Source organism: Erysipelothrix larvae, assembly GCF_001545095.1.
In the GTDB taxonomy this organism is placed as follows: domain Bacteria; phylum Bacillota_I; class Bacilli_A; order Erysipelotrichales; family Erysipelotrichaceae; genus Erysipelothrix; species Erysipelothrix larvae.
This window is the reverse complement of the sequence record NZ_CP013213.1, coordinates 2,361,756-2,419,426: the sequence shown is the minus strand read 5'-3', so window position 1 is coordinate 2,419,426 and position 57,671 is coordinate 2,361,756. Positions and strand designations below refer to the sequence as shown.

52 protein-coding genes (2 of these 52 cut by a window edge) are annotated in these 57,671 nt (G+C 36.6%); 47 read left to right on the top strand and 5 right to left on the bottom strand.

Annotation, left to right across the window (positions count from 1 at the left end):
* The 17 genes from AOC36_RS11245 to AOC36_RS11165 form a co-directional block, all read left to right on the top strand.
* A protein-coding gene (locus tag AOC36_RS11245; RefSeq protein WP_067634348.1) for a UDP-N-acetylglucosamine 1-carboxyvinyltransferase crosses the window boundary here: on the top strand, positions 1–1,068 show its 3' portion. Its footprint begins 198 nt before the window's first position; 1,068 of the gene's 1,266 nt are visible here — the last part of the coding sequence; its start codon lies beyond the left edge, outside the window; the stop codon is at positions 1,066–1,068.
* Between the two features lie 173 nt (positions 1,069–1,241).
* Complete coding sequence (pflB, locus tag AOC36_RS11240) at positions 1,242–3,467, top strand: formate C-acetyltransferase (RefSeq protein ID WP_067634347.1); 2,226 nt, start codon at positions 1,242–1,244, stop codon at positions 3,465–3,467.
* Positions 3,454–4,203 carry a pyruvate formate-lyase-activating protein gene (gene pflA, locus AOC36_RS11235; RefSeq protein WP_067634343.1) on the top strand — a complete coding sequence of 250 codons (750 nt, stop codon included), beginning with the start codon at positions 3,454–3,456 and terminating at the stop codon, positions 4,201–4,203. Before pflB ends, pflA begins: the two co-directional genes overlap by 14 nt.
* A 139-nt stretch (positions 4,204–4,342) precedes the next feature.
* Positions 4,343–5,167: a mechanosensitive ion channel family protein gene (locus tag AOC36_RS11230; protein WP_067634342.1), complete on the top strand. Its 825-nt coding sequence runs from the start codon at positions 4,343–4,345 to the stop codon at positions 5,165–5,167.
* Positions 5,168–5,589: 422 nt separating this feature from the next.
* Complete coding sequence (locus AOC36_RS11225) at positions 5,590–7,182, top strand: xylulokinase (RefSeq protein ID WP_067634341.1); 1,593 nt, start codon at positions 5,590–5,592, stop codon at positions 7,180–7,182.
* Positions 7,175–7,876, top strand: a complete 702-nt coding sequence (locus AOC36_RS11220; protein WP_067634339.1) for an L-ribulose-5-phosphate 4-epimerase — start codon at positions 7,175–7,177, stop codon at positions 7,874–7,876. The genes AOC36_RS11225 and AOC36_RS11220 overlap by 8 nt, the downstream gene beginning before the upstream one ends.
* A gap of 4 nt (positions 7,877–7,880) precedes the next feature.
* The gene (araA, locus tag AOC36_RS11215) at positions 7,881–9,305 is read left to right on the top strand and encodes an L-arabinose isomerase (protein WP_067634338.1); all 1,425 of its coding nucleotides are present in this window, start codon (positions 7,881–7,883) and stop codon (positions 9,303–9,305) included.
* Positions 9,306–9,457: 152 nt separating this feature from the next.
* Positions 9,458–10,546 (top strand): multiple monosaccharide ABC transporter substrate-binding protein, encoded by a 1,089-nt coding sequence (gene chvE, locus AOC36_RS11210; protein ID WP_067634337.1) that lies wholly within the window; start codon positions 9,458–9,460, stop codon positions 10,544–10,546.
* 59 nt (positions 10,547–10,605) lie between these two features.
* Positions 10,606–12,141: a sugar ABC transporter ATP-binding protein gene (locus AOC36_RS11205; RefSeq protein ID WP_067634336.1), complete on the top strand. Its 1,536-nt coding sequence runs from the start codon at positions 10,606–10,608 to the stop codon at positions 12,139–12,141.
* A gap of 2 nt (positions 12,142–12,143) precedes the next feature.
* A complete protein-coding gene (gene mmsB, locus AOC36_RS11200; RefSeq protein ID WP_078055169.1) occupies positions 12,144–13,331 on the top strand; it encodes a multiple monosaccharide ABC transporter permease in 1,188 nt (395 codons plus the stop codon).
* A gap of 246 nt (positions 13,332–13,577) precedes the next feature.
* Entirely contained in the window at positions 13,578–14,657 is a 1,080-nt protein-coding gene (locus tag AOC36_RS11195) for a GntR family transcriptional regulator (protein ID WP_067634335.1), read from the top strand.
* A gap of 271 nt (positions 14,658–14,928) precedes the next feature.
* Positions 14,929–15,858, top strand: coding sequence for a hypothetical protein (locus AOC36_RS11190; protein ID WP_067634334.1), 930 nt, complete (start codon positions 14,929–14,931; stop codon positions 15,856–15,858).
* A gap of 8 nt (positions 15,859–15,866) precedes the next feature.
* A complete protein-coding gene (locus AOC36_RS11185) occupies positions 15,867–16,088 on the top strand; it encodes a helix-turn-helix domain-containing protein (RefSeq protein WP_067634333.1) in 222 nt (73 codons plus the stop codon).
* Positions 16,085–16,852: a lipoprotein gene (locus tag AOC36_RS11180; RefSeq protein ID WP_067634332.1), complete on the top strand. Its 768-nt coding sequence runs from the start codon at positions 16,085–16,087 to the stop codon at positions 16,850–16,852. Before AOC36_RS11185 ends, AOC36_RS11180 begins: the two co-directional genes overlap by 4 nt.
* Positions 16,853–17,662 carry a hypothetical protein gene (locus AOC36_RS11175; protein WP_067634327.1) on the top strand — a complete coding sequence of 270 codons (810 nt, stop codon included), beginning with the start codon at positions 16,853–16,855 and terminating at the stop codon, positions 17,660–17,662. It begins immediately after the preceding gene.
* A gap of 258 nt (positions 17,663–17,920) precedes the next feature.
* Positions 17,921–18,406, top strand: a complete 486-nt coding sequence (locus tag AOC36_RS11170; RefSeq protein WP_067634323.1) for an RNA polymerase sigma factor — start codon at positions 17,921–17,923, stop codon at positions 18,404–18,406.
* Entirely contained in the window at positions 18,399–19,748 is a 1,350-nt protein-coding gene (locus AOC36_RS11165) for a hypothetical protein (RefSeq protein ID WP_067634321.1), read from the top strand. Before AOC36_RS11170 ends, AOC36_RS11165 begins: the two co-directional genes overlap by 8 nt.
* A 156-nt stretch (positions 19,749–19,904) precedes the next feature.
* Here the strand turns inward: AOC36_RS11165 and AOC36_RS11160 are convergent, their stop codons facing one another.
* Positions 19,905–20,774 (bottom strand): helix-turn-helix domain-containing protein, encoded by an 870-nt coding sequence (locus AOC36_RS11160; protein ID WP_067634319.1) that lies wholly within the window; start codon positions 20,772–20,774, stop codon positions 19,905–19,907.
* Positions 20,775–20,898: 124 nt separating this feature from the next.
* On the opposite strand from AOC36_RS11160, the gene rhaB reads away from it, so the two are divergent.
* The 4 genes from rhaB to fucO all read left to right on the top strand — a co-directional run bounded on the left by rhaB (position 20,899) and on the right by fucO (position 25,810).
* Positions 20,899–22,374 (top strand): rhamnulokinase, encoded by a 1,476-nt coding sequence (gene rhaB / locus AOC36_RS11155; RefSeq protein WP_067634317.1) that lies wholly within the window; start codon positions 20,899–20,901, stop codon positions 22,372–22,374.
* The gene (rhaA, locus tag AOC36_RS11150; protein WP_067634315.1) at positions 22,371–23,618 is read left to right on the top strand and encodes an L-rhamnose isomerase; all 1,248 of its coding nucleotides are present in this window, start codon (positions 22,371–22,373) and stop codon (positions 23,616–23,618) included. The genes rhaB and rhaA overlap by 4 nt, the downstream gene beginning before the upstream one ends.
* A gap of 17 nt (positions 23,619–23,635) precedes the next feature.
* On the top strand, positions 23,636–24,457 hold the full coding sequence (gene rhaD / locus AOC36_RS11145) for a rhamnulose-1-phosphate aldolase (RefSeq protein ID WP_067634312.1): 822 nt from the start codon (positions 23,636–23,638) through the stop codon (positions 24,455–24,457).
* Between the two features lie 201 nt (positions 24,458–24,658).
* Positions 24,659–25,810 carry a lactaldehyde reductase gene (fucO, locus tag AOC36_RS11140; RefSeq protein ID WP_067634309.1) on the top strand — a complete coding sequence of 384 codons (1,152 nt, stop codon included), beginning with the start codon at positions 24,659–24,661 and terminating at the stop codon, positions 25,808–25,810.
* A 675-nt stretch (positions 25,811–26,485) separates the two neighbouring features.
* Here fucO and AOC36_RS11135 read toward each other — a convergent pair.
* The gene (locus AOC36_RS11135; protein ID WP_067634307.1) at positions 26,486–27,532 is read right to left on the bottom strand and encodes an AraC family transcriptional regulator; all 1,047 of its coding nucleotides are present in this window, start codon (positions 27,530–27,532) and stop codon (positions 26,486–26,488) included.
* A gap of 251 nt (positions 27,533–27,783) precedes the next feature.
* Between AOC36_RS11135 and AOC36_RS11130 the strand changes: the two genes are divergently transcribed.
* From AOC36_RS11130 to upp, 17 genes are all read left to right on the top strand, one after another.
* Complete coding sequence (locus tag AOC36_RS11130; RefSeq protein WP_067634305.1) at positions 27,784–29,304, top strand: sugar ABC transporter ATP-binding protein; 1,521 nt, start codon at positions 27,784–27,786, stop codon at positions 29,302–29,304.
* Positions 29,305–29,316: 12 nt separating this feature from the next.
* Positions 29,317–30,276 (top strand): ABC transporter permease, encoded by a 960-nt coding sequence (locus tag AOC36_RS11125; protein ID WP_198401179.1) that lies wholly within the window; start codon positions 29,317–29,319, stop codon positions 30,274–30,276.
* 34 nt (positions 30,277–30,310) lie between these two features.
* Positions 30,311–31,498 (top strand): type 1 periplasmic-binding domain-containing protein, encoded by a 1,188-nt coding sequence (locus tag AOC36_RS11120; RefSeq protein WP_067634303.1) that lies wholly within the window; start codon positions 30,311–30,313, stop codon positions 31,496–31,498.
* Between the two features lie 84 nt (positions 31,499–31,582).
* Positions 31,583–32,572, top strand: a complete 990-nt coding sequence (locus tag AOC36_RS11115; protein WP_067634301.1) for an ABC transporter permease — start codon at positions 31,583–31,585, stop codon at positions 32,570–32,572.
* A complete protein-coding gene (gene pgmB, locus AOC36_RS11110) occupies positions 32,562–33,200 on the top strand; it encodes a beta-phosphoglucomutase (RefSeq protein WP_067634299.1) in 639 nt (212 codons plus the stop codon). The genes AOC36_RS11115 and pgmB overlap by 11 nt, the downstream gene beginning before the upstream one ends.
* Positions 33,201–33,253: 53 nt before the next feature.
* Positions 33,254–34,936 carry a glycoside hydrolase family 3 protein gene (locus tag AOC36_RS11105; protein WP_067634298.1) on the top strand — a complete coding sequence of 561 codons (1,683 nt, stop codon included), beginning with the start codon at positions 33,254–33,256 and terminating at the stop codon, positions 34,934–34,936.
* Entirely contained in the window at positions 34,936–37,491 is a 2,556-nt protein-coding gene (locus AOC36_RS11100) for an alpha-L-rhamnosidase (RefSeq protein WP_067634297.1), read from the top strand. Before AOC36_RS11105 ends, AOC36_RS11100 begins: the two co-directional genes overlap by 1 nt.
* Positions 37,466–37,660 carry an iron-containing alcohol dehydrogenase gene (locus AOC36_RS11095; RefSeq protein WP_067634295.1) on the top strand — a complete coding sequence of 65 codons (195 nt, stop codon included), beginning with the start codon at positions 37,466–37,468 and terminating at the stop codon, positions 37,658–37,660. Before AOC36_RS11100 ends, AOC36_RS11095 begins: the two co-directional genes overlap by 26 nt.
* 126 nt (positions 37,661–37,786) lie before the next feature.
* Positions 37,787–38,788 (top strand): MerR family transcriptional regulator, encoded by a 1,002-nt coding sequence (locus AOC36_RS11090; protein ID WP_067634293.1) that lies wholly within the window; start codon positions 37,787–37,789, stop codon positions 38,786–38,788.
* Between the two features lie 2 nt (positions 38,789–38,790).
* Positions 38,791–39,438: a DUF6273 domain-containing protein gene (locus tag AOC36_RS11085; protein WP_067634290.1), complete on the top strand. Its 648-nt coding sequence runs from the start codon at positions 38,791–38,793 to the stop codon at positions 39,436–39,438.
* Positions 39,439–39,674: 236 nt separating this feature from the next.
* A complete protein-coding gene (gene rpmE, locus AOC36_RS11080) occupies positions 39,675–39,881 on the top strand; it encodes a 50S ribosomal protein L31 (protein ID WP_067634288.1) in 207 nt (68 codons plus the stop codon).
* Between the two features lie 68 nt (positions 39,882–39,949).
* Positions 39,950–40,570, top strand: coding sequence for a thymidine kinase (locus AOC36_RS11075; RefSeq protein ID WP_067634642.1), 621 nt, complete (start codon positions 39,950–39,952; stop codon positions 40,568–40,570).
* On the top strand, positions 40,570–41,649 hold the full coding sequence (gene prfA, locus AOC36_RS11070; RefSeq protein WP_067634638.1) for a peptide chain release factor 1: 1,080 nt from the start codon (positions 40,570–40,572) through the stop codon (positions 41,647–41,649). The genes AOC36_RS11075 and prfA overlap by 1 nt, the downstream gene beginning before the upstream one ends.
* On the top strand, positions 41,646–42,488 hold the full coding sequence (gene prmC, locus AOC36_RS11065) for a peptide chain release factor N(5)-glutamine methyltransferase (RefSeq protein WP_232505371.1): 843 nt from the start codon (positions 41,646–41,648) through the stop codon (positions 42,486–42,488). The genes prfA and prmC overlap by 4 nt, the downstream gene beginning before the upstream one ends.
* Positions 42,489–42,490: 2 nt before the next feature.
* On the top strand, positions 42,491–43,117 hold the full coding sequence (locus AOC36_RS11060; RefSeq protein WP_067634286.1) for an L-threonylcarbamoyladenylate synthase: 627 nt from the start codon (positions 42,491–42,493) through the stop codon (positions 43,115–43,117).
* Positions 43,118–43,155: 38 nt separating this feature from the next.
* Entirely contained in the window at positions 43,156–44,379 is a 1,224-nt protein-coding gene (gene glyA / locus AOC36_RS11055; RefSeq protein ID WP_067634283.1) for a serine hydroxymethyltransferase, read from the top strand.
* A 16-nt stretch (positions 44,380–44,395) separates the two neighbouring features.
* Positions 44,396–45,016, top strand: coding sequence for a uracil phosphoribosyltransferase (gene upp / locus AOC36_RS11050; protein WP_067634281.1), 621 nt, complete (start codon positions 44,396–44,398; stop codon positions 45,014–45,016).
* A 471-nt stretch (positions 45,017–45,487) separates the two neighbouring features.
* Here upp and AOC36_RS11045 read toward each other — a convergent pair whose 3' ends face one another.
* Positions 45,488–46,000: a hypothetical protein gene (locus AOC36_RS11045; protein WP_067634279.1), complete on the bottom strand. Its 513-nt coding sequence runs from the start codon at positions 45,998–46,000 to the stop codon at positions 45,488–45,490.
* Between the two features lie 181 nt (positions 46,001–46,181).
* On the bottom strand, positions 46,182–46,469 hold the full coding sequence (locus tag AOC36_RS12685; protein ID WP_417935082.1) for an IS66 family transposase: 288 nt from the start codon (positions 46,467–46,469) through the stop codon (positions 46,182–46,184).
* A 438-nt stretch (positions 46,470–46,907) separates the two neighbouring features.
* Here AOC36_RS12685 and AOC36_RS12025 point away from each other — a divergent pair, with 438 nt between their 5' ends.
* The 9 genes from AOC36_RS12025 to lysS all read left to right on the top strand — a co-directional run bounded on the left by AOC36_RS12025 (position 46,908) and on the right by lysS (position 56,347).
* Positions 46,908–47,114: a DUF1146 domain-containing protein gene (locus tag AOC36_RS12025; protein ID WP_078055167.1), complete on the top strand. Its 207-nt coding sequence runs from the start codon at positions 46,908–46,910 to the stop codon at positions 47,112–47,114.
* A gap of 12 nt (positions 47,115–47,126) precedes the next feature.
* Complete coding sequence (gene mreB, locus AOC36_RS11040) at positions 47,127–48,122, top strand: rod shape-determining protein (protein ID WP_067634277.1); 996 nt, start codon at positions 47,127–47,129, stop codon at positions 48,120–48,122.
* A gap of 556 nt (positions 48,123–48,678) precedes the next feature.
* Positions 48,679–49,239 carry a hypothetical protein gene (locus tag AOC36_RS11035; RefSeq protein WP_232505370.1) on the top strand — a complete coding sequence of 187 codons (561 nt, stop codon included), beginning with the start codon at positions 48,679–48,681 and terminating at the stop codon, positions 49,237–49,239.
* Positions 49,240–49,266: 27 nt separating this feature from the next.
* On the top strand, positions 49,267–50,463 hold the full coding sequence (gene tilS / locus AOC36_RS11030; RefSeq protein ID WP_067634272.1) for a tRNA lysidine(34) synthetase TilS: 1,197 nt from the start codon (positions 49,267–49,269) through the stop codon (positions 50,461–50,463).
* Between the two features lie 24 nt (positions 50,464–50,487).
* On the top strand, positions 50,488–51,027 hold the full coding sequence (hpt, locus tag AOC36_RS11025) for a hypoxanthine phosphoribosyltransferase (protein WP_067634270.1): 540 nt from the start codon (positions 50,488–50,490) through the stop codon (positions 51,025–51,027).
* Between the two features lie 17 nt (positions 51,028–51,044).
* Positions 51,045–52,958, top strand: coding sequence for an ATP-dependent zinc metalloprotease FtsH (gene ftsH, locus AOC36_RS11020; RefSeq protein WP_067634267.1), 1,914 nt, complete (start codon positions 51,045–51,047; stop codon positions 52,956–52,958).
* 68 nt (positions 52,959–53,026) lie between these two features.
* Positions 53,027–53,896, top strand: coding sequence for an Hsp33 family molecular chaperone HslO (gene hslO, locus AOC36_RS11015; RefSeq protein WP_067634265.1), 870 nt, complete (start codon positions 53,027–53,029; stop codon positions 53,894–53,896).
* Positions 53,883–54,866 carry a tRNA dihydrouridine synthase DusB gene (gene dusB / locus AOC36_RS11010; protein WP_067634264.1) on the top strand — a complete coding sequence of 328 codons (984 nt, stop codon included), beginning with the start codon at positions 53,883–53,885 and terminating at the stop codon, positions 54,864–54,866. The genes hslO and dusB overlap by 14 nt, the downstream gene beginning before the upstream one ends.
* Complete coding sequence (gene lysS, locus AOC36_RS11005) at positions 54,863–56,347, top strand: lysine--tRNA ligase (protein WP_067634263.1); 1,485 nt, start codon at positions 54,863–54,865, stop codon at positions 56,345–56,347. Before dusB ends, lysS begins: the two co-directional genes overlap by 4 nt.
* Positions 56,348–56,815: 468 nt before the next feature.
* On the opposite strand, the gene dcm is transcribed toward lysS, so the two are convergent.
* On the bottom strand, positions 56,816–57,671 hold the 3' portion of the coding sequence (gene dcm, locus AOC36_RS11000) for a DNA (cytosine-5-)-methyltransferase (RefSeq protein ID WP_067634262.1). 392 nt of this gene lie beyond the right edge of the window; only the last 856 of its 1,248 coding nucleotides appear in the window; the start codon falls outside the window, past its right edge — the gene reads right to left on this strand; the stop codon is at positions 56,816–56,818.

Genomic DNA, 57,671 nt, shown 5'->3' with positions numbered 1-57,671 from the left:
ACGTCTCCATCCTCCGATCATTTCCAAATTAATACAACCAACATGAAAAATAAAGTGTTAGACCATGAAGCAGCAACTAAGCTTCGTGCATCGTATTACTTTATGGGTGCTTTACTCGGAAAATACAAGTATGTGAAAATGCAAATGCCTGGAGGTTGTTACCTTGGACCGCGACCAATTGACTTACATCTTAAAGGATTTGAGGCATTGGGTGCAAACATTGAATATCACCATGGATATTATGAAATATCCGCAGAAGAACTTACGGGTGCGAAAATTTACTTGGACGTTGCTTCGGTTGGTGCAACATTGAATATTATGCTTGCTGCAGTTTATGCAAAGGGCCGTACATTAATTGAAAATGCTGCAAAAGAACCTGAAATCATTGATGTCGCAACCTTTTTAAATAAAATGGGCGCAAACATTAAAGGTGCAGGTACCAGTGTGATTACAATTGATGGTGTTGAAAACCTGACAGGTACACCGCATGAAATTATTCCAGACCGTATTGAAGCAGGAACATTTATCATCATGGCAGCAGCAATGGCTGAAGAAGTACGTGTTGATAATATTATTCCCCAACACTTGGAAGCATTATTATCGAAACTTGTTGAGATGGGTGTTGATTTAGAGTTAGGCTCAGATTATGTTATTGTTCGTAGTGGAAGAGAGCTCATTGCTACTGATATCCAAACACAACCTTATCCTGGATTCGCTACTGACCTGCAACAACCCCTAACAACATTATTAACACAAGCAACTGGTCAATCGATGGTTCGTGAAACAATCTATACAGAACGCTTTAAGCATTGTGCGGAACTTCAAAGAATGGGTGCAAATATTATTGTTGGTCAAGGTCAAGCCTTAATCAATGGTGCAACCCCACTCTATGGTGCAAAAGTAACCGCAACAGATTTAAGATGCGGTGCAAGTCTTGTCGTAGCTGGCTTGATTGCTGATGGAGTAACGACGATTCATGACTCGTATCATATCGATCGTGGATACGATAATTTGGATACAAAATTAATCGAATTAGGCGCTAAAATCTGGCGCGAAGATGTTGAGTGATAACGACTCTCAACCTTGTGAAATAATTACCGCTTTTGACAAGCGGTTTTTGTTTTTTCGTGAAATATGGCGAATGTTTCACTAATAACTAGAGAAACCGCTTACTTTTATCAAGAAATACACAGTCTATCGCTTTATATATGTTATAGTATATGGGCAAAGGAGTGATACATATGACAAATGCATGGAATAAATTTAAAGCAGGACAATGGCAAGAAGAAATCAATGTACGCGATTTCATTCAAAAGAACTACACACCTTATGAAGGTGATGAAGCATTCTTAGAAGGAATTAGTGATAACACTGAACGTCTTTGGAATCGTTGTTTAGAATTACTTAAAGAAGAAGTAAAAGTTCGCGTCTTAGATATTGAAATGGACAGTATTTCAGGTGTAAACAACTTCAAACCGGGCTATATAATTCAAGAAGATGAGGAAATTGTTGGGCTTCAAACAGATGCTCCATTAAAGAGAATCATCAACCCTTACGGTGGTATCCGTTTAGTAGATTCAATTCTTGATATCTACAACCGTAAGATGGATGAAAAAACATCTCATTTCTTCCATAACTATACAAAAACACATAATCAAGGGGTTTTTGATGCATATACTCCAGAAATTCGTCGTGCACGTTCAACTGGACTTATCACTGGATTACCAGATGCTTATGGTCGTGGTCGTATTATTGGTGACTACCGTCGTATTGCACTTTACGGTATTGATGCTTTAGTAGAAGCGAAGAAAGTGGATCTAAGCAAGATTACAACAATCAACGCTGAAACAATTCAATTACGTGAAGAAACAAATGAACAAATTCGTTCATTAGGCGATATTAAAGCGATGGCAGCTCAATATGGTTGCGATATCAGTGGACCAGCTACAAATGCTAAAGAAGCAATCCAATGGACATACTTCGGTTATTTAGCTGCTGTTAAGGAAAATAATGGTGCAGCGATGAGCTTAGGTCGTACATCTACATTCCTCGATATTTACATTCAACGTGACCTTGAAGAAGGCATCATCGATGAAAAAACTGCTCAATCATACATTGATCAATTTATCATGAAATTACGTTTAGTACGTCACCTTCGTACACCTGAGTATGATGATCTATTTGCGGGTGACCCAACTTGGGTTACTGAATCAATCGCAGGTATTGGTGAAGATGGACGTCCATTAGTAACAAAGAACTCATTCCGTTACCTACATACACTCACAAACTTAGGACCAGCTCCTGAGCCAAACATGACTGTATTATGGTCCGATAAATTACCTGAAGGCTTCAAGCGCTATGCTGCGAAGATGTCAATCGAAACAGGTGCTCTACAATATGAAAATGACGAAGTAATGCGTCCAGACTTTGGCGATGATTACGGAATCGCATGTTGTGTATCTGCAATGAAAATTGGTAAACAAATGCAATACTTTGGTGCACGTGCCAACCTAGCTAAAGCACTCCTTTATGCTATTAATGGTGGGGTTGATGAAAAACGTGGCATGAAAGTACTTGAAGGTGTTGAACCAATGAATGATGAAGTACTTGATTACGACAAAGTAATGAAAGCTTACGATGCAGTAATGCAACAACTTGCTGGAATCTATGTTGATTCAATGAACATCATCCACTACATGCATGATAAATATGCGTATGAAAAGAGCCAAATGGCACTTCATGATACAAACGTACAACGCTTAATGGCGTTTGGTATTGCAGGTCTTTCAGTTGTTGCGGATTCACTTTCAGCAATCAAATTTGCGAAAGTTAAACCAATTCGTAATGAAGAAGGAATCGCTGTTGACTTTGAAATCGAAGGCGATTACCCACAATACGGAAATGATGATGACCGTGTAGACAGCATCGCTGTTGACTTGGTTGAACGTTTCTCACGTTACCTAAAAACTCACCCAATTATTCGCGATGCGAAACATACACTATCAATTCTTACAATTACATCTAACGTTGTATACGGTAAGAAGACAGGTGCAACACCTGATGGACGTAAAGCTGGTGAAGCATTTGCACCAGGTGCGAACCCAATGCACGGACGTGATCGTTCAGGAGCACTTGCTTCATTGAACTCAGTTGCTAAGATTCCTTACAACGAAGTGTGTGAAGATGGTGTATCAAATACATTCAGTATTGTTCCTCAAGTTCTTGGTAAGAGCGAAGATGAACAAGTAACAAACCTTGTAGGTGTTATGGATGGATACTTTAACCAAAGTGCTCACCACTTGAATGTAAACGTATTGAACCGTGAAAAACTCGAAGATGCTATGGTGCATCCAGAGAATTACCCACAACTTACAATTCGTGTATCAGGTTACGCTGTTAACTTCATTCGTTTGTCACCAGAACAACAACGTGAAGTAATTAGTCGTACATTCCATGACTCTATCTAATCGATCACAGATTGGATATGTCAGAAAACTAGAAACGATGGGGATGGTGGACGGCCCGGGAATCAGAACAATTGTGTTCCTCTCGGGGTGTCCACTTCGCTGTCTATTCTGTCATAATCCGGATATGTTCAAAACAGATCCTAAGGATGCGACAACAGTTGAAGAACTAATCGCTAAGCTTAAACGATATAAACCATATTATGGCGAAACAGGGGGTGTAACATTCTGTGGTGGTGAACCACTGAATCAACCCGAGTTTCTATATGAAGCAATGAAAGCATGTCATGAAGAAGGTATAAATACCGTTCTTGATACATCTGGATTTGGTCGGCTCAATACCTTTGAAAAAATACTGGGTCAAACTGATTTGATTTTGTATGATATTAAAGGTGTCGAAGATGATTTCTATCGAAAAATGACCGGAGTTCCTAAGAAAGTAACCGATGCATTCTTAGAAACAGCCCAACGCTTAGATGTTAAGATGTGGATACGTGTTGTTGTCGTACCTGGCATCCATGATTCGATTGAATATATGGATCAGTTAGCGAACATGATCGCTCCATTAAAGAATATTGAACGTATTGAGCTACTCCCGTATCATACGATGGGTGTTAATAAATACGATGCACTGGGACTCACTTATCCATTGGAGGGTGTTCCTGCAATGAATAAAGAAGAATGTATGAAACTTCAAGAATACTTGAAGGATCAAATCAGAGCATTAAGAAGAGCTTAGTTAACAGTATATCAAGACGGTGTTATTGCCCAATGATGTACTGTTTTTTTTAGCTGTAGACTTTAGTTCAAATAACAAGAATTCACAAAGAATAAAGCATACAACCATGTTAAAATAAGGTGTGTAAGGTCGTGATATTATGTTAGATAAAATTGAAGTGTTTTTAGAAGGAGAACCGATTCTTAGAAATGTAATCTCTGCTGTAATCATATTCAGTGTTGCGTGGCTCATCCAGCGCTTTTTTGTACATCTCATTCGAAGGGGTATAAAACGAACACAATCCCAGAAACAAAAAACCTATTTATCGGTAATGCGTAAAACAATTCAAGTTCTCGTGTATGTGATCGCGATGATGATGATTATTGAAGTGTTTGGGTTTTCATCAACTCCAATGGTAGCCATAGCCAGTGCAGTCTCTGTTTCCTTAGGTCTTGGTGCTCAACAATTCATCCGTGACCTCTTATCAGGATTCTTTATTCTGTCTGAGAACCATTTTAACCTCGGTGATGTTGTGACAATTAATGGGGTTACAGGTGTTGTGGAATCAATTACACTACGCGCTACGCGCCTAAGAAACTCGCTCACAGGAGAACAGTATATCCTTTCCAATGGGGATATCAATATGGTCACTAATATGTCTCGTGATTATCGAAAAGCAGTCGTGGACTTTTTAGTGCCATACCACTTTGAGATGGAACATGTGATCAATGTGCTTGAAAAAGCCCTAGATGAAATTGAACTCGAAGAACCGATGATTACTAAACCAGGATTTGATGGTGTAACAACCCTAGAAGAACGCTTTTATGTGCTAAGAGTAAGTTGTAGAACATTGCCGGATAAGAATTGGGGTGTTGAGACAATGTTAAGGCGAAGACTTGTGAAAAGCCTCCGAGATGAAAACATTACATTGTCATCGAAGACCCTAGATGAAGTGGAAGAATATAACCCTAAAAGTGAAGTTTAAACATCTTCACTCAAAGAAGATGAAACTTGGTATTAATACTTTCACTATCAGAATTACCCTAGATTTGATGTATTTGTGTGAAAATAGTGTTATATTTTATATATGAGAACAATTATCAATCAATTGCAGGTCAGGGGGAGCTGCATTTATTTCCGTATAAACAGTTCATCGCGTTTGGAAATATTAAGGTTGTAGATATTTGTGCTCTGTGGGATAAAAGTACTCAGAACAATAATAGCTGAGTACTTTTTTTGTTTTTGCGCAAATCAATTGAGCTTCTATGGACGCAAATTGAGAGGAAGAAAACACAGAACACAGTTATACGTACAAGTTATCGACAAACACAAGAAAATCTATTGACTTATCCGTACAAGTTGCTATAATTGGAATGTAAGTGGTTACATGTGAGGAAAGGATAGACTATGTTAAATAATACAAAAGATAAACTTAGCTTAGGAATCGAATTAGGTTCCACTAGAATTAAAGCAGTTTTAATAGATTGTAAAGGGAAAACTATAACTAACGGTATTTATGAATGGGAAAATCAACTAGCTGACGGGATATGGACGTATTCTCTAGATGAAGTTTGGGTTGGTATCCAAGAAGTGATAAAACAGATTATTGAACAGTCACAAAATCTTGGGGTTAATATTTCGAACATAGAGTCTCTAGGGATAAGTGCAATGATGCATGGATATCTTCCATTTGATAAAAATGGACTTTTGTTGGTTCCTTTTAGAACGTGGCGAAATGTAATTACAGAAGAGGCGAGTGGAGTATTAACAGAATCTTTCAATTTTAATATTCCTCAAAGATGGAGTATTGCCCATTTGTATCAAGCCATATTGAATAAAGAAACACATGTCAGAGAGATCGACTTTATAACAACATTAGCTGGATATGTACATTGGAGATTAACAGGGAATAAAGTTCTTGGCGTAGGTGATGCCTCAGGAATGTTTCCAATATCGTCTGATGGAAAAACATATGATAAGGAAATTCTGCATAAATTCGATGAATTAATAAAACCTATTGGTTTAAACCTTGATATTCAACACCTATTACCGGAAGTTCTCATTGCAGGGCAGAATGCTGGATTCCTTACGGAAGAAGGACTTAAACTACTTGATCCATCTGGAAGTTTACCATCTGGCATCTGCCTTGCTCCTCCTGAAGGTGATGCAGGAACAGGGATGGTTGCGACAAATAGTGTCAAAAATGAAACGGGAAATGTGTCTGTAGGAACATCAGTGTTTGCGATGGTTGTTATGGACCACTTACTGACTAAAGTTTACCCAGAAATTGATATGGTCACAACACCGAGTGGTAATCCTGTTGCGATGGTTCATGCAAATAACTGTACATCAGAAATTAATGCTTGGATTGAACTCATGACAGAAGTAGTTGAAATGATGGGATATGAAGTAAATAAAAAAGAGTTGTTTGAAAAAAGCTTTAATTTAGCATTAGATGCAGCAGACCAACATAATCACATTGTTTATGGTTATCATTCAGGAGAAACGATAACGGGTCTAGATTATGGGTGTCCACTTTATATGCGGACCCCAGATGCTCAACTAAATGTTTCGAACTTCATGAGAGCACATTTAGATAGTGCATTTGCTACACTACACTTAGGTATGAGAATTTTAAAAGAAGAAGGTGTACTGATCAAATCGATGATTGCACATGGCGGCATATTCCAAACAAAAGGGGTTGCTCAGAAGATTATTGCGCAAGCAATGGGAAGTTCAGTCACTGTGATGGATACAGCTTCAGAGGGAGGCGCATGGGGGATGGCGATTCTCGCGCGTTATTGTATAGATGGTAGTGGTAAACTACTTGAAGACTATCTCAGTGAAGAAATCTTTAGCGATGTTAAAGAAATAACATGTGAACCTGAAATATCTGAAGTCGAAGCTTACTGTAGGTACGCAACACATTTCGAAAAGTGCCTTAGTGTAGAAAAAGAAGCAATCAATGTATTTGTGAAAGGAAGTGATTCACATGCTTGAGGTACTAAGAGAAGAAGTATATCTCGCAAATATGGAGCTAAAAAACCAGAATCTCATCAAATATACATGGGGTAATGTGAGTGGTGTCTGTAGAGAAAAGAAACTCTTTGTGATTAAACCAAGTGGCGTTGATTATGAAGACTTATCACCTGAAAACATGGTCGTTTGCGACTTTGATGGCAAGGTTGTAGAAGGTGATCTCAATCCTTCCTCTGATACACTTACACATGCGGCCCTTTATAAAGCATTTGATCATATTGGTGGTGTAGTTCATACACATTCACCATGGGCTACATCATGGGCACAAGCAGGTTTAGATGTTCCAGTATATGGGACAACGCATGCAGATACCTTTTATGGACCAGTACCTTGCGCTCGCTATTTGAATCAAGAAGAAATCGACCGTGGCTATGAATATGAGACTGGACAACTGATTGTCGATACATTTGTGAAACAAGGGATCGATTATGAAGCAATCCCAGCTATTTTATTACATGGTCATGGACCGTTTACATGGGGTAAAAATGCAAAGGATGCAGTTGTGCATGCAGTAGTTCTCGAAGAAGTGTGCAAGATGAATTATCGAACACAAATGTTAAAGCACGATGCATCATACTTGCCGCAAGAAATACTTGATAAACATTACTTAAGAAAAAAAGGTAAAAATGCCTATTACGGGCAAAAGAAGGGATAAAAATATGTTAACAGTTAGTAATAAGGAATTTTGGTTTGTTGTTGGGTCACAAAATCTATATGGGGATGAAGCACTTAAAGAAGTTTTAAGTCATGCCAAGGTTATGGCAGATACATTGAATGACAGTGGTCAATTCAAATATCCAATTGTACTAAAGGAGCTTGCAACTTCAAGTGATGGCATCACTCAAATTATGAAAGAAGCAAATTACGATGATAATGTTGCTGGGATTATTACGTGGATGCATACATTTTCACCAGCAAAAATGTGGATTCGTGGAACACAATTATTAACAAAACCGTTGTTACACCTAGCGACACAGTTTAATGAAAGCATTCCTTGGGAAACCATTGATATGGACTTTATGAATCTCAATCAATCTGCACACGGAGATCGCGAATATGGGTATATTAATGCGAGACTTAAGAAAAACAATGAGATTGTCGTTGGATATTGGAAACACGAAGATGTACAAGCACAAATTGCTCGTTGGATGGACATAGCGGTAGCATACAATGAAGGATTCAATATTAAAGTAGCGCGTTTTGGCGATAATATGCGTAATGTTGCGGTGACAGATGGTGACAAGATCGAAGCACAAATCAAATTCGGATGGTATGTCGATTACTTTGGAATTGGAGATTTGGTTGCAGAAGTAAACCAGGTTGAAGCATCAGAAGTGGATGCTTTGTTTGAAACGTATAAAGACTTATATGACTTTGACTACGGTAATTATGAACCAAGAGTGTGGGAACACCATGTAAAAGTTCAAGTGAGTTACGAAATAGCACTAAAACGCTTCCTAGAAAAAGGTGGATATACTGCATTCTCAACAAACTTTGAAGACCTATATGGTATGGAACAACTGCCTGGATTGGCTGTTCAACGACTTATGGCACAAGGGTATGGATTTGCAGGAGAAGGTGATTGGAAAACTGCTGCTCTAGACCGTTTTATGAAAATCGCAAGCCATAATAAAGAAACTGGTTTTATGGAAGACTATACTTATGAGCTTGCAGTAGGAAAAGAAGCAATTCTACAATCGCATATGTTAGAAGTAGATCCAACCTTTTCAAGTAATAAACCTAGAATTGTTGTATCCCCTTTAGGTATTGGAAATAAAGCAGATCCAGCACGTCTTGTATTTGATGGTGGAGAAGGTGAAGGAATCGCGGTTACGGTTGCGGATTTTGGGAATAACTTTAAAGTGATCGTGAACGAAATCGAAGCAATCAAACCAGATACACCGGCACCTAATCTACCAGTTGCACGAGTTTTATGGAAACCAAAACCTGGCTTTACTCAGGGAGTAAAAGAATGGATCCGTGTTGGTGGTGGGCACCATACGGTTGCTTCACTTCATGTCACAGTAGAGCAAATAGAATGGTGGGCAAACTTGTGTAATGTTGAAGTTGTTGTAATACGTTAATCTTGTACGAACAATTTACATATAAATTTCACAAAATATATTGACATGTACGGACAATATGATATACTTTGTTCGTAAGCGCTATCATATAGGGTGTGATAGCAAAAGATTTGTCTAGATTTTAATTAACATTTAGAAAAGGAGGCTTTGAAATGAAATTAAAGCAAAGTAAAATGTTAGTTGTTCTACTGATGGTGGTCTTAATGATTGCTGGATGTTCAAATAGTGGTGATACCGGATCATCAAAAGGGTTCGTTGGAATATCAATGCCAACACAATCTGCTGAACGTTGGATTTCTGATGGTTCAAATATGGTTAAAATATTAGAAGAATTAGGATATAGTACCGATTTGCAATATGCGGAAGATGTCGTAGAAGACCAAGTATCCCAAATTGAAAATATGATTACCAAAGGCGTTGATGTTCTTGTAATCGCAGCTGTCGATGGTAGCGCATTGACTGATGTACTTGCAAAAGCAAATGAAGAAGGAATTCGTGTCATTGCTTATGACCGTCTTCTCATGAATAGTGAATATGTTGACTATTATGCTACATTTGATAATTACAGCGTTGGAGTCCTACAAGCAAATTTCATTATTGATTCTTTAGACCTAGAAAACACAGATGAAACATTCAATATTGAACTATTTGGTGGATCTCCTGATGATAATAACTCATTATTCTTCTGGGATGGAGCAATCGATACATTGAAACCATATTTCGAAGATGGCACACTTGTGGTAGCAAGTGGTCAAACAGAATTTAACCAAGCTGCTACTTTGCGTTGGGATGGAGCAACTGCTCAAACTCGTATGGATAATATCCTTAATGCTCATTACTCAACAGGAAAAACAGTTGATGTAGTTCTATCGCCATATGATCCAATTTCATTAGGAGTAATTGAATCACTGAAAGCTATAGGATATGGAACAGATGAGTTACCATTACCGTTAGTTACAGGTCAAGATGCTACTGAAGCGGGTGTAAAATCAATCATCGCTGGTGAGCAATCACAAACAGTATTTAAAGATACACGTAAGCTAGCAGAGAAAGCTGCTGAAATGGTTCAATCATTACTCGAGGGTACAGAAGTTGAAATCAATGACACTGAAACATATGATAATGGAGCAAAAATTGTTCCGTCATACTTACTTGTTCCTCAATCAGTAGATATCTCAAATTTTAGAGAAATCTTAATAGATAGCGGGTACTTCACTGCTGCAGATTTAGGATTAGAATAGCGATATAACAACAAGGTATAGCTTTCTATACCTTGTTTTTTTAAAAAAGGTGAGTATTTATGCAAAAAGATATAATTTTAGAAATGCAAAATATTACGAAGGAATTCGGGGTTGTTAAGGCTTTATCAAACGTCAATTTCCAAGTAGAACGAAATACTATCCATGCACTCTGTGGAGAAAACGGAGCAGGGAAATCAACATTAATGAAAGTGTTGAGTGGTGTATACCCACATTCTGAATACAGTGGAAATATTTATTACGATAGTCAAACGTGTCAATTCCAAGGAGTCCGTGATAGTGAAGCATTAGGAATAGTTATTATCCATCAGGAATTAGCGTTAATTCCGAATATGACGATTGTTGACAATATCTTCTTAGGGAACGAAATTGGAAGTGGTGGTGTGGTTGACTACTACCAAAGTATAAGCGAGGCAAGAAGATTATTGAGCACAGTTGGGCTCAATATCGATCCATTAACGATGATATCGGAATTATCGGTGGGACAACAACAATTAGTAGAGATTGCAAAAGCAGTTTCAAAAAAAGCCAAGTTATTGATTCTTGATGAACCAACAGCGGCATTAAACGAAACAGAGAGTGCAAATTTATTGGATCTAATTAAGCGTTTTAAGCAAGAAGGGGTTACTTCAATAATCATATCTCATAAACTCAATGAAATCATGAGCACTGCTGATCATATATCTGTCCTACGAGATGGGTGTGTAGTTGATGATATTGAAGATGTTAATCCTAATGTTGAAGCACGAATGATTAAAAGCATGGTTGGACGGGATCTTGCACACGCGTATCCAGAAAAGGATGCAATCATTGAGGATGTAATTTTTGAAGTTAAAAACTGGAATGTATACCATGAGCTAGATAAGACTCGTCAAATTATTCGAGATGTCTCGTTAAACCTAAGAGCTGGTGAGATTGTTGGTATTGCAGGACTTATGGGCTCGGGGCGGACTGAACTAGCGTTGAGTTTATTTGGAAAAATGTATGGTTCCAATATTAGCGGAGAAATCATACTAAATGGAAAAAAAGTTGTATTTAATAGTGTAAAAGACGCAATTGATAGTGGTTTAGCCTATGTTACCGAAGATAGAAAAGAAGCGGGACTGATACTTAATGATACTGTGAATAAAAACATATCACTTTCAAGTTTAGATGAGATTTGTCATTATGGCGTTGTGGATCAACACGAGGAAGTGTCTGCGGCAGAAAAGTATCGGACTATGTTGAATATAAAAACGCCATCTGTTCACCAGCAAGTTGGAAATTTGAGTGGAGGAAATCAGCAAAAAGTTGTCCTAAGTAAATGGTTAATGACAAACCCTGATGTACTCATTCTTGATGAACCAACACGAGGAATCGATGTAGGGGCTAAATTTGAAATTTATAAACTTATGAATGAAATCGCACGCGTTGGCAAAGGTGTAATCATGATTTCATCAGATTTACCTGAATTAATTGGTATGTCAGATCGTGTGTATGCGCTTTGTGAAGGTCGGATTACTGGAGAAATACCACGTGATCAATTAACGGAAGAAACAGTGATGCAGCATATGCTAGGAGTTAAAGAAAGAGGATAAGTATGGAAAACATTGAAAAAAAAGAGAGTGGATTGTTAGATAAAGGGCTGAAGTTCTTTAGAAAAAATAGTATGACAATCATCTTAGTAATGATTATGATAGTATTCCAAATAATTACGAATGGGCTACTCATGAAACCACTGAATATTACTAATATATTCCTGCAAAACTCATACATACTTGTTCTCGCAATTGGTATGCTGGTTTTAATTGTATTGAATCACACGGATCTTTCTGTAGGGTCGATTGTAGCTGTGGTTGGTGCGTTGGCAGGAACACTTATGGTTCGTATGAATGTTCCGATTATTCCTGCGATACTTATTTGCCTATTAGCAGGATCGTTAATTGGAGCGTTCCAAGGATTCTGGGTAGCGATTGTTGGTGTTCCTTCGTTTATTGTTACTTTATCAGGACAGCTGTTATATCGCGGTATTACGATGGTTATCTTACAAGGAAAAACAATTGCTCCACTACCATCAAATTTCCAAATATTCAGTACAAAATTTGTTCCTGAATTTTTACCAGAAATTGCTGGATTAAAAGCTAACCCTTTAATCTTTGGTTTAGTGGGTGTTATTGTATTATTTGTATTACAGTTTAGATCTCGTGCAAAAAAGATATCATATGGGATAGATGTTGAATCAAAAGCAAGATTCATTCCAAAGTTGATCGCATTATCTGCAATTATAATGGGATTCAGTTATATTCTAGCGAACTATAAAGGGGTTCCAATTATCATTACCATACTTTTAGCATTAGCCTTAATTTATCATTTTATAATGAGCCATACAAAATTAGGTCGGCACATCTACGCTATTGGGGGAAATATGAAAGCTGCGACTCTATCGGGGATTAAAGCTAAGAAGATTACGATACTGGCATTTACAAACATGGGTCTTCTTGCAGCAGTATCCGGGCTTATCTTTGTATCACGTTTAAATGCATCAACTCCACAAGCTGGAACAGGCTTCGAACTTGATGCGATTGCAGCATGTTATATTGGTGGGGCATCTGCTAGTGGTGGTATTGGAAAAATAATGGGATCGATAGTTGGGGGCCTCGTAATGGCGGTTCTGAATAATGGTATGTCATTAATGGGCGTTGGATCAGATGTTCAACAAGCGATAAAAGGAGCAGTTCTGTTGCTTGCTGTAGCTCTTGATGTTATTAACCGCAAACGTGCACATTAAGTAAAAGTTAAAGGGCGTAGTGACGGAATTTCTCATGTAGCGTCCTTTTTTCTAATTTAGGAATGTATAGATTATTAATACTAAGTATGGAAGAATAAAGGCATATCATAGTTTTAATCAACAACTTGAAGACATCTAACTTTGTTTTAATTTCAAGTCGTGATAAAATACACATAGACTAGATTGCGTCAATAAAATAGTTATAGAAAGGTTTTGTTGTGGTAGAAGGGGGAACTTGAGGGATGTATGGAATATAAAACTAAACATGAATTTGTGCAAAAAGAGATAATTAAGCTTATTGAAGAAAAAAAATTAAAACCCGGAGATCGTTTGCCATCCGAACTAGATTTCCAAAAACAGTTTTCTGTAAGCAGACATACAGTCAGATCAGCGTTAAATAGATTAGAGTATGAGGGAGTCATTGTTAAGGAACAGGGTGCTGGATCTTTTGTGTCGGACCAAAAAGAAAAGAGAAACGTAAAGGAAATTGGCGTTATCACTACATATTTTTCTGACTACATATTCCCAACGATTATTAGAGGAATTGAGAAAGAACTCACAATGGCTGGATATTCTATGATTCTCGCAAGCACTAATAATGATATTAGTGTGGAAGAGCAAGCAATTCAACTCATGATGAACAGGAATGTGGATGGCCTGATTGTTGAACCCACAAAAAGTGCTCATTATAATCCAAATATTGGGTTATATATGCAAATGAGTGAACTTGGAATACCAATAATCATGATAAATGCAAAATATGATGAATTAGATTTTCCGTTAATAGCACTCGATGACTTAACTGCGGGGTATGAATCTACGAAGTGTTTGATTGATAATAATCATTATAAAATTGGTGGTATTTTTAAAGCAGATGATCGCCAAGGAAAAGAACGCTTAAAGGGATATATAAAGGCATGCTCAGAGTTTGATATCCCTTATAACAGTAAAAATGTCATCATGTATGAAACAGAAACATTTGATAAAGTAATGGCTGAAGAAGTTGCGGAAATGATACGAGATAAAAGAATCACAGGATTGGTCTGCTATAACGATTCTGTAGCCATTGAAGTACTCAAACTTACATGGCAATATGGAATAAAAGTTCCCGATGATCTCTCAATAATCAGTTATGATAACTCTGTATTGAGTACTATGACGGAAGTGAAACTTGACTCTGTCAATCATCCTAAGGCAAAACTTGGAAAAGAAGCAGCTTCAAGCATGATTCAACTCATCGAGAATCCTGGTTACGAAATGAAGTCAATTCTTTATCATGGTGATGTAGTAGCAAAAGGTAGTGTCAAAGCGTTAAATGAAGAATAAGTAGGATTATATCGAGGACCTATTACTGTGATTGTCTCAATACGGATGTCAATTCAGATTAAAATAGGTTCTTTGGTTTGGCAAAAAGTGCTGAGCCGTATTCATATTAGTTATTATAAACATAGATTTCATCAAAGGATTGAATCTGTGTTTTTTTGTATTAAGAGCAAGCTAATCTTAAGAAATATAGAAAAATTATTGTTTTATGATAATTTTGTGCTATAGTATAGATAAGAATTATTGTTTTACAATAATCAGGAGGGGTTATATCATGAAGAAGACACACTTTACATTGTGGTATCTGTTTGGGTTTGTTGGATGCTTTGCACTGGTTCGGTTATATGGATCAACAGATGTATTATTCAAGCTCTTCATATTCCCATACCAAGGATATATTCAGATACTTAGACAATTATCATCACAAGGGAAACTGATGCAAACATGTGCCTGGATTCTTTACTTTTTTGTCTCTTTTATACCAATTATCCTATTAAGGGTCTTGGATAAAACAAAGAATAGAACACTTAGGAACATCAACATTACCTTCACCCTGTTGTTACTCTTTGCCACCTATGGTACGTTAAATAATTTCTTTATCAATCCAGAACTTATACGTGTAGGAATTGCAAATCTTGAGAATATTCGCTTAATGATACAGGGTGCGATAACCATCATCATTCTATTTTTTATTCTATGGAATGGTGTCGTGATTGTTCAGAAACAAGAAGGGTTCAAATTCATATCAAAACAATATGTGCGTTATGTTCTATCAGGTACGTGCTTACTAGTTGGGGCATTTAGTTGTGCAAACATTTCGAGTGTTTCTGTGGGAGACGGCGCGGATATTCTCGTAGAGATACCATCCCAGATAGTTTTCGCAATACGAACCTTATTGCTCATTGGACTTATTGATGCCACCGCAATCAGTATCATCGATTATCTCAAACAGGGAATCAGCATTGATTTAGTACATCAGTTTGCATCAATTTCTAAGCGTGCACGTGATCTGCTTAACTTCAGTATCGTGAGTACAATTGCAATCTATTGCTTTAAGCTGTTTCTAATGGCTACACTCATAAATACGCACTTTGAGTTTGAGTTACCACTCACAGAGATGGGAATCGCAATATTTACCTATATTTCCGCACGTGTATTAGCACAATCATTTGCGATTGAAGAAGAAAACAAACAATTTGTTTAGGAGGCACTATGGGAATACATGTAAAACTCGATGATGTACTCAAGCGCTCTAATATGACATCCAAAGAACTATGCGAGAAAGTTGGGATTACAGAAGCGAACATGTCTCTGCTGAGAACAGGATCAGTTAAAGGGGTTCGATTTCAAACATTAAATCGAATTTGTTATTACTTGGATTGCGATGTAAAAGATATCTTAGAATTTGACGGAGAATTGGGAGAGGAATTATGAAAAAAATAATAAGTGGACTGATACTAATTATCACGCTAACTGGTTGTTCAATGGTTTTGGATGGATCCAATGAATCCCTTGATCAAGTTGGATTTGGAATCAAACTAGGCACTGACAATGGGTGTAGAGATATCGCGCTAACTGAGGGAGATGTCTTCTTCTTTGAGTTCCCTGGAGGTTTTGTTTCCCTTGATGAAAGTACGCGGTTTATGGTTGAATCTACAGAAATTAGTATCGAGGATGATCAGCAAACCTTAAGAATGGATACGGTTCTCTTTTTAAGACGATCAAAGCAATCTCCTGGATTATGCGGAGGTGTTATTGTACAAGATAAAGACAATAAACAGTCGTTTCGTAGTATCAATCAAACAAGCATTGCTTTTGGAGAGCCAGGTGGTGCATTGGTTCGGTCGTTTAGTGATGTGTTAAATACCGATGGTGAGCGAAGTAACCTAGACTTACGCGCAAACATTCGCTATTCAGACCCCCTTAAATCAATTGATATTCTCTATTTTGACGACAACAATCAACTCGTCCAAAGAGTTGATGGATTTACGCTGAATGAAATTGATTTGAAAACAGGATACATTGTTATTGAAATGACACGTATTACATTCGATTCAACCTTATACATAGAGCGCAATGTTTACAGTCCAAACGATCGAAGAATTGGTGAATTTGAAGTGTTTACTTTTCCTTACTTCGAAGGGGATGACGTTGTCGCTAAGCTAAAATCAATCAAAATTTATCGGGAGGGTTTGTAAATGAAACGACGGTTATTTGTACTCATACTCATGGTTGTGCTCAGTGGTTGTTCAATGATTCAAAACACGACAATTGACCAAAGAAAGTTGGTAGGGTTTGGATTATATTTTGAAAGGCTTGAAGAACCGACCCTGCCTGTAACATTTGACACAGAGAATTTTACATACTTCTTAATTGATTGGGATTATTTCGATAGTGAAAACCGAACACCCCAACAGTTTATCAATAAAGGTATTGTTGCGAATGCAGACAGTGGATTTAAAAATACGTCGACTTGGGTCCATTATGACAATGACCAAAGAACAAAAATTCAATTCTTTGCTGACATAGATGTGAACGGAATGGTGGGTGATTTCGTTATCTACCGATTTTACTCGATCTTGGAAGAAACAGATGGAACACGGATTATTGAACCTATCAAGAATACTAATGGACAGGTAGGAATGAAAAAAACACTATCTTACACTGCAGAGGGTGTAACCTATGAATTGAATATCAATGCCTCGTTTGTGAATGCTTTGGTATCCGTCGAATCCATCGAGTTCAATGAAGACAATACAATCCTAAAACGTGTGGACTTAAGTAATATCAGTCACTATACCGTAGAGGGGGCGTATATCATGGTCATACAAAAGCGTATTGATTCACAAGGGTCAATAACTCAAAATCGAACACTCATTGACGCGTTTTATTACAGTAGCTATGATGTTGTTGTGTTTGAAGAAATTTCGATAGCAAATCCCATGGGTGATAAAGCAATTGCGAGTCAACGTGTGATTGAACTTGATCATGTAAGTAGAAACCCATAAGAGATTCAAATTGCGTGTCATGGTAAATGAATTTCACTGAATTGAACCAATGATGCGTATTTGAACCAAACCAAAAAAATATGGACTTTAAAAATGTGCTACACTGATATCAAAGAGGGCACATTTTTTAATGTAATGGGATGATCTAGAGAATAATTACGAATGTTGAAACTATTCGCCCTGTCAAGCCATTCTAATATGTGAAAGGGGATGTATGATTGAAGGACTAACGTTCAAGTATATCGTACGACAGAGACTATGGACCGAAGGGTATTAAAAAACGATGATGCATTGGCTGAATACTTGAAATCAATATCAAGTGAATTGCTGAAAATCGCATACTCGTATATACAAGATGATGCAACTGTTGATGATGTCATCAGTGAAACCATCTATCGCGTTTATAAATATCGTAAAAAGGTGAGGAAACCCGAATATCTCAAAACATGGATAATTCGGATCTTGATTAATGAATGCAAAACAGAATTAATGAAGCATAAGCCAGTCTATGAATTGGAAGAAGATAGAATAGCTGTTTCAGAACCAGAGGATTTCACTTTTGTTTATGAATATATTAATCAATTGAAATCACCTCAACGCGAAATTGTGACGTTGAAGACATTGAATGATTATACGTTTGCGATGATTGCACGTGTTTTAGGGTTGAAAGAAAACACGGTGAAAACGGACTATTATAGGGCACTGGATATTTTACGAAAGGAGATGCACGATCTGTATGAATAAAAACATAGAAGGGTATACAAAAATGCTTGATGAAAAATCAAATCGAAATATTGATGCTCTTATCGATGGTGCTATTGAAACCATGCAACGCAAAAAAAGAAGAAAACGTGTATTTGGATCACTCTCAACTGTTATGGCATCATTTGCACTGTATGTTATCGTGATAAATACAAGTGTTACAGCACAGGCGTTTGTCTTACAAAATGATATCTTAAAGACAGTCTCTAAACCACTGATATTTAATGATATTTTTGAAGAAGTTAAGACTGAAGTATATGAAGATGAACTCATTTCAATTGAGTTTGTATTGAATAATATCGAAAATATTCAAGTCACAAAATCTGAAGTGTCAAAACAAAATCCTGGTGATGGATTAACTCAAATGAAGTATGTGGATAACTCTGAGAATGATCGCTATTACATTGAGTATGATCCAGACTTTGTTGGAATGGACGAAAGAATTAAGGCCATCTGGGAATCAACAAATCAAGGCATGAAAAAGATCTATACATACCATGATGAGGTATATTCGAGAACTCCAATTGTTGTTGTGGACGGAGTTTTATATGTGATTGATAATTATGATACTGAAATCGATCGTGAGAACTACTATGATGTCGCACAAAATGTTTATGCTATATCAGGAAATAATCGAACAATGCTGTTGGAAGGAAAGAAAACATCTGCTTTCCATCAATTCTTTGTATCAAATGGAACTGTGTATTTTATGTATTTAAGAGATATGAACACCGATCCAAAATGGGAAATTGTAAACCTGGATACTAAAGAAGTTAAGGTACTCGATGTTGAATTAATCGCAACGGATTACTTTACAAACATCAGTGTCTACAACAACACATTTATGTTGAGTAAACTTGATACGAAAAACACAAGTACGTGCAATAACAGTGCGCCACTTAAGTTTGTTGTGGTCAAACCTGACGGGTCTATTATCGAACGTTCTGGTTGTGCCTCACGAAACTATAAACTCATTTCTGACTCGATTATATTTGGTCAAGATTTAGGGAATGGTGCAGAAAATGGGGGACAATATCAAGTCATTAATTTAGAAACAAATGATACCTATACTGGGAATAATACGACGGAAGCTTACAATCGCATTAGTTCTACTAGGAGCATGATTGCAGTCATGCGAGTAAATACAAAAGATGGTGTGAAAGAGCTCTTTGTAACAAGTGATCTGTCAGACAACTATTCATATAAAGAAATTAGTCAAGATCCTCAAGAACTCTTACTTACTGGTGATTATCATCGCATCACATTAACAGTTAAAACGCCGGGGTCAGATACCCAAACAATCTATACGATCAGTAAGAAATGATGACGGTTATGTAAGGTGGACTCCTACTAGGAAGTTAGAAATCATCTAGTCTTAATACAGTTTTAGATCATTCAGTGAATAAATCAAAAAAAGGTGTAGTCGCAAATAACTGTTGACTGCACCTTTTTGTGTGATGAAATACTAAAACGTAATAAACTAGCCCTCTTTTCTAAAGAAAGATGGTGTCATGCCAGTTTTGTTCTTAAATAATCGACTAAAATACGCAAAGTTATCGATGCCGATGTTTAATGATATTTCTTGAATTGATAGATCAGTGTAGCGCAAGAGATCTTTAGCATGTGAGACTTTCTTAGTAATCAGATAATCAATTGGAGGCAGTCCAATATACTTTGAAAAGTCTTTGTTTATTTGATACTTATTTAAGTGAAATAAGTGTTCCAAATCGTTTAGTGTGATCACATTATGGAAATGAGAATCTAAATACTCTTTGAGTTCAAGGATATATTGTGGGATATCATCAATACTAAAATCCAAGTGATACTTTTGAATGATGAGCTCGTTTAGGAGCTCGTGTATTTTCACTGATGAGTGAAAGTCGGTGCGAGCATTTGCTTTACTTTGATCTTTTATCAGTGTTTGAACTAAATGATGAATTGTATTTTCTTCAGGGAGCGCGTTGGTATGAAATACAGGGTTGCCATCCTTATTGTATTCTTCATAAAGTTGAGAGGTAATTCCGCCATACACATGAATCCAGTCCATTTCCCATGGGATATCACTGATTGTTTTGTAATGCTGATAGTGCTGACAATCTATGAAGAAAATATCGCCTTGATCCAAGATGTAGTCTTGACCTTTATAGTTTAAATGCCCAGTTCCACTAAGTGTTAATTTCATCAAATAGGAAGGAAGATTTGCGCGTTCAGTATAGTAAGGTTGATAAGCTTTGAAGTGACCAATTTCCTGGATGTAATTAAACAGTGATTTTGTTTTATTTGAGGGTGTATTAATCACCCTTTTTGAATCCTTTGTCCAAGCATGATTTGCATTTTCCCAATAGTTCATACAAGCCTCCTTTTATCTTACCAAGATAGTGCAATTATACACCAAAATTCTTTAATGGAAAACGGTAACATATCAATTAATATTAAGGTGTAGGAAATAACAACAATGTGAAAGGAGTGATGGTGTGAAGACATATATTGCAGTTGACATTGGTGCGTCAAGCGGCCGCCTAGTAAAAAGTGAATGTGTTGATGGAACAATACGCATGGAAGAAATTCATCGGTTTAAAAATGAATTCACTTTCAGTGATGGTCATGATCGATGGAATGTTGACTATCTCGTTCGTGAGATATTGAATGGACTTTGTGTTCTTAAACAACGTGGTATCAATGAATGCACAATGGGAATTGATACATGGGGTGTTGATTATTGCCTTTTAGATAAGGATGATACGCTTCTTGACCAACCAATTTCATATAGAGATGAAAGAACAGATAATGCGATTGCACAGTTTTCAAAAAGAATGTCATTGAAACATCTCTATGAGATAACGGGAATACAAATACAACCCTTTAATACAGTGTTTCAATTATCGGTAGAAGGTAGAGATAGGCTCGACAAAGCGAGTACATTACTTTTGATACCAGATTATCTAGGGTTTGTATTTACGGGTGTTAAAGTGACTGAGAGAACAAATGCATCGACGATGCAATTGTTGAATTCAAAAACACAAGATTGGGATGATAAGCTCTTAGAGGAACTAGGGATATCAAAAGACTTGTTTGCACCATTGGTCGAGCCAGGATCAATCTTAGGGACCTTAAATCAAGAAGCATTCAAAGACGTTGATCTTCCTGAGGTAACCCTCATTAATGTTGCAAGTCATGACACCGCATCCGCGGTTTTAGGAACTCCAGGGTGTGAAGGTGATTGGGCATATATTAGCAGTGGAACGTGGTCCTTATTAGGGATAGAGACACAGGAAGCAAACTTAACATACGATGCATACCATGCAAACTATACAAATGAATGGGGTGCGTGCAATACAATTCGGTTTCTTAAAAACATCATGGGAATGTGGTTGATTCAAGAAGTAGCACGGATGCAAGATTATGAGTACAGTTATCCACAACTTGCATCAATGGCATCACAAAGCCCTGCATTTCAACAGTTTATTGATGTGAATGATGAACGGTTTCTGAATCCGCATAATATGATTGAAGCCTTACAAAACTATTGTGAAGAGACTAATCAAGTGATTCCTAAAAGTCCACATGAAATTGTACGCTGTGTTTATGATAGTTTAGCGCTATGTTATGCGTATGAATTAACAAAACTCGAGAAGCTTAGTAAGACACATGGCAATATTAAGAAATTACACATCGTCGGTGGAGGTGCAAATAATGAGTTTCTAAATCAACTCACAGCAGATGTTGCGAATGTGATTGTTGAGGCGGGGCCAAGTGAAGCAACAGCAATAGGGAATATCGTGATACAAATGATTACGATGGGTGAATTTAATGATATCAAAGAAGCTAGAGAGCGTATTAAACAGTCCTTTGAAACACGTGTGTACAAACCGTCAAAATTTAATTCGAAAATATTTGATGATTACACGCGAATAATCCACCGCGAAAATAGAAAGAGGGAAACGATATGAATAAAAAAGAACGATATTTAGCTGCAAAAGAAAAATATGCACAGATTGGCGTTGATACAGATGCAGTACTAGAGGAGTTAAAGAAAGTAAAGGTATCCATGCATGTATGGCAAGGGGATGATGTGCAAGGGTTTTTAAGTGATGATGCATTATCTGGAGGTATCAGTGTCACAGGAAATCATCCTGGTAAAGCGACAAATCCTAATGAATTGCGTCAAGACTTAGAAAAAGCGTTATCGTATATACCAGGAAATCACAAGCTTAATCTTCACGCAATCTATTTAGATACAGATGAGACGGTTGATCTCAATGAAATTGAACCAAGACATTATGAGACGTGGGTAAAATGGGCGAAAGAACAAGGATTAGGATTAGACTTCAACCCAACATTCTTCTCACACCCTATGTATAAAGATGGATTCACCCTAGCATCAAGTGACCCTGAAGTTCGTGATTTCTGGATTGAACATGGAAAGCGTTCTCGAAAAATTGCGGAGTACTTTGGAAAAGAATTGGGTCAAGTAAGTATTAATAATTTCTGGGTGCCTGATGGCTATAAAGATAATCCGATCGACCGCCTTTCTCCACGTAAACGACTCATGGAAGCGTTGGATGAAGTGTTTGCGGAACCATTGGATAAACGCTATACATTGGATGCAGTTGAAAGCAAACTCTTTGGAATTGGTGCTGAAGCGTATACTGTGGGTTCTCATGAATTCTACATGGGATATGGATTAACACGAAATAAGCTCGTATGTTTGGATGCAGGACATTTCCACCCAACTGAAGTCATCTCAAACAAGTTATCATCAATTGGACTCTTTAGTGAGGGCATCTTACTCCATGTGTCCCGTCCAGTCCGTTGGGATTCAGATCATGTTGTAATTATGGATGATGAACTTCAAGAAATTGGGAAAGAACTCGTGAGAAATAACCTATTGGATAAAACACATATCGGACTTGACTTCTTTGATGCAACCATTAATCGTGTTGCAGCGTGGGTGATTGGTACGCGTAATACTATTAAAGCAGTTCTTAAAGCGATGTTAGAACCAATTGACACGTTGAAATGTGCAGAACTTAATGGAGACTTCACAACACGTCTGGCACTTACAGAAGAACTCAAAGATTTCCCATATGCTGATGTGTGGAACTACTATTGTGAAATTCAAGGTGTTTCTGTGGGGCTAGATTGGCTCAAAGAAGTACAAGATTATGAAACAAACGTGTTGTTGAAACGATAAAGGCAAGGAGATTAATGATGACAAAAGAAAATATACTAAATGCTCAATTTGTAAAAGAAATGGTAGCCACAACTTCCAATTTGTATCGCTTAGGTTGGGATGAACGTAATGGCGGGAATATTTCATACCTCTTGTTAGAAGAAGAAATTTCGCATTATTTAGATGTAAATACAGTACTAAGACAAATTCCAATGATTTTTGATGCAAGCGAACTTGTTGGGAAAATATTCATTGTAACAGGGTCAGGAAAATATTTTAAAAATGTTGCGGATGATCCTGAAGCCAATTTAGGGATTGTACGGGTTGGAAGTGATGGGAAAACACTGGAGCTTTTATGGGGGCTTCTCAATGATGCTAATCCGACAAGTGAACTACCAAGTCACTTTATGAGTCATATCGCACGTTTATCCATTGATCCAGAAAATCGCGTCATTATGCATAACCATGCAAGTCATTTACTTGCAATGACTTTTACGCATGAACTTGACGAACGTTTGTTTACTCGTACTTTGTGGCAAATGTGTACAGAATGCTTAGTAGTCTTCCCGGAAGGCGTATCCATTATTCCATGGATGGTTCCAGGAACTACTGAAATAGGTGAAGCAACCGCAGCAAAAATGAAAGAAACACGACTTGTAATGTGGCCACAACATGGGGTTTATGGTGCAGGGAACACCATGGATGAAGTGTTTGGTCTTATTGAAACGGCAGAGAAGGCAGCACAAATTTACACCTATGTTCAAGCACAAGGCGGAATTCGCCAAACAATCACCGATCAAAATCTGCGTGATTTAGCATGCGGCTTTGGTGTGAAACCAAGAACGGAGTATCTTGACTAAGGATAATTTGTGAGCGAACGATGAAAAAAATCAAAAATTGTAGGATATATGAGTGAGAATATAGAGTCAATGCATGGTTTTTTCTAAAACAGTATAAAAAAAACAGATAGAAAAAGCATAAGTTTGTGATTAAATTAACTTATGAATGGTATTCAGGGTTTATACCCACTGCTTACTTAAGTTTCGAAAAGGAGGAAACATATGGCAAACAGAATGATATTGAATGAGACGTCTTATTTTGGAAAAGGTGCAGTTGCGAATGTCGCAACAGAAATCCTTGCGAGAGGGTTTAAGAAACCTGTTATTGTAACAGATGCAGACTTGGTTAAGTTTGGAGTTGTTGAGATGGTTACAAAACATCTCGATGAAAAAGGCATTAGCTATGTAACTTATGATGGGATTGTTCCAAATCCAACCATTGAAAATGTACAAGATGGTGTTGCATTCGTAGAAGCAAACCAAGGAGATTGTATTGTAGCAATTGGTGGTGGATCACCGATTGACACCGCAAAAGCAATCGCAATCATTGTGAAAAATCCAGAGTTTTCAGATGTCATTAGTTTAGAAGGTATTGCGGATACTAAAAATCCATGTTTACCAATTCTTGCAGTTCCTACAACATCAGGGACAGCCGCAGAAGTAACCATTAACTATGTAATTACTGATAAAGCAAACAATCGTAAGTTTGTATGCGTAGATCCTCACGATATTCCGATTGTGGCATTTGTAGACAGCGATATGATGATGGGCATGCCAAAAGCACTGTGTGCTGCAACGGGTATGGATGCAATGACACATGCAATTGAAGGATACATTACACAAGGCGCATGGGAAATGACAGACATGCTTCATATAAAGGCAATCGAGATTATTGGTGCATCATTAAGAGACTCGGTAGATGGATGCCAAGAAGCGCGTGAAAAGATGGCATTGGGGCAATATATCGCGGGTATGGGATTCTCTAATGTAGGTCTTGGGCTTGTTCACGGTATGGCTCATCCACTTTCAGCGTGGTACAATGTACCACATGGTGTTGCATGCGCTGCACTCCTTCCATCTGTTATGAAGTATAATAAGGACTACACGGGCGAGAAATATCGTGATATTGCAATTGCACTTAATGTACCAGGAGCCGATGCAATGAGTCTTGAAGAAGCACGTGATGCAGCATGTGCTGCAATTGATAAACTCAGCAAAGATGTAGGCATTCCTGCAACAATCTCAGAATTAGGCGTTAAGGCAGAGGATCTTGATAAGATTGCTGAAGATGCATTCAGAGATGTATGTACACCCGGGAACCCAAGAGAAACAAACATTGAAGAAATCATTGGCTTATATAAGGCTTTAATGTAGTATATGCTTACAGAGTAGATCCTCTAGACCGCACCATAAAATAATGAATAAGTATTTATTTAGGCACATATAAAATATGTGTCTTTTTTAAATGTGTTTTCTATGCTGTTTTGTGGGTATATATCTTTTTTAAGAACCAATAATTTAAAGTGTGCTAGGTATCACAACGGCTAGATCTATCGTTGCTACTTGAAGATTTATGAATATACGAATTACTGAGTACGACTTAGGAACTATTTGGAATTCATACCAAAAACAACAATGAGATTTTAAAATGAAGCTGATGATTTCTCATATCAATAATATTTTTGGGCAGTTGGCAAATTTAGGAGACAAAGGACAGCGATTCAATAAGTTGGATTAATAGTATCTTTATTGTCTAATTTATTTAGGAAAATAGTATATAGAAACTCGGCTACTGCGTACATATAAAGTTTCTCATTTATTGTGAATGTAACTTGAAATTACTTATCGTTTTGCAAAAAGAAGGGTTGTTATAAATGTTAAAATAGGAAAATAGATAATCACAGAAGACTAGATGCGTATTAAATTTATTACTAACAGACTAGATATTAAGATAGCTAGGGGATAAAAAGTGGATTACTATGATTCTTAAGGCTCTAGAGGAAAAATTATGCTTAATTTCATCTAGCATAATTTCAATTTTTAGAGTGACTAGAGTGTGTATCCACTCTTCCTATATTCTGTTGGGGTCATATGATTCTTCTTTTTGAATGACCGTATAAAGCTCTCTGTGTTTTCGTATCCAATTTGGTTTGAAATGTTAGAGATAGAAAGATTTGTATCATATAGTAATATCTTCGCTTTTTCTAACCTAATGTCTTGAAGTATGTATGTGTAGTTTTTTCCAAAAACTTTCTTGATTAACTTCGACATATACTCAGGAGTGTAATGAAAATAGGATGCCAGATCATCAAGTGAAATACTTGCAAAATTGTCTTGCATATATTGCAAAATTTCATATCGTTTGATATCACTTTTGTTTGCTGGCGAAGGTAATTCTACACTTTTGTCATAATTACGAATTAAAATACCAAAAGTTAACATTAGTGTAAAACCAATCATTTGATCCCAATAAAGTGATTCATTTACTGTTTCCCAATACATATATAGAAAACTATTGCGGATTTCATTATCATTCCCGGTATGAAATACAATGTAGGTGCTTCCTTTTTCTGAGTAAATATTGTTTAGAAAAAAAGCAGAAAGAATATTTGTGTTTCTTAAAAAATTGAAGAATACGTTATGAAGTGTAGCTTTCCTTATAATACAATTGAAAATAATACTATCATCGAAGACTGAAACTGAATGAGTTACCCCAGGAGGGATAATACATATATCCCCTTTTTTAAGTATCACAGTTTGATTATCAATAGTATGAATACATGTCCCATCATAAACGTAAAGTAGCTCAAAAAATGTATGGCTATGTTCAATGGCAGGACTAAATCTGTTATGGCGTAAAACAAGGATAGAAGCATTTGGATTTTTTCCAAAGAAAAACGAATCCTCGTAACGAGGGGGTATCGTTGAAGCAATCTCAGGTATTATCAAATGGTTTCTTTTTACAAAATCAAAATCCAACTCAGTTAAAAATTTATCGAGCGAATACGGTTGTTGTTTTGCATAATAATACTGCTTATAAAACTCTTCGTCAGAGTTATAGTGATATAAGTTATTTACTAGTGTATCAAAGTTCATATTGTTCTCCTGAATTACTAAAAAAAGAAAGCAATTTCAAGAATATTATAAAATATCAATTAAAGATAGTCAAATAGTCTTAAATTTAAACTTTAGATTAATTAACGTCAATTTAATAGACCAAAATAGAACATTGGAATCTCATATAATTAAAAATATAATTAATATATACAAATTACATTAATCAGATTCAATAAAATTTTTTAAATCTGTCTGAAAGCGATTACTGTCATCGATAGGAAGGATATGAAATGAACAAAGATATTATAGTAGAAGTTAAAAACATATGTAAAAATTTCGACACAACTGTAGCATTAGATAGCGTGAGCTTCTCGGTAAATAGAGGAGAAGTACTAGGTCTTGTTGGAGAGAATGGGTCAGGGAAGTCAACCGTTACTTCAATTCTATCAGGAATTCAAAATGCTGATAAAGGATCCATGTTATTTAATAGCAATAATTGGAATCCGAATTCAATGATTGAAGCGTTAGAATGTGGTGTAGGTATGATAGTTCAAGAAAGTGGAACTGTACCAGGGATTAGTGTTGCGGAAAATATATATTTGGCAGAAAGTGGTGAGTTTAAAGAGATTAGGAACAGATTAAATAAGTTTGGGCTAATCAATCGAAAAAAAATGATAAGCAGTGCGCAAAAGGCTTTAGATGAAATTAATGCATCACATATTGATGCTTCTATAATGACCGGCATGTTAAGTATTCAAGATAGAAAGTTAGTAGAAATCGCAAAAGTAATGAGCAAAAGACCAGATTTACTAATTATTGATGAAACGACAACTGCGTTATCTCAAGGGGGACGAGAGATAATTTATAAGCTTATAGAAGATATGAGAAATAATAACAAATCAGTTATATTTATCTCTCATGATTTAGATGAAATCACAGAAGTTTGTGATTCATTAACCGTATTAAGGGATGGGAAAATAATAACACATTTTAAAAAAGAGGATTTTGATGAAGAGAAGATAAAAACAGCAATGATTGGTAGAGAGTTAGAAGGAAGTTATTACCGTACTGATTATGATGGTACAACTTCAAGTGATGTTGTTGTTGAACTAAAGAATGTTTGTTATTCCAATAATGTGAGGGATATAAACTTAAGAATTCATAGTGGAGAAATATTAGGAGTTGGTGGGTTATCACACTGTGGAATGCATGAATTGGGGAAAATATTGTTTGGGTCATTATCCCCTGATAAAGGGAAAGTTATAGCAAATGGAAAAACTATAAAAACGGAACGTGATGCGATAAAAAGCAATATTGGCTATGTTTCAAAAGATAGAGATGTTGAATCGTTGAATCTTGATGCAAGTATAAGAGATAACATTGCTATTGCAGGACTAGACTTAATGGTGAATCAATTTGGCGTTATAACATCAAAGCGAGAAATAGAATACGTAAAAAGTCAAATCAATTTATTAAGTATTAAATGCTCAAGTATGAATCAACGCGTTTCAGCACTATCTGGAGGTAATAAGCAAAAAGTAGTATTTGGGAAATGGATCGGTAGAGGAAGTGAAATTCTAATTCTTGACTGCCCTACTAGAGGGGTAGATGTTGGAGTTAAGCAAGCTATGTATCGATTAATTTATGAAATGAAAAAAGAAGGAAAAACGATTGTTATTATTTCTGAAGAATTAACAGAGTTAATTGGCATGGTTGATAGGTTAATAGTGATGAAAGATGGGAAAATATCGAAAGAATTAATGAGAAATGAGAATCTTAGCGAATCGGATATTATTCATTACATGATATAGGTGGAGAAAAAGATGAAAAAAATAAATATAAAAAATAGAATTATGAACTTCGCACCTATATTTGGGTTAATTGCATTATCTATGATGTTTTTCGTTATAGGAAGTTTAAGAAATATTAATGTACTATTTGGGCTTAAGGCAATCCTAAATCAATCTGTTGTAGTAGCAATCGTTGCTACTGGTGCTATATTTATATATTCTTTAGGTTCTTTCGACATAAGTTTAGGTGCTTCTGTAACGGTTAGTGCTTTATTAGGTGCAATTACATTTAATGCAACAAATAGTATTCTACTAATGTTTCTTGTATGTATTCTTGTCGCAGTTTCTATTGCATTATTCAATTCAGTTTTGGCTTCAATATTTAATCTCCCTGTTTTCGTTACAACAATAGCAATGCTAAGTGTCCTAAATGCAATTGTTTTGTTATTGATTAGTGTAAATGGAACTGGCTCAACCGTGTCAATCTCTGCTTCTTCGGTGCAAAATCTAAACACTGAATGGTTTAAGATAGCAACGCTCATGGTTTTCGCAGGACTTTGTACGTTTTTATTCAATTTTACGCGATTAGGGCGAATGCAAAAGTTTATCGGAGGAAATCCTATCTGTGCAAGGTTAACAGGTATATCAAGTAAAAAAATATCTATTATTTCGTTTGCATTATCAGGATTAGGAGTTGGAATTGGAGCATTTCTATTAATAGTGTACGCCCCAACATTAACTAGGAATAGTGCATCAAGTGTTGGGATGGATGTGATTATTGCGATAGTATTCGGGGGGATGCCTATTTCAGGAGGTGCAAGAAGTAAAATATATTCAGCAATAGTAGGATCGTTTTCTATGACTTTTCTAAGTCAGATAATGGTTATGTTTAATATGAATTCTGGAATAAATCAAATTGTAAAAGCAATAATATTTATTCTGGTTGTTTATCTTGCAACGAGTAATCAAAGAAGAAAAATACTTCCGAGATAAAAATCATACACCTAAGATATAAGGAGGAAAAAAGGTGAAAAAAAATATAAAGTTAATTATGTGTCTTCTAGTTAGTGTTAGTTTGCTACTAACAGGATGTGGCGACTCTAACGAGGCGGATACAGTAAGAATTGGAGTTTTAGTATCTGACACAACATCAGCAGAAGCACTTGCGTTCAGAAATTATTTTACAGAATATATTCAAAATCAATTTAATGTTGAGTTCATTTACTCAGATGAGTTAGTCGATTCAGCACAAGAAATATCTGCGTTTGAAACATTTATAACAAACAATGTAAAGGCAGTAATATCGTTTTCGTCATTTGATCGTTCGGCGCAGATTGAGCTAGCAGAAAAGCAAGGTATATTCTACGCAGTTGCTACAGGAACATTGACGGACGAAGAATATGATAAATTTAAGAATTATGAATATTATGTTGGAGCGATAGGTCCATCATTAGAACGAGAGTTTGAAACTGGTTATGACATGGCGAATCATTATCTAGACCAAGGTAAAAGTAATTTTGCAATTTTTGGTGGAGCGATACCGTACTACACAGATATGCATATTTACAGAGCTGCAGGAATGTTATATGCAATGGTAAAAGCAGGGGGTGAGGGAGCAAACTATAAAGGTCAGGCAACAGTGGAAGGTATTGTGGGTCAAATTTATGCTGATGGGTCGATAGATACAGGGGCAGTAGGCGATGTAGAAATACTAGGATATGTAGGCGGTTATGATATGGATGATGCTTGGTTTGCAATGTGTACGCAAATGGCGCAATTACCTGGACTAGAGGTATTACTAGCTGTAGGAAACGGTTCTGATTTCTTTGGTGCAGCAGTACAAGGATCAAATGTAAAGATTGCCAGTGTAGATGCATTTGCTTCAGCATATGGTGAGGCAATGGAAAATGGGGTTCTTGATTATTTGGCTGGAAAGTTCTCAGCAAGTATTGGTCCTATATTTATCGCAACGTTGCGAGCAGTTCAAGGGAATCCTGTTAGAACTGATAATAATGAAGCATTAGCCCTGAGTCAAGGATATTGGATTGCGACCTCATTTGAAGAATTTGAAAGATTATACGCACTAGATAGCTCAGTTGAGGCGCCTGCATATTCAAAAGAAATGCTTAGTTTGTTATTAAATGCAAGTTACGATGAGTTCTCAGATTTTGTATCTCAGTATAGTTACGATCAAATCAGAAACTTGACACAGTAAAAAGTAAAATCACAAATAATCTTTATCCCCAAAAACAAAGGGGATAAAGATTAGTTTTTATAAAAAAACAAGATCGGAGAGACAATGAATAAAAAAAACCTTTTTAATAGATTTATAGGAACAACAAGTATACCATTAACAACATTTATTGCTGTTAATCTTATCTGCGTATTTCAAGGGGTTAAATTGTTTGAAACAGCAGGAAATTATATTGTGTTTTTTAGATCAACGGCATCTGTAATGTTAACAACAATAGCGCTCTCCATTAATTTAGATTCTGGAAGATTCGATTTTTCTATAGGTTCTGTTGCATTGTTATCATCGGTTATAAGCGCTACTATTGCTTTGAATGCCAATTTATCAGTCTGGACAATGTTGATTATATCAGTATTTGTTGGAGCAATATTAGGTTTAATTTCAGGGCTGACCTATGTAGTGGTAAAACTACCGCCGATAATTATATCTCTTGGAGTTGCACTACTATATGAAGGTATTGCATTTGTCATCACCAATGGCTTTGGAGTATCTTTTGTTACTAACATTGAGCTGACCAGTTTTCCTAATGTGATAAACTACTTGGTAATAATATCAATTAGTTTACTTCTTGTTACTCTTGTATTTGATTATACAGAATTTGGATATTCTTACAGAGCATTGCAGACAGGGCAAAAAGTAGCTGTAACTACAGGAATAAGAGAAGTGAAAAATGCTGTAGTTTGCTATGTTATTTCTGGCTCGTTGATGGGGGTTGTGGGGTTTATTAGTGCCACGCACACAGGAACCATTCAAATGGCACTAAACTTTGCATCGATTGGCGTGATGTTTACAGCTTTTTTACCGATGTTTATTGGGGGGTATATAAGAAGATTTACAAATGCAAATATTGGTTACTTAATGGGAGCAGTGACTACAGCATTTATTTCACTTATGTATGCAAGAGTAAATGTTGATTCATCCATTCAACAAATAGTAACTGCAATAATATTGGTAGCTTTTTTAATTTATCTTAACAATGAGAAAGCAATAGGAAGAATAATAAATCTAATCAAGAAGAGAGGGAATAATGAAATATAAAGCTGTAATATTTGATCTAGATGGAGTAATTTGTTCTACAGATGAATACCATTTTATTGCATGGAAGCAAATTGCTGATGATTTGGATGTACACTTTGATGAGAGTATCAACAATAGATTACGAGGTATTAGTAGAATGGAAAGTCTCGATATTATACTTAAAAAAAATGAAGTTGTGCTCTCTCTTGAAGAAAAAGAATTAATTGCTGATAAAAAAAATAAGATTTACATTGAGTTACTAAAGCAAATTGACAAATCAAATTTATCTCCAGAAGTTAGCGAAACCATAGAGAGCTTGAGTGCTAAAGGAGTTATGTTAGCAATTGGTTCGTCGAGTAAAAATGCTAAGTTTATCTTGAAGCAATTAGGGATAATGAATAGCTTTAGTGTTATATGTGATGGGACAGATATTACTTATTCTAAGCCAAATCCAGAAGTGTTTACAAAAGCTGCACAACGATTAGGGGTAAATGTTTCCGAATGTCTTGTTGTAGAAGATGCTGTAGCTGGAATAGATGCTGCACTTGATGGCGGGATTGACTGCGCAGGAATCGGAGAAGCAGCTTCATATTGTAAAACTACTTACAAACTGAGTTCAATTAAAGATATATTAAAAATATTGTTTTAATATTCGGCCAAGGATAAATTCTTTGGCTGAATGCATATATAAGGAGAATAATAATGAATTTAAAAATGGAACCATTTAATTTAACAAATAAAGAAGTTGAGTGGGTAGAAAACACCTTGAATAAAATGACGCTTGAGGAAAAGATAGGGCAATTATTTTGTCCTATAGGATATTCCACAAATCCTGAGTATCTAAATTCATTGTTGAATTTTCATATTGGAGGACTATTTTTTAGAGACGGAGTTGGTGAGGAAATGTACAACACATTCTCTTTCGTTCAAAAGCACAGTAAGATACCTTTATTAATACCTTCTAATATAGAAGCAGGGGGAGATGGGGCAGCAATTGATGGAACCCCTTTTGGAAAGCAAATGGCGTGTGCTGCAGCAGGAGATAAGAAATATGCTTACCGTTTGGGTCAAGTTTCTAGTATAGAAGCAGCGTCTTTAGGGATAAACTGGGCGTTTGCTCCGGTGGTAGATATTGACTTTGAGTTTAGAAATCCGATTACAAATGTTCGAACTTATGGAAACGACCCCAAAGTTGTCTTAGACTATGCTAAAGAATATATGCGAGCAGCTCATGAAAATAATGTTGAAGTGTCTGTCAAACATTTTCCTGGAGATGGTATTGATGAAAGAGATCAGCACTTGCTAACTTCAGTTAATCATTTATCTATTCAAGAATGGGATAATACATTTGGAATAGTGTATGAGGGAATGATTAAATCAGGTGCTAAAACTATCATGGCTGGACATATTGCCCTTCCTGCATACCAGACCTATTTCAACAAAGAAGATAAAGACAAAATTATTCCCGCTTCATTGTCAAAAGAATTACTAAACAATCTATTGAGGGATAAACTTAAGTTCAATGGTTTAATCATTTCTGACGCTACGCCTATGGTTGGCTTTGCTTCTGCAATGCCACGAAACATTTCAGTGCCGACAGCTATAGAAAACGGATGCGACATGTTCCTTTTTAATAAAGACTTGGAAGAAGATTACAAATTTATGCTATCAGGATATAAAAATGGATTATTATCTGAAGAAAGATTATTAGCTGCTAACAGAAGAATCTTAGCTTTAAAAGCAAGTATGAAATTGAATGAAAAGCAAACTAATGGCACATTGATACCACCTATAGAAGGGTTGAATGTTCTAAAATGTAAAAAACATATTGAATGGGCAATTCAACTTGCTGATCAATCAATTACTTTAGTGAAAGATACACAGAATTTATTGCCAATCAATTCTGACAGATATAAGAATGTATTACTTGAAGTAATTGGTGATTTTGATTCTAATGAAAGGGTAATTAAGAAAACAAAACTAGAATTAGAAAAGTCGGGATTCAATGTCATCCTTTATGAAAAAGAGAATTTTAATAATGGTGTCGATAATGTGAGAGACCTAAAAGAAAAATATGATTTAGTCATTTACATGGGGAATGTAGAGAATGCAAGTAATAAGACAACCAATAGGATTAATTGGTACACGTTTTGGGGACAGGGGAATAATATACCTTGGTTTGCAGGTGAAATACCTGTGATTTTCATTAGTCTTGCCAACCCTTACCATCTGTTTGATGTACCCATGATAAAAACCTATATAAACGCATATTCAAATAATGATTATGTCATTGAGATGGTTGTAAAAAAAGTCTTAGGAGATAGTGACTTTAAAGGTAATAATCCTATTGATCCTTTCTGTGGTAGAAAGGAATTAAAATACTAATGACTCAAGGAATTAAAATCTATGGTCTGAAAACCAATCAAATTGATAGGCCACTTGGAAATGATTTTCCGTACATAAAATTGTCCTGGAAAGTGAAGGGTGCAATCGGAAAGAATAGTTTGATCACCCAGGTACAAGTGTCTTTAGATTCAGAAATGAAATATACAGTATTTGATAGTGGTAAACTTGTGTCTTATCCACTACCAAACATATATGTAGATTTATCATTGTCTGCTTACACTCGTTATTATTGGCGAGTGTATATCAAAACTGATTCAGAAGAGGTATGGAGTGAAACTACTTGGTTTGAAACAGGTAAAATTAAAGATCCTTGGATAGCAAAATGGATAGGGGTTGTAGATGATTCAAATAGAATGCCAATACTGTTCAAAAATTTCTGTATAGATGACAATGTATTAAATGCAAGACTATATATTTATGGTGTTGGGTTATATGAGGCGTATTTGAATAATACAAAGGTAGGAGATGAATATCTTCAACCGGGGTATCATTCATATGATTTGATTAATGAATATCAAACCTATGACGTAACGAATCAATTTATTGAAGGTGAAAATCTTCTATCTATTATATTAGGTGAGGGATGGTATAAAGGTGAATTTGGATTTGATGAAAACAGACCAAATATATATGGTGATACTAAAAAGTGCATTGCGGAATTAAGAGTAACATATCACTCTGGGAAAGAAGATGTAATTATCACTGATAAGACATGGGAAGCAAAGGAATCATATGTTTTATCTAATGGAATTTACAAAGGTGAACACATCAATACAACTCTAAACTGTAAGACAATAAATGTTATTGAGTTCGATGATTCTAAGGAGCTGCTAATTGAACGTTCGAATCCACCTGTAATTAAAGAAAAATCTATCAAACCTATAAAAAAAACTATGCATGAGGATGGGTATTTGATATTAGATTTTGGCGAAATGATAACCGGTTGGATTGAGTTAAAAGGCAAACTAAAACATGGCCAAAAAGTAGAAGTACAGTATGGTGAATTACTTCAAAACAATGAATTTTATAATGATAATCTTAGAAGTGCAAAAGCAGAGTTCTCATATATATCTAATGGAAATAATGAGATAGTAAGACCTCATTTTACATATTATGGGTTCAGATATGCAAAAGTTCAAAGCACAGATAGTATAGATAATATAGACTTTACTGGATTTCACATAATGTCAAAAATAGAGCAAACAGGAACTATAAAGACTGCAAGCTTTAAAGTCAATCAATTAATTGAAAATACGATGCGATCACAAAGATGTAATTTTCTAGATATACCAACTGATTGTCCGCAGAGAGACGAAAGAGTAGGTTGGACAGGTGATGTTACAGTTTTTGCAAAATCCGCATGTTTTCACATGAATAGTCAAGCCTTCTTCAGACACTACTTACGAAGTCTTAGAGAAGAACAAAAACTACTTGATGGATCAATTCCATTCTTTTCTCCTTTGCCGAAAATCCCTAAACATGATGGGATAAACCCCTTCTATATAACAAATGGAGCGTGTGGTTGGGGTGATGTGGCAACTGTTCTTCCTTGGACTTTATACGAGATTTATGGAGATAAAAAAATGCTGAGTGAAAACTATAGTATGATGACAGGTTGGGTAGATTATGTTACTCAAAGGGTTAATGAAAATAGTGTTTCTTATCTATGGCAAAATGACAAGCATCTTGGTGATTGGTTGGCTTTGGATAATGGAAATATAAACAATCCAATAGGAAAGACAGACATTCAATTTTTGGCGTCTTCATATTATTATCTGTCAGTAAATTTATGTTGGAAAGCAGCGCGAGAGTTAGGCGATGAAAGAGAAAATGAATTTAAAGAACTAGCGGCCAACATTAAATCAGCTTTTATTGATTTTTATTTTGATACTAGTGGAAGCTTAGTCATTGAACCAACACAAACTGCATTTGCTACTCTAATTCACACTGGACTTTATCCTGAGAAATCAGAGCATAAACTCAAAGCAGGGATTGTAAAAGAAATTGAAGATAATAATGGATACATAAACACTGGATTTCTTGGGACTCATCTAATTTGCCCCGCACTAACAAGTGTTGGCAGAAATGATCTCGCATACAAATTACTGCTTAATGAAGGATATCCTAGCTGGTTATATCAAGTCAATCTGGGGGCTACAACCATATGGGAAAGGTGGAATTCTTTAAATTCTGATGGTTCAATAAGTGGAACACAAATGAATAGTATGAACCATTACGCATATGGTAGTATTGCACAATGGATGTATCAGCAAGTCTGCGGATTTAATCCAGATATGAGTGAAGAAACTTTTATGACCATAAGACCAAATCCTCATCAATCTCTCCAGTATATTGATAGCAGTTTTGAATCAGAATATGGGTTATATAAAAGTTATTGGGGCTATGATAATAAACTAAATTTACAGTTCAAAATTACAGTTCCTTTTAACGCGAATGCAAAGTTAGTTTTACCGAATAATGAAGAACATTTACTTGGGCCTGGAGAACATGAATTTTACATTAGGAAAAGTTGATAAAATAATCAAAGATGTAGGAATTCCTGCAACAATCTCAGGATTAGGCGTTAAGGCAGAGGATCTTGATAAGATTGCTGAAGATGCATTCAGAGATGTATGTACACCAGGGAACCCAAGAGAAACAAACATTGAAGAAATCATTGGTTTATACAAGGCTTTAATGTAATTGTTAATTCAATCTATTTGATGCAGTTATTGATTAACGGATTCAAATAGATTTTTTTTATAAATTAATTGACTAGAACACCGTGTCATACTTTATAATGGGTACATCAGATTGAGAGGTATTAACATGGAACTACAAACGATAAGTCAAGTGTCAAAAATATATGGAATATCACCACGAATGCTAAGGTACTATGAAAAGGCAGGATTAATTCAAAGCCATAGAAAAGAAGGGTATGCTTATCGAGTGTATGATGAAACTTCGATAAAAAAGCTGAGACAAATAATAATATTACGCAAACTACGAATCCCAGTTAAGCAAATCAGTATGATTCTTGAAAATGAGGATGCATCAAAAACTGTGGAAATCTTCCAACAAAACATTAACGAATTGGATGTAGAAATAAGTGCACTATCGACTGTAAAAGAGATTCTGGTTCGGTTTGTCGAAGATATCAGCAATACCGTTGATATTTCTTTAAATATTCTTGATGATGAGAGTGTATTTTTTTCTATTAATGCCCTTTCTTATTCACAGAATCAAGTAGAGAACTCGATTGGAACCTTAACAATGGAAGATTTAGGCAAATCAAGCGAAGATCTGATGAAAATGCAAGATAATGATGTCCGTATTGTCTATTTGCCACCCATGACTGTTGCAGCAGCTTTAGCAACTGGAGAAGATACAGAAGGAAAATCAATGGAAATGGTCCGTAAGTTCATAGCGGAAAATAATCTGCTTGAAATCAAACCCGATCTGAGAAGCTTTGGATTTGATTGCTCACCAGAGTTTCAAGGTGTGGGGGTTCCATCAAAGGCATATGAGACGTGGGTGTCAATACCCGATGATATGACGGTATTAAAACCGCTCATAAAACGAACATTCAAAGGAGGTCTCTATGCAGCGCATGTCCTAAGAGCGTGGGATTTTGAAGACTGGAGACGGTTGGGAGAATGGGTGAATGCATCGGATAAGTACAGCAATGATTGGGGTTCACCACGATGGGAATCGAATGAAACCCTTCCAGGACAAGGATTTGAAGAAATACTGAATTTTTATAATTATGCTCAAAATGGATCAATGAATGACCTCCAACTCGATTTATTGTTCCCTATTAAGGAGAAGTAAACATGAAACATTTAGAAATCGGCTCGACCTTGATGTTTGGGGGACTTGAATGGAACGTGCTGGATATCAAAAACGATTCAGCGTTGATCATTACAAAACATATCATCGAGCAACACGCTTACCATGATGCGTATGTTGATGTGACATGGGAAAACTGCGCTTTGCGACAATATCTCAATCGTGATTTTTACAATCGTTTCTCTGACATCGAGAAGCAAAAAATTATACCGACTCAAATAGAGAATCTTGATAATCAATGGTATGGCACAAAAGGTGGTTTGGATACAGTCGATTATGTCTTTCTATTGAGCATTGAAGAGGTTGCATGTCGTTATTTTGGAGACAGCAGTGGAAATCTATATCATCCAAGAAAAAATAAGCGATACTGGTTTGAAAGAAAAGATGCGAATAATCCAAAGCGAAGTGCAGGATTTGAGGGTGAAGATGGCTATGTTTGGTGGTGGTGGCTTCGTTCCCCAGGTCGCAATAATATCAAAGCGGTGTATATCCACGGAGATGGTAACATTGGGATACAAGGCAACAATATATTTAAGGGGAATGTTGGCGGTCCTTTTCGCAATGGTGATGGTCAAGGAGGCGTTCGACCGGCACTTTGGATAAAACTAAATAATGAAATAAGTAATAAATAATCTATTTGGTGGTGCACTGTAACACTTAGGCAAGTAAGTGTGTAAAAAAATGAGTTTATTGTCATTTCTTCAAAGATTACGCTTATGTGCTGAATCTAAGACGTGTTTGGATTGTTAACGAGGGAGATTCAAATTAATCAAGGGTTATCTATTGATTTATAGTGAATGATGTGGTATTGTTGTTTAGCACAAATCTTGGTTGGAGGCCAGCCAAGGCGAAAAGGAGACATGTCGATATGAAACAAGGAATTCATCCTCAATACAATAAGATAAAAGCTGTATGTACGTCATGTGGTGCTGAATTTGAAGTTGGTTCAACTGCGAAGGAAGTTCGCGTTGATACATGCTCAAATTGCCACCCATTCTACACAGGAAAACAACGTTTTGCAGCCGCAGCTGGACGTATTGATAAGTTCAACAAAAAATATGGTATAAAAGAATAAGGGTTCAGCCCTTATTTTTTTTGGTCTTTTAGGGTAAAATAGTTAAGAGTAGAGGTGCTAAGGAAATGATGTATCATCAGTATAATCCAGGATATCTGGAAGTAATTACAGGTTGTATGTTTGCAGGGAAAACCGAAGAATTAATTCGTCGAATCAATACACTGCAATTTGCAAAGAAGAATGTGCTGGTATTCAAGCCTGCAATTGATAATCGGTATGCAGAAGAATTTGTAGTTTCGCATGCGGGAAGTCAAGTAAGAAGTATTCCAATTGATAATTCGTTGGATGTTTTAAAATACATTGATGACAGTATTGATGTAGTTGCGATTGATGAAGTTCAATTCTTTGATGAGAACATTATCGCTATTTGTGATTATTTAGCTTTAAAAGGATTGCGTGTAATGGTTGCGGGTCTTGATATGGATTTCCGTGGCGAACCATTTGGTGTAATTCCAACATTATTAACCCATGCAGAGTTTGTAACCAAGCTTACTGCAGTATGTACAGTATGTGGTTGCCCTGCAACACGGACACAACGACTCGTGAATGGTAAGCCCGCATCTTACAATGACCCAATTGTACTTGTAGGTGCAAGTGAAGCGTATGAAGCACGTTGTCGCCATCACCATGAAGTCGATGGAAAACCGAGTCTTCAAAAGATTCAAGAGGAGTTGAGTAAAGTAAAATGATGGATAAAACGATGAAGGATCGCTTGGATGGTATCAAAGGGCGATATGAGGAAATTAATGAAGAACTCATGAAACCTGAAGTTGCAAGCGATCCAAAACAACTGATGAAGTTGGGACGTGAGCAAGCAGGGATGCGTGAGACTGTGTCACTTTACGATACATATTTAGAAAGCCATGATTTTTATGTGCAAGCGAAGGAAATGTTAGAGATTGGTGATGAACCAGAACTTGTAGAACTTGCGCAAGAAGAAATGGCCCAGTATCAAGAACAAATTGAAACAAGTATTGAAAAATTACGTGTACTTTTAATCCCAAGAGATCCAGCAGATGACCACGATGCAATTGTGGAAATACGAGGGGCTGCCGGTGGTGATGAAGGAAACATCTTTGCCGGTGATTTATACCGCATGTATTCACGCTATGCAGAAAGTATTGGTCTAAAGATTGAAGTGCTTGAAGCAACAGAATCTGAAGCAGGCGGATTCACGATGATTTCTTTTGTCGTGAAAGGGAATGATGCTTACCGTCACTTTAAGTTTGAATCGGGTGCACATCGTGTACAACGCGTGCCAAAGACAGAAACACAAGGACGCATCCATACTTCAACAGCGACTGTTTTAGTCATGGCAGATGTTGATGATGATGAAATTGATATTGATCCAAATGATTTAGTAATTGAAACACACCGTGCCAGTGGTGCGGGTGGACAACACGTTAATAAAACTGATTCAGCAGTAAGAATTACCCATAAACCAACAGGAATCAGTGTGAACTGTCAAGATGGCCGTTCTCAACATGATAACCGAGATAAGGCGATGCGAATCATTCGTGCACGTGTCTTTGAAGAACATCAACGTGAACGCGATGCAGCGAAAAGCCAAGAGCGTGCGTCTAAAGTAGGACGAGGCGATCGTTCAGAGAAGATTCGTACCTATAATTATCCGCAAAATAGAGTGAGTGACCACCGTATTGGGTTAACACTTCAAAAACTGGATATGATTATGGAAGGTCGAATGGGTGAAATTGTTGATGCATTATTAGAACAAGAACAACGTGAAATTTTGGAGCAAGGATTATGATGACGTATAAACAAATCATTAATAAATCAATTAAAGCGTGCGATTCCGCTGGTGTATACAGCGGTTTTGCACGTTTTCTTATGGTTGAACTATTAAGAGAAAAAGACATGGAACTGTATGACGTATTGGATGAAGTATGTGACCCAGACATCGCCAAAGATTATGAAGCAAAGATGGCACGGATCTTAAACGATGAACCGATGGGATATGTGTTAGGATATTCTTGGTTCTATAACTACAAGATCATGGTGAATGAAAACGTCTTAATACCACGTGAAGAAACGGAAGAGCTTGTGGGCGAAATCCTTATGGCGATTGATGAACGTTATTACAATCCAGTCATTATTGATGTTGCGACTGGGAGTGGTGCAATTGCAATTGCACTTGCAAGCGAAGTGTTATCCACAGTCTATGCAACGGATATAAGTAAAGAAGCATTAGAAGTTGCACAGGAAAATGCACACATCAATAATGCTCGGGTTACCTTCTATGAAGGCGATATGTTAGAGCCTGCAATTGAACAGGGGTTGGAGGTGGATGTCTTAGTATGCAATCCGCCTTACATCAAGAATACAGAACACATTCAGCATTCTGTATTAACACATGAACCGCATGTTGCTTTATTTGGCGGCGAAGATGGTTTATACTTCTATCGTAAAGTGTTTGAAAATGCACATAAGATGATCAAACCCAATGGGATGATGGCATTTGAGATTGGCTTTGATATTGGTGAAGCAGTCTGCAACCTCGCGAAGGAATCATTCCCAAATGCTCAAGTTGAACTGAAGCAAGATTTAAATGGATTGGATCGGATGGTATTTGTATTTTTAGGAGTGTGAGTATGGAAACAAAACGATTAACACGAAATGAAGTCAAAGAAATTGGACATATTATTAAAAAAGGTGGGGTTGTAGCAATCCCAACTGATACAGTGTATGGATTAGCAATCCATTCTTTTGATAAAGCAGTGTATGAACATTTAATACAGGTTAAGGGAAGACCCGATACAAAACCCTTCCCCCTAATGGTATCAAGCTTTGAACAAATCAAGAACCTTGTCGTTTTAGATGCGTTAACCGAACATTTGGTGAAAGCATGGATGCCTGGTGCAGTAACCTTTATTTTCAATAAGAAACCCGATGTATTTGAGTTCTTAGGAGAACAAACAACCTTAGGAATTCGTATGGCAGATGATTCGTGGGTTAAAACTGTGATTGATGCTGTGGGCGGACCCATTTGGTTGCCTTCTGCAAATAAATCGGGTGAACCAACAGGGACAAATTCTGAAATGGTTTTAGATCAACTTGACGGATTAATCGAGGGGGTTGTTGAAGGAAGAGTACATGGTGGAAAATCATCAAGTGTCTTTGACTTAACGAATCTTCCAGAGATTAAAGAACTCAGGGCGGGTCCGATTTCACGTGACCGTTTGGAGAAAACGGTAAAAGACTATTTGGAATCGCACTAATTTAGTGCTAATATATAAGGTAAAAAAGGAGAAATAGGATGAAGGATACTGAGATTCAACGCGCAATAGAGCAAGAAGCCAATCGTCAAATGACACATATTGAGCTGATAGCTTCTGAGAATTACGTGTCACAGGACATTTATGAGGCTGTTGGCAGTGTATTGACAAACAAGTATGCTGAAGGATATCCCGGTAAACGCTATTATGGCGGATGCGAATGTGTGGATGTCGTGGAGACTTTAGCAATCGAACGTGCAAAAAAATTATTTGGAGCAGAACATGCAAATGTGCAACCACACAGTGGTTCACAAGCAAATATGGCAGTGTATATGACCGTTTTAGAACATGGAGATGTCGTTCTTGGCATGGATTTAAATGCAGGCGGACACTTAACACACGGTCATCAATTAAACTTTTCAGGCATTAATTATACGTTCTTTGGATATGGTGTGGATCAACTGACCCAACGCATTGACTATGATCGTGTATTAGAAATGGCAAAGGAAATCCGTCCAAAATTAATTGTTGCTGGCGCAAGTGCCTATGCACGAGAAATCGATTTTAAGAAGTTTAGGGAAATCGCAGATGAAGTTGGTGCATATTTGATGGTAGATATGGCACACATTGCAGGACTGATTGCTGCAGGACTTCATCAATCACCGGTTCCATATGCTGATTTTGTAACGAGTACAACCCATAAAACTTTGCGTGGTCCTCGTGGTGGATTGATTCTTTGTAAAGAAGAATTTGCTTCAGCATTAGATCGCAGTGTATTCCCAGGAATGCAAGGTGGACCCTTGATGCATGTGATTGCAGGTAAGGCAGTTTGCTTTAAAGAAGCAATGGAACCAGAATTTAAAGATTATATGAAACAAGTTGTCTCAAACATAAAAGTTTTATCGGAAACGATGGAAGATTTAGGGTATAATATTATCAGTGGCGGATCCGATAATCATCTATTATTGGTGGACGTAAAATCAAGCATTGGTGTTACAGGGAAACATGCAGAAATAATACTCGATAAAGTGGGAATTACTGCAAATAAAAATGCCATTCCGTTTGATACTGAACGCCCATTTGTTACCAGTGGATTACGTTTTGGTACAGCAGCAATGACAAGTCGTGGATTCAAGGAAGACGAATTCAAGAAGGTCGCTTTATGGATTCATGAAGCACTCACACACCGTGAGGACGAAGCAGTATTGGCACGTATTCGACAAGAAGTTGAACAATTTACACCGAACTATCCGGTGAGACGATAACGTAAAGGAGATAACTATGATTACAGTTTTAAATCACCCATTAATCACACACAAAATTACGCAAATGAGACGTACAACAACACGTACAAAAGACTTTAGAGAAAATCTTGATGAAATCGCAGGACTCATGGCTTATGAGATTACACGTGATCTTAAATTGGAACCTGTTACAATTGAAACCCCTGTGGAAACATGTGAAACGTATGAGTTAAATCGTGATATCGTTTTAGTTCCAATCTTGCGCGCAGGACTGGGTATGGTCAATGGTATCTTAGATTTAATCCCAACTGCAAAAGTTGGACATATTGGCGTTTACCGTGATGAAGAAACATTGATGCCTCATGAGTATTTTGCAAAGTTCCCTGAAAACTTAGGGGAAGCGGAAGTCATGGTTTTAGACCCAATGCTTGCAACAGGTGGTTCCGCAGATGCTGCCATTGAAATGGTAAAAAAACGTGGCGCAAAAAGTATTAAACTTGTGTGTCTTGTTGGAGCACCAGAGGGTGTAGAAGTAATCAAAGAAAAACATCCAGATGTTGATATTTTCCTCGCAGCACTCGATAGTCATCTCAATGATAAAGGATATATTGTTCCTGGATTGGGAGATGCTGGAGACCGAATTTTCGGAACAAAGTAAAAACTGGCGTTAATTTATTAATGAAAAAGAAGACCTTAGTCAGTGATTGGCTGAGGTCTTCTTTGCTTTTCCCTTTTTGAAATGGGTGGATTATCAGAGTTGTATAAGTTGGTTAAATTCTCTTTGATGAATTTCCCATGTACACCTTCCTTGAAGTTGTTAGTCCCTAGTATATCGAGTTCTACAATACCACTTAGATATAGTGTTGCATTATGGATTTGATGACTGGAATCCCCTCAGGATGTATATTACTTATGAGACAGAAAAAATGAATGCTTTAGAGGTTGGTATGTATTTGCAAATTCAAGAATACATGTACCCTGCTTTGCATCTTCTTGAGTTAGCAAGAAGAATAGTCTGTCAACGAATTTAAGAATTGCTAGGAAAAAAGAGCAACTTTAAGCTGCACGTAGGAAATAGGGAAGTACAAATTTCACTTCAACACAGCGGGCTTAAATTTGGCGCATGGTCTTAATTCCATTCCCATTTTTCAACTGAATCTAGAAATTCTGAACATTTTTCTCTGCCAATATCAGATAAATTTGTGTCAATTTCTCTGACAATTGCTAGGAACCATTCATCTGAATAATTATAAACAATTGTAAACGAGTTCTCGTTGTAATTAGCATTGTTAATAAGCGATACTGTTAAAAGATTCTCTGATTCTTTAGAGTCTTCATTTATGAATGAGAAGTTTATACCTTTCTCACTTAACGAGACTTCTATGAATTCTGGAAGAACAATTGGAATCGATATAGAAATTAGATAATTGGGTATCAATATAAAGGTTTCTTTTTCAGTGTAATTGATGTTTACTTTTTCCTCTTCTAGTCTTAATACTAAATTGTCGATTTCTTCATTCAGTAATGTGATGGTTTGATTCTGATTGTTAACCTGATCTTGCAAATCGTCAAGAGAAGTGTTGCCAGTTCTCGAACAACCAACTAATAATAGTACTGCTATAAGTAATGAAATATATTTCATGGGAAATATCCTCCTCATAAAACGATTTTATCAAAACCAAAAAAAAAAAAAAACAATTGTATTTGAATAATATGTTCCTATTATGATTAAGTGCAGTAAAAACCATTCATCATGTAGCGTTGAATACTTATGAAAATGATAATAATTCATATGCATCATAGGATCTGATACATTAATTGAGCTAACTCAAATACTTATTTAAAAAATCTTGAGTTAAGCTAAAAAATGACTTGAAGTCATCAAGTAACAATGAACCCCGATACTTACATAAGAGAACAATAGGACTAATCTCTTTATCGGCGCGCCTTTGAGTCACTAAAAAGTACGGATGGTTGTTGCTACAGATTGTATGGAACCACACGCGTCCTCTGTTTACTTTCCAACCAGTTTCATCAACGTACAGAATGGGTGATGCTTGAAATGGCTCAAATATATCTTTCAGCTTTGGTTCGCATTTGACCTTAAACACTGAATCAAAAGCGATTGTAAACCTGAAAAATGCGGATAAATTTTGCCAGATAAAAATCAAAGACTGGTGATATCAACCACAAATTTGAAACATAAATTGAATACATCTTCATAGCAGAATATGACCAGAAAAAAGCGCCGATTATACCAACTGTAAAATTACGTTTGATAACAATACTCTAAAGGGTTTTTCAAAATTAACATGTTGTGGAGAACTTTTTTTCTATAATTCTCCTACATTGCTTCATATGTGGTTTTATACTTCGCGCTGAATAGTAACAAATTGGAAGTAAAAGGTGAATATTTTCGCCTTTTTTATGGTATTTCCAAGGGGTTTGTTGTATGATAACAATGCCTATATCTATGTGAAAAAATGGTAGAAACAGCGAATTCATAGATATTATGTGGAGAGTTTGTTATAGTATTAAAGGTGAGCGCAATGAATACTTATACTATTATTCGTATCGTAGTAACAATTATATCTTTTGTGGTATGCGCTTATGCGCTATCCGGAATTGACTTTTCTAAGCTAATTCGAAAGGGTCATGAATCAAAAGCAATGATGCTTTATATCCTACTATCAATGGGTTTGGGGTATTTGGTTGCGCAATTTATATTAAGTTTATCAAGCACTTATATAGGATAAAGGAGTAAAGATATGTTTTCAAAAGCAGTAGGAATTGACTTAGGAACAGCAAACGTATTAATTTATGTCAAAGGTGAAGGAATTGTTTTAGACGAACCTTCAGTTGTATCAATTGATGCGCAAACTAAAAAATGTTTAGCAGTAGGACGTGAAGCGAAAGATATGCTTGGACGTACACCAGGTCGCGTACTAGCAATCCGTCCACTAAAAGATGGGGTAATTGCAGACTTCGAAGTAACAGAAATGATGCTTCAATATTTCATGAGAAAATTAAAACTCAAAGGGGTATTCTCAAGACCAACAGTATTAATTTGCTGTCCGTCAAACATTACATCAGTAGAACGTAAAGCGATTAGTGATGCAGCATACCGTACCGGTGCTAAACGCGTATTTATTGAAGAAGAACCAAAAGTAGCAGCAGTTGGTGCAAAACTCGATATCTCGAAGCCTACAGGTTCAATGGTTCTTGACATAGGTGGTGGTACAACAGATGTCGCAATCCTTTCATTAGGTGATATCGTAACAAGTACATCCCTTAAGATTGCAGGAGATACACTCGATCGTGTTATTATCAAATATGTTAAAGACACTTATAAACTGCTAATCGGTGATCGTACAGCAGAAGAAATTAAGAAAAGTATTGGTACTGCTTGGATGGCAGATACTGAAGAAGATGAAGTGATTGAAGTAAGTGGACGTGACCTTGTTACAGGGCTTCCAAATACAATCTCACTACGTGCATCAGAAACTGAAACATCAATGCATGAAAGCCTACAAGCAATTGTAAGAGCATGCCGTACAGTTCTTGAACAAACACCACCAGAACTTAGTGCTGATATCGTAACACGTGGTATCGTATTAACCGGTGGGGGTGCATTATTAAGAGGTCTTGATCACTTAATCTCAGAAGCACTAAACACACCAGTTTATGTTGCGGAAAATGCATTAACATGTGTTGCGGAAGGTACAGGCATCATGCTTGAAAACCTCGAATATGTAACACGCTAAAATTATAGTGAGACCCAAAGAGCAGATGAACGTCTGCTCTTTTTTATGCTGTTTACGAAACCGTGCTTTGGTTCCAAGTTATCAACCGAATAAACCAATTCTACCCCTAAGAAGCGTCAAATTATGTGATTCAAGGGTATATTTAGAGAAAATAACCTAAAAAATGAAGGGCAAAAAGAGGTGGAATTGAATAAAAAAATAGCTGAATTACAAAGAAAATGAAAAAATAAATCTTAAATAAACACCAATGTATAGTGCTTATAATTACGTATTTTTGGAAAAAATTTACGTTTGTGAAATCTATGTGAAGAACTGTGAAAGAAACATGAAAAATTATCGAAAATATAAAATTAATTTATAGGATTTTAATATTTAATTGTATAGTTAATTAACGGGGGTAACTATATATGAGAGGAGGTTTTCATTAATATAAAGTTGTCTTGGTGGAATTTATGGAATGCAGATTATCGATGCAATGAACGAAGAAAAGCTATACAATTTTAGTTTCAAAAATAATAGAAACTACCGATTACGAGATGATTACAGGGAGGAAGATATGAAATATAAGATCGAAGAATCATGGCTTAGTGGGGTAATGGATGAAGATGACCGAGAAAGAATGCTCGAAGAATATCTAGATAAATATAAAGAATACCTCAAGGGGCTTTCAATCTTGTTATTAAAACAAGAATGCATAAGTGGTATGAATCGAATATTACGTTCTGCATTTAAATCAAGTGAAAATGTTAATATCGAGGTAAATATTGGGGACATTTGTTATATTGATTTTGGACATGCTTATCTTAATGAATCTGGCTATCAACATTTTGGGTTAGTAATACAAAAGAAGAATCATAAGTTATTGGTTGTACCAATGTCGTCAAAAAAGGAACTCATTCATCAAGCTTCAAATGTCGATCAAATTGGTGCCGCTAACAAAAGACATCTGTATTACTTAGGGCAACCTGAAGGAATGAGTCGTGAATCCGTATTATTCCTAAATGATACAAAATTCATAAACTCAGCACGGGTTATTGGGGTAACTTCACAAATAACACCAGAAACGCAGATGTTTAAAGAGATTCTTAAGAAGGTATCTGAAACGTTCGTTCATTAATTGTGTTAGAATAGTGGGGGTGATAGTATGTATAAACATGTAGTTGTTGGCGTATCTGGTGGCTGTGACTCAATGGCACTTTTACATTCATTGTATCAACAAGGAATTGATGTAATTGCAGTTCATGTAAACTACCATAAAAGAACAACAGCGCTTCGCGATCAAAAAGCAGTAGAAAAACTATGTTATGATTTAAGGGTTAAACTGATTGTTATTGATTATGATGATCAAGGGTCCGGAAACTTTCAAAAAGATGCACGTGATTTCCGGTATATGAGTATGGTTCATGTTGCGCACAGATACAATTGTGAAGCAATTGCAGTCGCACATCATTATGATGACGTACTGGAAACCTATATCATACAAATGCAATCTGGAAGAAAAAGTCGTGTACTTGGTTTAAAGGAAAAAAGCAAGGTCTTAGGGATGACGGTTTATCGACCATTTATCAATAAAACGAAAAAAGAGCTCATTGCTTATAGTGAAGAACATGGGATTACCTACTACGATGATGAATCTAATTTTACGTATGATTATAGACGAAATGAGATTCGTCATGCACTATCTAAGAAGTCAAAAACTCAATTAGAACAGATTGAAAAGGAGATGAATCTGAAACAAGCAGCGCTTGATCACTATTATTCACATGTTGATGAAGCACTCCAGGGGATTTCAGATTCATTTCCCCTTGAGAAATACAAACAGATTTGTGATTCTTATCGACTGGATGTCTTAAGACAGTGGATTTGGAATCAAGGGGTAACTGATTATAGTTTATCAAAATCTCAATTAGAGGATTTTGATATAAAAATTTTAAATGAATCATTAGATGAAGAACTTGGATACAAAAAGCTATGCACAAGTTATGATTCAATTGTGATTTTTGAACCCATATCTTATAGCTATCAACTCCATTCAGTGGAAGCATTTGAGACAATGTATTTCAAACTGGATAACGTAGGTTCAGTAATTGAAGGCATCTCACTAAATAAAGGTGATTTCCCAATTACCATCAGAACACCACAAAAAGGTGATAAAATCAAGATGAGATATGGATCTAAAAATGTGAATCGTTTCTTTATTGACCGCAAAATATCACATAATTTGCGACATTGTTGGCCTTTAGTTGAAAATGTAGACAAAGAAGTCATATTTGTCTCAGGAATGGGATGCGATATTCTTCATTTCTCTAACATTCCAAGCGTTTTTGTGGTAAAATTATGACTATTGTAGGAGGAGTATTCAAGTATGCATCACGATGTAAAAAAAATATTAATTAGTGCAGAGGAAATAGATGGTAAGTGCAGAGAGCTTGCAGCAACTATTGACGAACATTATAATGGGTCTGACAGAACTTTAGTTTTAGTGGCCTTATTGAAAGGTTCTGTACCGTTTTTAGCACAATTGATAAAGTATATTTCATTGGATATTGAAATTGATTTTATGGATGTTTCAAGTTATGAAGGCACTCAATCTTCAAGAGATATCCGAATCATTAAAGATCTTGACCGTTCAATCAGTGGGGTAGACTTACTTATCGTTGAAGATATTGTAGATACTGGACATACAATCAAGAAAATTAAAGAATTGATGGCAAGTAAAGGTGCTGAGGATGTAAAGGTTGTATCTTTATTAGATAAACCATCACGTCGCGAAGTGGACGTTAAAGCAGACTTCATAGGATTTGAAATCCCAAACGAATTTGTGATTGGTTATGGGCTTGATTTTGACGAGAAGTACCGTAATCTTCCATATATTGGGATTCTGAAAGATGAGTGCTACCAGTAACTAAGGAGTGATACACATTGAAAAATAGAAACAATAGAACAAGTTTGATCTTAACGATTATGGCTGTTCTTGCAGTAACAACATTATTGTCGTTGCTGCAAACACAAAGAACATCTATATTATCGATTTCTGAGTTCGAACGAATCGTTGAAAAATACGAAATTAGCAACGTGGTGATCTCACCACGAGACAACGTAATTGATATATCGGGAACTTATGTAGATAACGGACGTAATGTAACATTTGAAGTTCGTTTCCCACAAAGTGAAGAAAACATTAACACACTGACTGAAAAACTATCTACATTGGATGCAAATTTAGTAATTTCTGACCCAGATGCATCAAATATTTGGACCGATATAATTGGACCGTTAATCCCTTATGTAATCTTCATTGGCGCTATGTTCTACATGCTTTCTAAAGCTGGAGGCGGCGGAAACAACAAAGCCTTCGAATTTGGGAAGTCCCGTGCGAAAGTACAAGGAAACATCAAAGTAAGATTCAGCGATGTTGCCGGTGCTGATGAAGAAAAAGAAGAAATGAAAGAGCTTATTGATTATCTTAAGTCTCCAAAACGTTTCGAACAAATGGGTGCACATATTCCGAAAGGGGTGCTCCTTGTAGGGCCTCCAGGTACTGGTAAGACCTTATTAGCACGTGCTACTGCTGGTGAAGCAGACGTACCATTCTACTCAATTTCCGGTTCAGACTTTGTGGAAATGTTTGTCGGAGTTGGTGCGAGCCGTGTTCGTGATATGTTTAAAAAAGCAAAAGCGACTGCTCCATGTATCATCTTTATTGATGAAATTGATGCTGTAGGGCGTCAACGTGGTGCTGGTTTAGGTGGTGGTCATGATGAACGTGAACAAACCCTTAACCAATTGCTTGTTGAGATGGATGGTATTGAAGACAACACAGGTGTTGTAATTGTTGCGGCTACTAACCGTGATGACGTACTTGACCCTGCATTACTTCGTCCAGGACGTTTTGACCGTAAGATTACAGTGCATCTACCAGATGTACGTGGCCGTGAAGCAATTCTTCAAGTTCATGCACGTAACAAGAAGATTGATGCATCTGCATCATTAGAAAACCTAGCACGTCGTACACCTGGATTCTCAGGTGCAGACCTTGAAAACGTATTGAATGAAGCTGCAATCCTTGCAGTACGTGAAAACTCACAAACTATCTCAATGCATCATCTTGATGAAGCAATCGACCGTGTTATTGCAGGTCCTGCTAAGAAATCAAGACGCTATACTGATGAAGAAAAATACATGGTTGCAGTTCACGAAGTTGGACATACAATCATTGGTCTTAAACTTCAAAGCGCAAATATGGTTCAAAAAGTTACGATTATTCCACGTGGCGACGCGGGGGGATATAACCTCATGACACCACGTGAAGAGAAGTTTACACAAAGCAAATCTGAGTTAATCGGTATTATTACAGGTTACTTAGGTGGGCGTGTTGCGGAAGAAATCGTATTTAATGAAATCACAACCGGTGCTTATGCGGATATTCAATCATCCACAAGCATTGCACGTCGCATGGTAACTGAATTTGGTATGAGTGATCTTGGACCAGTTCAATATGATAAGCCAACGGGTTCTGTATTCTTAGGACGTGACTATAACGCTGAACGTAACTATTCAGGTGAAATTGCATACGAAATCGATAAAGAAGTCCGTCATATCATTGACGAAGCTTACGAAAACGCACGCAAGATTATTACTGAAAACCGTGATCTATTGGATCGCTTAGTTGCAGCATTGTTGGAACATGAAACATTAACTGCTGAACAAATCCAACACATTGAAAATGGCTTCGATGTGAAAGGAAATCCAGTCAATGATTCGAATACTGTTGATGCAGAAGTTGTCAGTGAAACAGAAGTTTCAAACGACACTGATACAACAGAATCAGAATAACGATCCAAACAAAGCACAAGAAACAATTCATACGGACCCCTCATGGGGTTCGTTTTTTAGGAGAAACTATGAGTGATAAACTAATAAGAGCAATGGCACGTGGTGGTAATGTACGTGTATTTATGATTAAATCAACGGATTTAATCCAAGAAGTAAAAACAATCCATGACACCTATCCAACGGTTACTGCTGCGATTGGACGAACCATTAACGCATCGTTGATGATGGGCTATATGTTAAAAGAAGATGATGAAAAACTCATTGTAGAGATTCGTGGAGATGGACAACTCAAGCATATGCTGGTGAATGCAGACAATAAAGGACTCGTAAGAGCAACCGTCAGTGATCCACACATTTTCCAAGTCAACGAAGCAACAGGGAAACTAGATGTGGGTGGTATTATTGGGCAAGGAACCTTGAAAGTTTCACGCGAACGGGATGGAAAACTCGGGTATACATCCTTGGTTGATTTACAAACCGGTGAAATTGGCGATGACTTTGCGTATTATTTCGCACAATCAGAACAAACACCCTCTGCTGTAAGTGTTGGGGTACTGGTTGGACCCGATCTTAATGTGATCTCATCAGGTGGTATCTTGATTCAAATTCTACCAACTGCTACAGAAGAAGACATTGTTGCAATGGAAACACTGATTTCAACGATGAAACCCGTGTCTGACTTAATGGAAGAAGACGACGTATATCAGGTCTTTGCTGAACTCTTTAGTGATGGCATCATTTTAGAAACTACAGAAATCGCCTATCACTGTGGATGCAATCGTGAACAAATGCTGGATGTGATTAAGGCTTTAGGCCGTGATGATATTGAGCACCTTATTGAAGAAGATCATGGTGCAACTTTGGAATGTCATTATTGCCATAAAACCTATCACTTTGATGAAAGTGAGTTAAGAAACGTAATCAATGAACGAAATTAAGATAAAAGATTTAATCCTCGACAATAAGGTTTTGGTAGGACCTATGGCGGGTGTGAGTGATATCTCCTTTAGAAGTTGTGTCGCTCCTTTAAAACCAGGCCTCATCTATTCAGAAATGATTAGCTCTAAAGGCATTGTATATGACAACCAACGCACCAAAGATATGTGTATTATTGAAGATCATGAAGGGCCTGTCGCTCTACAACTCTTTGGTAATACCATCGAAGATATGGTTGAAGCTGCCATCTACATCGATCAAAACACCAAAGCATCAGTTATCGATATTAACATGGGCTGTCCTGTGCATAAAGTTGTGAAAGGGAATGGTGGTGCATCCCTGATGAAAGATATCCAACTTGCTCAAGATATTGTCTACAATATTGTTCAAAATGTAAGTCTTCCTATATCCGTAAAGATACGAACAGGATGGGACCAAGAATCGATTAATTGTGTTGAACTTGCTCAAGCTGTTGAATCTGCAGGCGCATCCCTCATCGCAATTCATGGGAGAACTCGCTCTCAAATGTATACCGGGAGTGTAAATCTAGATTTAATCAAAGCCGTTAAAGAAGCAGTCACCATCCCCGTGTTTGGAAATGGTGATATTAAAACTGCAGAAGACGCCATCAATATGTTAGAAATTACAGGGGTTGATGGTGTGATGGTCGCCCGTCAAGTCATGCGTGATCCATGGATTGTGGAGAAAATCAAAGCCGCAATCAATCATGAAACATATGTTGATGTAACGACTGAAATTAAACTGGAATGGTTACGCAATCACTTCCTCACCATGTGTCATTATTTAGGAGAAGACGTTGCGGTTAAGAAGATGCGTGGACTTGCAGCACAATTCGCAAGTGGTCTTGATGGTGGAAAAAAACTAAAAGCTCCCTTAGTAAGGATGCAATCTTTAGAAGAATTTGATAGAATAGTAACGGAATATAAATTAGAAAAGAGTGAAAAACTATGAGTCATGAATTGACAGAACAAGAACAAGTTCGCCGAGAGAAAATGGAAGCACTTCGTGAAAAGGGAATTGATCCTTTTGGTGTGTCCTTTAAACCAAACGTACGTTCCATTGAATTGTTTGAAGAATTTGGTGAAACAAGCAAAGAAGAATTGGAACAAATCGGACGTCATGTAAAGATTGCAGGGCGTGTTATGACCAAACGCTTAATGGGTAAAGCAGGATTTGTTCATCTACTCGATCGTGACGGACAAATTCAAGTATATATCCGTAAAGATGCAGTCGGCGATACTTGGTTTGAGTACTTCCAAGAGCTAGACCTTGGAGACATTATAGGTGTTGAAGGCAATGTTTTCCGCACCAATCACGGTGAGCTATCTGTAAAAGCAGAAAAGATTGTACACCTTACAAAAGCACTCCGTCCACTTCCTGATAAACATCATGGACTTACGGATGTTGAAGAACGCTACCGTCGTCGTTATGTCGACTTAATTGCATCTGAAAAATCACGTGAAACTGCGAAGAAACGTGTACTCATCATGCGTAAACTTAGAGAGTTCTTAGATAATGAAGGCATGTTAGAAGTAGAGACACCTGTGCTTACACCGATTCTAGGCGGCGCTGCAGCACGTCCTTTCGTAACACACCACAATACGCTTGATATGGATTTCTATCTTAGAATCGCCACAGAGCTCCCATTAAAGCGATTAATTGTTGGGGGACTTGAAGGAGTGTATGAAATTGGTCGTTTGTTCCGTAATGAAGGGATGAGCCCAAAACATAATCCAGAGTTCACTACCGTAGAAGCATATGTCGCATATGCTGATATGTATGACATGATGGACTTAAGTGAACGCCTTTTTGAATACATTACAACCGAAGTCAATGGATCAACTGAAATCGAATATAATGGTGTTTCACTTTCACTCAAAGGGCCATACCGCCGTGTTCATATGGTTGATGCAATTAAAGAAGTGACTGGAATTGATCTCTGGCCACAAAGAACGGTTGAAGAAATGTTACAACTCGCGAAAGAAAACAATGTACATGTTGAAAAACACCAACAAACATTTGGGCATATTGTAAACCTCTTCTTCGAACAATTCGTAGAAGAAACCATTGTCCAACCAACCTTTGTATATGGACATCCACTTGAAATTTCTCCGCTTGCGAAGAAAAACCCAGCGGACCCACGTTTTACTGAGCGTTTCGAACTCTTCATTAACCATGTAGAATATGCAAATGCATTCAGCGAACTAAACGATCCAATCGATCAAAAAGAACGCTTCGAAGCACAACTCAAAGAAAAACACTTAGGAAACGATGAAGCAAATGAAATGGATATTGACTACGTCGAAGCCCTTGAATACGGAATGCCTCCAACCGGTGGTATTGGTATTGGACTGGATCGCTTTGTCATGTTAATTACAGACAGTAAGACAATCCGTGACGTACTTCTATTCCCACATATGAAACATCGTTAAGAATAGATTTGGATTGCTTATCTCATTTAAAAGAAGTACGTAAATTATGACTGCATAGTTCACCTTAATCATCACCTTGATTTTGGATTAATGTGCAGTTTTTTTATTTGTGATGAAAACACTTGTTCTTTGTAATTTTGTAGTTGCCTTAATACTACTAAGTCAAAATGGATAAATAAGTGCACTTCAATAAAGTAGAAACAAGATGAGGAAATCTTACGATGTACGTAAAATCTGATTAGGTGCCTTAGCGTATTTGATTGATTTCGGGTTGATTTAATTTGCCAAGGAGTGTTTGAAGATTTGGTAAATCTTTATTGAAAAAAGAGAAATCTGTACCGATTGTAAACGTGAGACGACGCATATGATTATTTATTGTGTCTCAAATAAAAGGGAAATATATTAACAACAACACAATCATTAGGTCATTAATGATGGAATGGAAACGAGCAAAATGAGTAGCGTAAGCTACTCATTTTCAATAATATCTGATAGTCTAGGTTCAATTCGTTTTATAATTCCTGTTACAAGTGCATTGCCCATCATGAAATATCTTCTTCTTAATGGCATACCAGTATTGGTCCAGTCATCTGGAAAATCTTGCAATCTCTCAGCTTCAATGGGAGTAATAAATCTCTTCTTATTAGTGTTTGGATCAATGATAAGATGACTACTTCTGTTTACGGTGCCCTCACTTGTTAACATAGTTCTTCCGGGTAAATTAAGGTCGTCAGTTTGGCTCATTGCTCCTTCTGAGTAAAAATAAACCTCACCATTTGGTTTGGTTCTTGGAATTTTTTTGCTTCCTTTTAGGTATTCGAATTTCTTCTCTTGATCTAGGGTTAGGAAATATGCAGTTTTATCTGTGACAGTTTCAATAATTTCTTCCATTGTTATGGGATTTTCTCTGACAGGTGAGGATTTAAATGTTGTAACGAAACCACTTCGAACAGTACCTGTATTCTCAAAATTGAATTTAAACCCTTTTGTCATTTCTACTGTATCGTCATATACATTTAAATCTATTGAACTAAATTGGATGTTTTGTTCTATTTGTATTGGTAGGCTACGAGCAAATAAGCTATCGGTTTGAAGAAAATCAACTGACAAAACATCTTTATACTCACTTGCGTATTTTGAATTATTCTTCCAACCGAAGATAAATACTCGTCGTCTCCGTTGACCTCTTCCGTAATCTGAAGCATTAACAACTCGCCATTCAACATCATAACCAAGGTCTGTTAAGGTTCTTAACATAATTCCAAAGTCTCTCCCACGCTGTGAAGCAGGTGATTTTAAGAGCCTGTCTACATTTTCTAAAAGA

Coding starts and splice junctions, on each gene's coding strand:
- pflB (WP_067634347.1), top strand. CDS start 1,242: ATGACAAATGCATGGAATAAATTTAAAGCAGGACAATGGCAAGAAGAA.
- pflA (WP_067634343.1), top strand. CDS start 3,454: ATGACTCTATCTAATCGATCACAGATTGGATATGTCAGAAAACTAGAA.
- AOC36_RS11230 (WP_067634342.1), top strand. CDS start 4,343: ATGTTAGATAAAATTGAAGTGTTTTTAGAAGGAGAACCGATTCTTAGA.
- AOC36_RS11225 (WP_067634341.1), top strand. CDS start 5,590: ATGTTAAATAATACAAAAGATAAACTTAGCTTAGGAATCGAATTAGGT.
- AOC36_RS11220 (WP_067634339.1), top strand. CDS start 7,175: ATGCTTGAGGTACTAAGAGAAGAAGTATATCTCGCAAATATGGAGCTA.
- araA (WP_067634338.1), top strand. CDS start 7,881: ATGTTAACAGTTAGTAATAAGGAATTTTGGTTTGTTGTTGGGTCACAA.
- chvE (WP_067634337.1), top strand. CDS start 9,458: ATGAAATTAAAGCAAAGTAAAATGTTAGTTGTTCTACTGATGGTGGTC.
- AOC36_RS11205 (WP_067634336.1), top strand. CDS start 10,606: ATGCAAAAAGATATAATTTTAGAAATGCAAAATATTACGAAGGAATTC.
- mmsB (WP_078055169.1), top strand. CDS start 12,144: ATGGAAAACATTGAAAAAAAAGAGAGTGGATTGTTAGATAAAGGGCTG.
- AOC36_RS11195 (WP_067634335.1), top strand. CDS start 13,578: ATGGAATATAAAACTAAACATGAATTTGTGCAAAAAGAGATAATTAAG.
- AOC36_RS11190 (WP_067634334.1), top strand. CDS start 14,929: ATGAAGAAGACACACTTTACATTGTGGTATCTGTTTGGGTTTGTTGGA.
- AOC36_RS11185 (WP_067634333.1), top strand. CDS start 15,867: ATGGGAATACATGTAAAACTCGATGATGTACTCAAGCGCTCTAATATG.
- AOC36_RS11180 (WP_067634332.1), top strand. CDS start 16,085: ATGAAAAAAATAATAAGTGGACTGATACTAATTATCACGCTAACTGGT.
- AOC36_RS11175 (WP_067634327.1), top strand. CDS start 16,853: ATGAAACGACGGTTATTTGTACTCATACTCATGGTTGTGCTCAGTGGT.
- AOC36_RS11170 (WP_067634323.1), top strand. CDS start 17,921: ATGGACCGAAGGGTATTAAAAAACGATGATGCATTGGCTGAATACTTG.
- AOC36_RS11165 (WP_067634321.1), top strand. CDS start 18,399: ATGAATAAAAACATAGAAGGGTATACAAAAATGCTTGATGAAAAATCA.
- AOC36_RS11160 (WP_067634319.1), bottom strand. CDS start 20,774: ATGAACTATTGGGAAAATGCAAATCATGCTTGGACAAAGGATTCAAAA.
- rhaA (WP_067634315.1), top strand. CDS start 22,371: ATGAATAAAAAAGAACGATATTTAGCTGCAAAAGAAAAATATGCACAG.
- rhaD (WP_067634312.1), top strand. CDS start 23,636: ATGACAAAAGAAAATATACTAAATGCTCAATTTGTAAAAGAAATGGTA.
- fucO (WP_067634309.1), top strand. CDS start 24,659: ATGGCAAACAGAATGATATTGAATGAGACGTCTTATTTTGGAAAAGGT.
- AOC36_RS11135 (WP_067634307.1), bottom strand. CDS start 27,532: ATGAACTTTGATACACTAGTAAATAACTTATATCACTATAACTCTGAC.
- AOC36_RS11130 (WP_067634305.1), top strand. CDS start 27,784: ATGAACAAAGATATTATAGTAGAAGTTAAAAACATATGTAAAAATTTC.
- AOC36_RS11125 (WP_198401179.1), top strand. CDS start 29,317: ATGAAAAAAATAAATATAAAAAATAGAATTATGAACTTCGCACCTATA.
- AOC36_RS11115 (WP_067634301.1), top strand. CDS start 31,583: ATGAATAAAAAAAACCTTTTTAATAGATTTATAGGAACAACAAGTATA.
- pgmB (WP_067634299.1), top strand. CDS start 32,562: ATGAAATATAAAGCTGTAATATTTGATCTAGATGGAGTAATTTGTTCT.
- AOC36_RS11105 (WP_067634298.1), top strand. CDS start 33,254: ATGAATTTAAAAATGGAACCATTTAATTTAACAAATAAAGAAGTTGAG.
- AOC36_RS11100 (WP_067634297.1), top strand. CDS start 34,936: ATGACTCAAGGAATTAAAATCTATGGTCTGAAAACCAATCAAATTGAT.
- AOC36_RS11095 (WP_067634295.1), top strand. CDS start 37,466: ATGAATTTTACATTAGGAAAAGTTGATAAAATAATCAAAGATGTAGGA.
- AOC36_RS11090 (WP_067634293.1), top strand. CDS start 37,787: ATGGAACTACAAACGATAAGTCAAGTGTCAAAAATATATGGAATATCA.
- AOC36_RS11085 (WP_067634290.1), top strand. CDS start 38,791: ATGAAACATTTAGAAATCGGCTCGACCTTGATGTTTGGGGGACTTGAA.
- rpmE (WP_067634288.1), top strand. CDS start 39,675: ATGAAACAAGGAATTCATCCTCAATACAATAAGATAAAAGCTGTATGT.
- AOC36_RS11075 (WP_067634642.1), top strand. CDS start 39,950: ATGTATCATCAGTATAATCCAGGATATCTGGAAGTAATTACAGGTTGT.
- prfA (WP_067634638.1), top strand. CDS start 40,570: ATGGATAAAACGATGAAGGATCGCTTGGATGGTATCAAAGGGCGATAT.
- prmC (WP_232505371.1), top strand. CDS start 41,646: ATGATGACGTATAAACAAATCATTAATAAATCAATTAAAGCGTGCGAT.
- AOC36_RS11060 (WP_067634286.1), top strand. CDS start 42,491: ATGGAAACAAAACGATTAACACGAAATGAAGTCAAAGAAATTGGACAT.
- glyA (WP_067634283.1), top strand. CDS start 43,156: ATGAAGGATACTGAGATTCAACGCGCAATAGAGCAAGAAGCCAATCGT.
- upp (WP_067634281.1), top strand. CDS start 44,396: ATGATTACAGTTTTAAATCACCCATTAATCACACACAAAATTACGCAA.
- AOC36_RS11045 (WP_067634279.1), bottom strand. CDS start 46,000: ATGAAATATATTTCATTACTTATAGCAGTACTATTATTAGTTGGTTGT.
- AOC36_RS12025 (WP_078055167.1), top strand. CDS start 46,908: ATGAATACTTATACTATTATTCGTATCGTAGTAACAATTATATCTTTT.
- mreB (WP_067634277.1), top strand. CDS start 47,127: ATGTTTTCAAAAGCAGTAGGAATTGACTTAGGAACAGCAAACGTATTA.
- AOC36_RS11035 (WP_232505370.1), top strand. CDS start 48,679: ATGAAATATAAGATCGAAGAATCATGGCTTAGTGGGGTAATGGATGAA.
- tilS (WP_067634272.1), top strand. CDS start 49,267: ATGTATAAACATGTAGTTGTTGGCGTATCTGGTGGCTGTGACTCAATG.
- hpt (WP_067634270.1), top strand. CDS start 50,488: ATGCATCACGATGTAAAAAAAATATTAATTAGTGCAGAGGAAATAGAT.
- hslO (WP_067634265.1), top strand. CDS start 53,027: ATGAGTGATAAACTAATAAGAGCAATGGCACGTGGTGGTAATGTACGT.
- dusB (WP_067634264.1), top strand. CDS start 53,883: ATGAACGAAATTAAGATAAAAGATTTAATCCTCGACAATAAGGTTTTG.
- lysS (WP_067634263.1), top strand. CDS start 54,863: ATGAGTCATGAATTGACAGAACAAGAACAAGTTCGCCGAGAGAAAATG.